Genomic DNA, 44,010 nt, shown 5'->3' with positions numbered 1-44,010 from the left:
GGTCCGCGGGCTTGGCCTGAGGCTTCGGCTGCTGCGGGGCCTCGAAGGGGGAAGCCGTCGGGCGGGAGGTCTGGCCGCCCTTGTCGCCAGAGCCACCCGATGGGTTCGCGGAGCCTTCGTCCTTCGTCGGTCGGCTCTCAAAGGGGCTCGAGTTCGAGGGGCTCACGCGGTACCTCCACTGGTTTCATCGCTTTGCGGATCGTCCGAGCCGGATTCGCCGGATTCGGTGTCCTGGACGGGGACGGACGCGTCGGCGCCGTCCTTGTTCTGACTCAACGTTACGTCATCGCCTGCGGCATCGTCCGGTGTTTCACCGGATTCCTCGCCCTCCAGACCGCGTTCGGTGTTGCGCGCGACGCCGATGATCCGGTCGTTCTTGTCCGGCTTGGCGAAGATGACGCCCATGGTGTCGCGGCCCTTGGCGGGCACGCCCTGGACCGAGGAGCGGACCACCTTGCCGCCCTCCATGACCACGAGGACCTCGTCGTTCTCATCCACGATGAGAGCGCCCACCAGGTCACCGCGTTCCTCGGCGAGCTTGGCCACCTTGATGCCCAGGCCGCCTCGGTTCTGCAGGCGGTACTCGTCGGCCGCGGTGCGCTTGGCGTAGCCGCCCTCGGTCACCACGAACACGTAGGAGTCCTCCGTGACCACATCGGCGGCGAGGAGCTCGTCAGCCTCGCGGAACTTCATGCCGGTGACGCCCGAGGTGGCGCGGCCCATGGGACGCAGCGCCTCGTCGTCGGCGGTGAAGCGGATCGACTGGCCCTTGCGGGACACCAGGATGAGGTCGTCGGTCTCGCTGACCAGCTGGGCCGAGACCACTTCGTCGCCGTCGCGCAGGTTGATGGCGATCACGCCGGCGCTGCGGTTGGTGTCGTAGTCCTCCAGACGGGTCTTCTTGACCAGACCGCCCTTCGTGGCGAGCACCAGGTACGGGGCCTGCTGGTAATCACGCAGGTCAAGGACCTGGGCGATGTGCTCGTCCGGCTGGAAGGCCAGCAGGTTCGCCACGTGCTGGCCCTTGGCGTCACGTCCGGCCTCGGCCAGTTCGTACGCCTTGGCGCGGTACACGCGGCCCAGGTTGGTGAAGAACAGCAGCCAGTGGTGGGTGGTGGTGACGAAGAAGTGCTCCACGACGTCGTCGCCACGCAGCTGGGCGCCCTTGATGCCCTTGCCGCCGCGCTGCTGCGAACGGTAGTTGTCGCTGCGGGTGCGCTTGACGTAGCCGCCGCGGGTGATCGTGACGACCACCTCTTCCTCGGGGATGAGGTCCTCGATGGACATGTCGCCGTCGAAGCCGCGCAGAATCTGCGTGCGGCGGTCGTCGCCGTGCTTCTCGACGATCCCGGCGAGCTCCTCGGAGATGATGGCGCGCTGACGGTCCTCGGACGCGATGATCTCCTTGTACTCGGTGATCAGCGCTTCGAGCTCGGCGTGACGCTCCTGGAGCTTCTGGCGCTCCAGGGCGGCCAGACGGCGCAGCTGCATGTCGAGGATGGCGCGGGCCTGGAGCTCGTCGATCTCGAGCAGCTCCATCAGACCGTCCCGGGCGGCCTCCGTGGTGCTGGACGCGCGGATCAGGGCGATGACCTCGTCCAGCATGTCGAGCGCCTTGAGGAGCGCGCGCAGGATGTGCGCCTCTTCCTCGGCACGGCGCAGACGGTACTGGGTCCGTCGGGCGATGACGTCCAACTGGTGCGTCACCCAGTGGCGGATGAACGCGTCGAGGCTCAGCGTGCGCGGCACACCGTCCACGATCGCCAGCATGTTCGCGGAGAAGTTCTCCTGCAGCTGGGTGTGCTTGTAAAGGTTGTTCAGGACCACCTTGGCCACGGCGTCGCGCTTGAGCACGATCACGAGGCGCTGACCGGTGCGGCCGGAGGTCTCGTCGCGCAGGTCGGCGATGCCCTGGACCTTGCCGTCCTTGACCAGCTCGGCGATCTTCACGGCCAGGTTGTCCGGGTTCGCCTGGTACGGCAGCTCGGTGACCACGAGGCAGGTGCGGCCCTGGATCTCCTCGACGTTGACCACGGCACGCATCGTGATGGAACCACGGCCGGTGCGGTAGGCGTCCTCGATGCCCTTGTGGCCCAGGATGGTGGCGCCGGTGGGGAAATCCGGGCCCTTGATGCGGAGCAGGAGCTCCTCGAGGAGTTCCTCGCGGCTCGCATCCGGGTTCTGCAGGTACCACTGGACGCCGTCCGCCACTTCGCGGAGGTTGTGCGGCGGGATGTTGGTGGCCATGCCGACGGCGATGCCGGAGGACCCGTTGACCAGCAGGTTCGGGAACCGGGCCGGCAGGATGGTCGGCTCGAGGCTGCGGCCGTCGTAGTTGGGCTGGAAGTCGACGGTCTCCTCGTCGATGTCCCGGACCATCTCCATGGCGAGCTGGGACATCTTCGTCTCGGTGTACCGGGGGGCGGCCGCGCCGTCGTTGCCCGGGGAGCCGAAGTTGCCCTGGCCGAGCGCGAGCGGGTAGCGCATCACCCAGTCCTGGATGAGGCGGACCAGGGCATCGTAGATCGCCATGTCGCCATGCGGGTGGTACGTGCCCATCACGTCGCCGACCACGCGGGCGCACTTGCTGAACGCCTTGTCGGGGCGGTAGCCGCCGTCGTACATCGCGTAGATGACGCGGCGGTGCACCGGCTTGAGGCCGTCCCGGACATCCGGAAGGGCACGGCCCACGATCACGGCCATGGCGTAATCGAGGTAGGAGCGCTGCATCTCGGTCTGCAGGTCGACCTGCTCGACGCGGTCCACCAGCGTGCCCTCGATGGCGGCCTCGGGGCTCTTCATGCCAGGGATTTCGGGAGTTTCGTCACTCATCGTTCCGTCTTTCGTTTCACGTTGATCAGTTCCGGATCAGGCGCACGACGGCGGCACTCGGCCGCCGTCGCCGGCTCGCCTAGATGTCCAGGAACCTGACGTCCTTGGCGTTCTGCTGGATGAAGTTACGGCGGGATTCGACATCCTCGCCCATGAGGACCGAGAACACCTGGTCCGCGGCGAGGGCGTCGTCCATGGTGACCTGCAGCAGCGTGCGGCGGTCAGGGTCCATGGTGGTGTCCCAGAGCTCGGTGTAGTCCATCTCGCCGAGACCCTTGTAGCGCTGGATGCCGTTCTCCTTGGGCAGGCGCTTGTTCTCGGCCTGGCCCTTGGCCAGCGCGGCGTCACGCTCGGCGTCGCTGTAGACGTAGTCGTGCGTCGCGTTGGACCACTTGATGCGGTACAGCGGCGGCTGCGCCAAGTAGACGTAACCGTTCTCGATGAGCGGCCGCATGTAGCGGAACAGCAGGGTCATGAGCAGCGTGGTGATGTGCTGGCCGTCCACATCGGCATCGGCCATGAGCACGATCTTGTGGTACCGCAGCTTCTCGAGGTCGAAGTCCTCGCCGATGCCGGCGCCGAACGCCGTGATCATCGACTGCACTTCGGCGTTGCCGAGGGCCTTGTCCAGGCGGGCACGCTCGACGTTCAGGATCTTGCCGCGCAGCGGCAGGATCGCCTGGGTCTCCGGGTTGCGGCCACGCTTGGCGGAACCGCCTGCGGAGTCACCCTCCACGATGTACACCTCGCAGCGCGACGGGTCCTTGGAGGAGCAGTCGGAGAGCTTGCCGGGCATGCCGAAGGACTCGAGCGGGCTCTTCCGGCGGGCGTTGTCGCGGGCCTTGCGGGCCGCGAGACGTGCCTGGGCGGCGTTGATGGCCTTCCGGATGATGTCCCGCGCGGGGCCGGGGTTGCGCTCCAGCCAGTCACCGAGTTCCTCGGTCACCGCACGCTGCACGAAGCCCTTGGCCTCGGAGTTGCCGAGCTTGGTCTTGGTCTGGCCTTCGAACTGCGGTTCGGAGAGCTTCACGGAGATGACGGCGGTCAGGCCTTCTCGGATGTCATCACCGGTGAGGTTGTCGTCCTTCTCCTTGATGATGTTCTTCTCGCGGGCGTACCGGTTGATGAGGGTGGTCAGCGCGGCGCGGAAACCTTCCTCGTGGGTGCCGCCCTCATGCGTGTTGATCGTGTTGGCGTAGGTGTGGACGCTCTCGGAGTACGCCGTGGTCCACTGCATCGCCATCTCGAGCGAGATCTGCTTGTCGGTGTCCTCGGTCGCGAGGGAGATGACGTCCGGGTGGACCAGCTCGGTCTTCTTGCTCTTGTTGAGGTGGACCACGTAGTCCAGCAGGCCGTTGTCGTACTGGTAGACGACGGTACGGGGACCGCTCTCCGCCTCATTGAGGTGGTCGAGATCCAGATCCTCGTCGGGCGTCTCGATCTCGCGCTCGTCCGTGAGCGTGATGCGCAGGCCCTTGTTCAGGAACGCCATCTGCTGGAAGCGGGCGCGGAGGGTCTCGAAGTCGAACTCGGTGGTCTCGAAGATCTCGGGGTCCGGGTAGAAGGTCTGGGTGGTGCCCGTCTCCTCGGTCTCCTCGCCCTCGACCAGCGGACCCATGGGCTTGCCGCCGTCGGCGAAGGACATGCGCCAGGCGTGACCCTGACGGCGGACCACGGTGTCCACGCGGCGGGACAGCGCGTTCACCACGGAGATGCCCACGCCGTGCAGGCCACCGGAGACGGAGTAACCGCCGCCGCCGAACTTGCCGCCGGCGTGCAGAATGGTCATGACCACTTCCACCGTGGGCTTGCCCTCGGTCGGGTGGATGTCCACCGGGATGCCACGGCCGTCGTCCACCACGCTGACGCCGCCGTCGGCCTGGAGCACCACCTCGATGTGGGAGCAGTACCCGGCCAGGGCCTCATCCACCGAGTTGTCCACGACTTCGTAGACGAGGTGATGCAGACCGCGGGGGCCGGTCGAACCGATGTACATGCCGGGCCGTTTCCGGACGGCTTCCAGACCTTCAAGGACGGTGATGTCACTGGCGCCGTAGTCGCGCTGCGTGGTGGCGGACAATCCGCTTTCCGGCTGCGGATCGGCGTCTGGGTGTTCGGCGTTCTCAATGGCCACAGGCGTGTCTTTCCTTCGTTGCTCTTAAAGCGTGCTCTGTCAGCCACCCGCCGTGGCGGTCGGCTGACGTGAACGGGCTGACGTGTGTGGTGCTCGTTCCATGGGTCCTCCGGCGTGAGGCACCGCCGGCACGGTCCCGGGACATGGATCGAGCGCCGGATCCGTCACGAAGCGGCGCTCTGAGCCTCACTGTTCATTCTACCCTTTAGAACTGAACGATTCCTGATTCTGGGGCCCTCCTGGCGAAGAAAAAAAGCTCTGACCGGCCCGCAAAAGCCTCCTGGCGCTCTCGGGGGACTCTTGGATGGCCCGGGATACGGCTCACGGGGCGTTCAGGGCTCCTGGAGGCCGTGGAGCGTTTCATCCGTAGGTGTCCCGCGGGCCCCGTCCGGGCACACTCCGGCGCCCCTTCTTCCAGGACGGCGCGTTGGGTCCGTGGATCTCGATCACCGTCACGATCCCCGGCCCCACTTCGGTCCGGAACTTCTCCAGCAGGCTGGGGCGCAGCAGACGCATATTGGCCGCCCAGGCCGTGGAATCGCAGCGCACCGTCAGCGTGGTGCCGGCGAATCCGGTCGCCTGGCAATGCGCGGCGACCTCCGGCCCCACGAAGGACGGCCACTGACTGACCACCGATCCCACAGCGACCGGCGAGCTCCAGCCACGGTCCACCACCAGGCGCCCCATGATCGAGCCGACTCCTTGGGGATCACGGCCGACGCCGAATTCCCGGGACGGCCGCGCCTTTTTCTTCGGGACGCGGGGGCCCTCGAGTGATCCCGCTGCGGACTTGCTCCGGATCTCGCCCCGCAGTTCCGCGGCACGGCGAGCTCTGCGCAGTGCGTCACGCGCGGCGTCCGGGCCTACCTGTTCGGGCGTGCCCTCCTGTTCGGGCCTTCCGGAATCGGGCTCACGCACCATCGGGCTCTCCCGGAAGGATGGCGCCCGGCAGGACGCGGACCCGGGAACCCGACAGTTCCGGCGGGACATCGCTGTCCACTGCGGCCGTGACCAGCACCTGTTCGGCGGTGGCCACGATGGTCGCGAGGCGGGCCCTCCGCTGGGCGTCGAGCTCCGCGAAGACGTCATCGAGGATCAGGATGGGCGCCTGGGTCCCGGAAAGATCGTCCTCCAGCAGGGCGTAGTACGCGGCGAGGCGCAGGGACAGCGCGAACGACCAGGTCTCGCCGTGCGAGGCGAAGCCCTTCGCGGGCGCCTGTCCCAGGAGCAGTTCCCACTCCTCGCGGTGTGGTCCTACGAGGGTCAGGCCCCGGTCGGCCTCCTGCTGGCGACTCGCTTTCAGCGCCAGCAGATAGCGCTCGGTGAGCCGGGCGACGTCGTCTCCGGCAAGCCGCGCCGCGTCATCCTCCACCGCGGGGATCCCGACGACGGCGGCCCCGCCGTCGTCGTCCGCCGCGGACGGAACGGGGAGCAGGCCGGCCGCACCCGCCTCGGTCTCGAAGGCGACCGTGGATCGGTAGTGCGCCCGGGCGATCTTCGACCCGTCGGTGAGGGACGCGTAGGCCGTGTCGATATGGGGCTGCAGGCTGCGGACCAGAGCGAGCCGTGCCTGCAGGAGCTCCGCGCCACGGGTGGCGAGATGGTGATCCCAGACATCCAGGGTGGCTTCTTGCGCGGAGGACAGCCGTCCGCCGCGAGCAGATTTCAGCAGGGCGTTGCGCTGTTTGAGCACCCGGTCGTAATCGGCGCGGGTCCCCGCATGACGGGGCTCCAGTGTCACGAGCAGTTCGTCGAGGAACCGGCGGCGGATGGCCGGTTCGCCCTTGACCAGGGCCAGGTCCTCCGGTGCGAAGAGCACCGAACGGACCAGGCCCAGGATCTCCCGGGCCCGCACCGGGTTGCCCCGGTTGATGCGGGCCCGGTTGGCCCTGGCGGCGTTGATCTCCACTTCCACGCTGGCCTGCTGCTCACCCCGGACCAGCCTGGCCCGGATGAACGCCTGTTCGGTGCCGAACCGCAGCAGCGGCTGGTCCGAGGAGACGCGGTGCGAACCGAGCGTGGACAGGTAGCCGATGGCTTCCATCACGTTGGTCTTGCCCACGCCGTTGGACCCGACCAGGACGGTGACGCCCGGTTCCAGCGGAAGTTCAAGCTGAGGGTAACTGCGGAAATCCGTCAGCGAGAGATGCGCCAGGTACACGCCGGCTGACTACTGCGCGGCGTCGGTGCCGGCCTGCTTGACGGCGTGGCCCCCGAACTGGTTGCGGAGGGCGGCCACCATCTTCATGGCGGGCGAATCCTCCTGGCGGGAGACGAAGCGGGCGAAGAGGGCTGCCGTGATCGCGGGGGCGGGCACCGCGTTGGCGATCGCCTCCTCCACGGTCCAGCGGCCTTCACCGGAGTCATCGGCCCAGCCGGCGATCTTGTCGAGGCCCGGGTCCTCTTCGAGAGCGTTGACGGCGAGGTCGAGCAGCCAGGAGCGCACGACGGTGCCCTTCTGCCAGGCGCGGAAGGTGCCGGTCACATCCTTGATGATGTCCTTGGCGGCAAGCAGTTCGTAGCCTTCGGCGTAGGCCTGCATGAGGCCGTACTCGATGCCGTTGTGCACCATCTTGGCGTAGTGACCTGCGCCGACGTCGCCGACGTGGACGAAGCTGTCTTCGCGGGGACCCTCCGGACGGAGGGCGTCGAACACCGGCATGGCCGCTTCGACGTCTTCGGCGCTGCCGCCGACCATCAGGCCGTAGCCGTTCTGCAGGCCCCAGACACCGCCGGACACACCGCAGTCGACGAAACGGATGCCCTTCTCGGCGAGCAGCGCGGCGTGCTTCTGGTCCTCCGTGAAGCGGGAGTTGCCGCCGTCGATCACCAGGTCACCGGCGGAGAGCTTCTCGGAGAGTTCACGGATCAGCGCGTCGGTGATCTCACCGGCGGGCACCATGACCCAGACGACGCGCGGGGTGGGCAGCGCCTTGATGAGCTCGTCCACGCTCGCGACGTCGGTCTTCTCCGGATTGCGGTCGAATCCGGTGACGGTCACGCCGCCATCGCGGAGGCGTTGCCGCATGTTGAAGCCCATCTTGCCGAGCCCGATCAGACCAATGTGCATGGCGTCCACTTCTTTCCTTAGCTGGTTTCGCACGTCAGTTCGGAAGGCGGACGGGCATCACCAGGTAGCGGTAGTCGTCCGAGTCCTCGCCCTCGAGCTCCGCCTGAGCCGTCAGCATGGCCGGCTTCGGGGCGGAGGTGAAGGAGAACCTGACGAACCGGGTTTCGATGACGCTCAGGCCCTCGATCAGATAACCCGGGTTGAACGCGACCGTGATGTCCTCGCCTTCCAAACGTGCTTCCAGCTCTTCGGAGGCCTGGGCGTCTTCGCCCGTGCCGGCATCGAGGTGGACTTGTCCATCAGTGAAGGCCAGACGCACCGGGGTGTTCCGCTCGGCGACGAGCGAGACACGGCGGACGGCCTCCACGAGTTCGGAGGTGTTGACCACGGCATGGATGGCCGTGGTTTCCGGGAAGAGTGAACGGATCTTGGGGTAGTCGCCGTCGACCAGCAAGGACGTCGTGGCACGGCCGGCGCTTTCGAAGGCTATCAGCCGGGAGTCGTCCTGGGTGATCGCGAGCTTCAGCTCGCCGCTGCCGCCGAGGGTCTTGGCGACTTCGTTGAGGGTCTTGGCTTTGACCAGCGCGGACATGGACTGTCCGGGAGTGGTGGGCGCCCAGGGGAGTTCCTTCATGGCCAGGCGATAGCGGTCGGTGGCGAGGAAGGTGATGAGGTCGTCCTCGAATTCGAGCCGCACACCGGTGAGGATCGGCAGGGTGTCGTCCTTGCTGGCGGCGATGATCACCTGGCTGACGGCCTGCGAGAACGCGGCGCCGTCGACCATGCCGTTGCTGTCCGGGAGTGCCGGCAGGGCCGGATATTCGTTCTCCGGCATGGTGGCCAGGTGGAACGAGCTGCGGCGGCAGGTCAGCGTGACTTTGGACCCGTCGGTCTCGATGTCGACCGGCGCGGAAGGAAGGCTGCGGCAGATGTCGGCGAGCAGACGCCCGGAGACAAGGATGGTGCCCTCGTCGCGGATCTCGGCGGGGATCTCCAGACGTGCGGAGGTTTCGTAGTCGAAGCTCGAGAGGCTGACCGTTCCGTGCTCGGCCTTGAGGAGCAGACCAGAGAGAACCGGTACCGGAGGCCGGGGAGAAAGTGAGCGTGCTGCCCAGCTCACTGCCTCGGCGAGAACGTCCCGTTCAACTCTGAACTTCACGGAAGGGTGCCGCCTTTCAAGTACGGGAGCTCGTTGCGCCCAGCTTAGTCGGATTCAGCTTGCAAGAATACCCGGCCCTGGGGGCAAGTGCTGCACGGGTGGTCGAGGTCACGGGAGCAGGGTGGGTCCGGAGATGCCGGGTCCACCCCCGGGATCCGGTCGGCCAGGGGCGTTCCGCCGGATCGGCGGACCCGGCTGTCGATGGGGTGCTCACCGCGCCGGGCCGGAGGTCCCGTGGTCTTCGGTGGACGCGTGCCGGAGCGGAGGGAAGTTGTTATCTCACGAATTTCAGATCTTTTGGGATTCGTAGTGTTAATAACTGCTGTGGATTCTGTGGATAACTGGATCCTGCCGCGTCTTTCCGCGGAAGTGTCCTGTTGACCCGCTGTGGGCGTTAATGCCGACAACCGCAGCAGGCCTGTGGGCAGTCGTTCCGCGCCATTTCGGGGATCCACAGCGCCGAGGGAGGTTTTAAGACCATCGCGGCGGCTTCTCCACTTAACTGTCCCCAGGTTTATCCACAGGTGTTGTTAAGTTAATAAGGAGTGGGTTCCGCGAAGGCCCTCAGGCCTCGCGCTGCTGCTGCTTGATCTTGTTGGTCAGCTCGGTGACCTGGTTGAAGATCTGACGGCGTTCGCTCATGAGTTCGCGGATCTTCCGATCGGCGTGCATCACCGTGGTGTGGTCCCGTCCGCCGATCTCCTGACCGATCTTCGGAAGCGACATGTCCGTGAGCTCGCGGCAGAGGTACATGGCGATCTGACGGGCCGTCACCAGGGTGCGTGTCCGGGACTTGCTGCACAGCTCGTCCAGGGACAGCTTGAAGTAGTCCGCCGTGGCGTCGAGGATCTGGGAAGCCGTGATCTCCTGAGCGCCCTCATCGGTGATGAGATCCTTGAGGACCATCTCGGCCAGGGCCACATCCACCGGCTGACGGTTCAGGCTGGCGAAGGCGGTCACGCGGATGAGAGCGCCTTCGAGTTCACGGATGTTGCTGGAGATCCGCGAGGCGATGTACTCGAGCGCCTCGTCCGGCGCGGAGAGCCCTTCGCTGAGAGCCTTCTTGCGGAGGATGGCGATACGGGTCTCGAGCTCCGGGGGCTGGATGTCGGTGAGGAGGCCCCACTCGAACCGCGACTTCAGCCGGTCCTCGAAGCCGTCCAGTGCCTTGGGCGGCTGATCGCTGGTGATGACCACCTGCTTGTTGTTCTGGTGCAGGGCGTTGAACGTGTGGAAGAACTCCTCCATCGTCGCGTCCTTGCCGGCCAGGAACTGGATGTCGTCGATCAGCAGCACATCCACGTTCCGGTACATCTGCTTGAAGCTGGTGCCCTCGTCGTCGCGGATGGAGTTGATGAAGTCGTTCGTGAATTCCTCGGAGTTCACGTACCGGACGCGGATCCCGCTGTAGAGACGCCGGGCGTAGTGGCCGATCGCGTGGAGCAGGTGCGTCTTGCCCAGACCGGAGTCGCCGTAGATGAACAGCGGGTTGTAGGCCTTGGCCGGCGCCTCGGCGACCGCCACCGCCGCGGCGTGCGCGAAGCGGTTCGACTGGCCGATCACGAAGGTGTCGAAGAGGTACTTGGGGTTGAGCCGGCCGAACTCCTGCGAAGTGCTCGGCGGGGTGGGCTGGGCCCGGACCTCGGCGGCCGGCGTCTCGACGTCCAGCTCTTCGGGGATCACGACGGCGGCCGGCACCGCGGGTGCCACGGGGGACAGATTGGCGTCCACGTCGATCGCGCAGCGGATCTCGTCGGAGAAGACCTCGCGCAGTGCGGCGTCGAGAGAATCCTTCACCTGGTTGATCAGGACGTCACGGGTCATCTCGTTGGGGACGGCCACCAGGAGGGTGGAACCGACCAGGCCCTGAGCCTGTGCGAGGGAGACGAAAGCGCGCTGACGTGGGGAAACCTGCGGATCCCGCTCCAGAAGATGGACCACCTGGCGCCAGGGACCACCGACCGTGTCTGCGTGATTGCTCTCGTCCATGCGCACCGTGACTTTCTGACTCTGGGGTTCCCGTACGTCGTGCCGCGCTGTACCGTCGTGATGGACCGCACTTTTCCACAGTGTTATGCACAATCGGTGGAAAACGGCTACTGAGACACTGTAGACGATCGAAAATCCAGAAGATAGCCAGCCTCCGGCCTGTGGATAATTACATCGATGTGGTTCCGCGGAATGGCCGGGGATGCCGCTCATCCACAGTTTCCACAGCTTCTTGTCCACTCCCCTGTGGACGGGTGTGGGTATGCTCTAGATTTGACGCCCTGCTCCCGCCTGCCCTAACGTTGACTAGTCCCCTATGTCCTCATGGGGGGTCCACGCCCACACAACAGGGGCGAACATGGCAGCCAGCCGTTCCGTTCGTTCCGTGGGTGAGTACAAACTTTGCGTCAGCCTTTGCTTCCCCGCGATCCAGGTAGACGCGTCCCGTCAAACAACTGGAGCAACCACCGTGAGCAAGCGGACTTTTCAGCCGAACAACCGCCGTCGTGCCAAGAAGCACGGCTTCCGTCTTCGTATGCGTACCCGTGCAGGCCGCGCCATCCTGGCTGCCCGCCGTGGCAAGGGCCGCACTGAGCTCTCGGCGTAAAGCCGACTAGTCGACCCGAGCCAGGCCTGGCGACAGAGTGCTTCCCGCACAGAACCGCCTGCGGCTTCCTGCCGACTTCTCCACCACACTTCGTTCCGGTGTCCGTGTAGGGCGCCGGAACTTAGTTCTATCTGCGTGCCTTTCGTCACCGGACGCCTCCGGACGTTTCGGCTTCATCGTTTCGAAAGCCGTCGGGAACGCAGTGGTCCGCAACCTCGTTAAGCGGAGGTTGAGGGAGATCGGTGCCCGTCTGCTGCAGGAACACCCCACTGGAATCGATGTGGTGGTGCGATCCCTGCCGGCGGCGGCACAGGCGGACTGGGAGGAACTCGTGGCGGACATGGAACAGGCCTTCGCCGTGGCGCAGCGCCGTCTTGCCGCGCACACGCGCGAGCGAGCGGGCGCGGACACCGCCTCCGGCGAGGTTCGCGCGTGAACGTGGCCGCCGCCGTCGTCCGCGGTGTGATCGATCTGCCGAGGAACATCCTGATCGGTGCGCTCAAGCTGTACCGACTGGCGGTCTCGCCTCTCTACGGACAGGTGTGCCGGTACTTCCCCAGCTGTTCCGCCTATGCACTGGAAGCGGTCACCGTCCATGGTGCGGTCAAGGGCGGCTGGCTCGCGGGCAAGCGCCTGTGCCACTGCCACCCGTGGAGCGAGGGCGGTCTGGATCCGGTGCCGAGCGGCGGACGTTCCTGGCCGGTGGACCGGGTTCCGCGGATCATCATGCTGAACCATCCGCACGATTACCTGCCTCAGGACGCCGAGCCGGGCCCGGCAGCAGCCAAGACCACTGAAGAAGAGCGCCGCTCCGCGGCCTGATTGAGGGACACATCATGGACATCTTTGGGGCGATACTGGCGCCTTTCAAATGGCTGGTCAGCATTGTCATGCTGGGCTTCCACGAAGCCTTCACGTTCCTGGGCCTGCCCAGTGAATCCGGCTGGACCTGGACGCTGTCCATCATCGGCCTGGTGGTCGTGATCCGTGCGGCCCTGATCCCGGTGTTCGTGAAGCAGATCCGTGCTCAGCGCGGCATGCAGCTTCTGCAGCCCGATCTGAAGAAGCTCCAGGAGAAGTACAAGGGCAAGACCGACCAGCTCTCCCGCCAGGCGATGGCGCAGGAGCAGATGGCCCTGTACAAGAAGCACGGCACGAACCCGTTCTCGGCCTGTCTCCCCATGCTGATCCAGATGCCGTTCTTCTTCTCGCTGTTCCAGGTGCTGTCCGGCATCTCGCAGGCCAAGGAGAAGGGCGAGGGCATCAGCGCCCTGAGCCACGAGAACGTCGTCGAGTTCGACAAGTCCTCCATCTTCGGTGCTCCGCTCTCCTCCGCGCTGCTGCACGGTGGCGGGGTGTCCGTCTGGATCCTGTCCATCATCATGATCCTGGCGATGACCGCTTCGCAGTTCATCACCCAGAAGCAGATCATGGCCAAGAACATGTCCGAAGAGGCTCTGGCCAGCCCGTTCATGCGCCAGCAGAAGATGCTTCTCTACATCCTGCCGGTGGTCTTCGGTGTGGGTGGCATCAACTTCCCCATCGGTGTCCTGATCTACTGGACGGTTTCCAACCTCTGGACCATGGGCCAGCAGTTCTACGTGATCCGTCGCATGCCGACCCCCGGTTCCCAGGCGGCCCGCGAGCTCAACGAGCGCCGCAAGGCCAAGGGTCTGGCCCCGATCGACGTCACCACGGGTAAGAAGGTCGCCCCGGAGGACATCCCGGCCGAGCCGGAGAAGCCCAAGGGACAGCGTTACCAGCCGAGCCGCAAGAACAACCGGAAGAAGAAGAAGTGAGTGTAGAGACGCCCGCCGAGGAGACCGCCGTGACCGAGGCTCCGGAGAATGTGAACCGTCTTGACGAGGAAGGCGACGTCGCCGCGGATTACCTCGAGGAACTTCTGGACATCGCCGACATCGATGGTGACATCGACATCGAGGTCCGCAACGGCCGCACTTACATCTCCATCGAGGCCGACGGCGACGACCACGGCCTGAACAACCTGGTCGGCGAGGACGGCGAAGTGCTGGAGGCTCTGCAGGAGCTCGCCCGCCTGGCCGTCCTGTCCGCCACGGAGAACCGTTCGCGCCTGGTGCTGGACATCAACGGCTACCGTCGTGGCCGCACCGTGGAGCTCTCCAAGATCGCCCAGGACGCCGTGGATCGCGTCAAGAGCGACGGCGGCCGCGTCGCCCTCGCGCCGATGAGCGCTTACGAGCGCAAGATCGTGCATGACGCGGTGGCCGAACTCGGATTCGTGAGCGAATCCGAGGGTGAAGGCCCCCGACGGCACATCGTGGTCAGCGCAGACTGACTTCTCACCCGCCCGGCCCTCAGGACCGGGCGGGTCGTTTTTTCCCACAGGTGAGCACGGGCCGCGGTCGGCCCACCGGAATCAGATCAGGAGAGGATCGGATGTCCCCCATCGAGGACGAGTCGGCACAGAACCTTGAGAGCGCCCCCGAGGTGTCCGCAGCCGATGCCACGTTGACCGACGGTGAGCGGGAGGCTGCGCAGCGCATCTTCGGCGACCGTCTGCCGCTCGCCGAGCGCTACGTGGAACACCTGGCGACGTCGGGCATCGAACGAGGTCTGCTCGGCCCGCGTGAGGTGCCGCGGCTCTGGAGCCGGCACGTCCTCAACTGCGCGGTCATCGAATCCTGCATCGCTGAGGACGCCGTGGTGGCGGATGTCGGATCAGGCGCCGGCCTTCCCGGTCTCTGCCTCGCCATCGCCCGGCCTGACCTGAAACTCACGCTGATCGAGCCGCTGGAACGCCGCTGCATCTGGCTGCAGGAGGTCATCGATGATCTCGGGCTGGACAATGTGGTGGTCTGGCGCGGCCGCGCGGAGGCCGCCGTCGGCCTGGAGGACTTCACGGTGGTGACCGCGCGGGCCGTGAGCGCGCTGGACAAGCTGGCCCGCCTCACCCTGCCGCTGCTGGCGGGCCGCGGGGAATTGGTCGCGATCAAGGGTCGGAGTGCTCAGGAGGAGATCGAGAAGGCTCAGAAGGTGCTCAGGAAACTGGGCGCCGTGAAGACGGACATCGTGATCTGCGGCGAGGGCCTCCTGGAGGAGTCGACGACGGTGGTCCGGGTCAAGGTCGGCAAGGAGAACTGACCTCGGCCGACGCCGTCCGGGAGACCGTCCGGCGTGGTGTCGGGGGCGCGCGCTGTGTGAAGCCCGCCCGTCGGCCGGAGGGTCGAGCAGTTAGGCTAGAAGTCGGTCGGAGAGATTTCCAGGAGAAAGAGTGTGTCCCGTGAGTGAACGCGAGAGTACCGTGCACCGGATCCCGCCCTTCGTTCAGCTGGGTTCCGCACGTTCCACGGAGGTTCGAAGCGTCCCGACACGACCCGCGCCTAAGAAACCTAATTCGGTTGATAATTCATCGAAGGAAGGCGTTTCACGTGAAACGCCCGCCAAGAAGGCGAGTACTGTGATCGATTCGATTGACGAGTCCAGCCCCATCGCGCGGCAGCTGGCGAGCGAGACGCGCAGGCGGGAGAAGCTCGCGGGCCGAGTGCTGCCCAAGCCGAAGGCCACTCGCATTTTCACGGTGTCCAACCAGAAGGGTGGCGTCGGGAAGACGACCACCACGGTGAACATCGCCGCCGCGTTGGCCTCCGCTGGTCTGAACGTCCTGGTGATCGACATCGATCCCCAGGGCAATGCCTCGACCGCGTTGGGCATCGAGCACCACGCCGAGGTCGATTCGATCTACGACGTGCTCATCAACGACCTTCCTCTGGCCGAAGTCGTGGCCGAGTGCCCGGACATCGACCGGCTGCAGTGCGCACCGGCAACCATTCACCTGGCCGGCGCCGAGATCGAGCTCGTCTCTCTCGTGGCCCGTGAGCAGCGGCTTCGCCGGGCGATCGATGTGTACGCGAAGCATCGCGAGCAGCAGGGTCTGGAACGTCTGGATTTCATCTTCATCGATTGCCCGCCCAGTCTCGGACTCCTCACGGTCAACGCCTTCTGCGCGGCCCAGGAAGTCCTCATCCCGATCCAGTGCGAGTACTACGCTCTGGAAGGGCTGAGCCAGCTGCTCAAGAACATCGAGATGATCCAGAAGCACCTCAACGGTGACCTGCGCGTCTCGACCATCCTGCTGACGATGTACGACGGACGGACCAACCTCGCGGCCCAGGTGGCGGCGGAGGTCCGGGAACACTTCCCACAAGAGGTCCTGTCCGCGGTGATCCCTCGGTCGGTGCGGATTTCGGAGGCGCCGAGCTATCAGCAGACCGTGCTGACGTATGATCCGAATTCCAGTGGTGCGCTTTCCTACCTGGAAGCCGCAGCAGAGATCGCGGAGCGCAGCTGATGCGTGACGCGGAACAGTCAGAGCAAAATCCCCTGCGATTGATTTCGCGCCGTCGGAAGGAGGGAGGAATCCCACATGAGTGAAAAGCGACGTGGCCTGGGCCGCGGTCTGGGTGCCTTGATCCCCAACGCAGCTGATGCAGGCAATGCTGCACCCGCCACCCGACCGGTGGACCTGTTCTTCCCCGCTCCCCAGCGCACCCGCGTCCAGGAGGATGCCCCGGCGGCCGAGCAGAAGAACGCCGACGTGCAGGAGGCTGCTGCTGCCGAGAAGCCTCAGAAGCCTGCTCAGCGGACCGCGAAGGCTGCCGACACCCCGGAGGCCGGAAAGGCCTCTGCGAGGGCTGTCACGGCCGAGGAAAGCCCGGCGAAGAAGGCACCCTCTCGCACCTCGAAGACGGCGTCCGAAAGTGCAGCTGTCGCTGCGGAGAAGCCGGCCAAGTCTCGGCGCCCGAAGTCGTCCGAATCCGCCACTCCCGATTCCACGACGTCGGCGGCGGCTCCCGCTGCTCCGGAGCCGACCGATCCTCAGGATGGCCTGGTGCCGGTTCCCGGCGCCCAGTTCGCTGAGATCCCTGTCGGCGACATCTCCCCCAATCCTCGTCAGCCCCGCCAGGAGTTCGACGAACAGGACATGGCGGAGCTCGTGCACTCAGTGCGCGAGATCGGTGTTCTGCAGCCCATCGTGGTGCGCCGGAAGCCTGAAGGATCCGGATTTGAGCTGGTCATGGGTGAGCGTCGTTGGCGCGCGTCCCAGGAAGCCGGCCTCGAGACGGTTCCCGCGATCATCCGTGAGACCACGGACGACGATCTGTTGCGCGATGCGTTGCTGGAGAACCTCCACCGCAGTCAGCTGAACCCCATTGAAGAAGCGGCGGCGTACCAGCAGCTTCTGGAGGACTTCGGCGCCACGCATGAAGAACTCGCTGATCGGATCGGTCGCTCCCGCCCCCAGGTGTCCAACACCATTCGTTTGCTGAAGCTTCCTCCCCTGGTTCAGCGCCGTGTGGCCGCCGGCGTTCTTTCTGCCGGCCACGCTCGTGCGTTGCTGGGTCTTCCGGATGCGCCCGCGATGGAACGCCTGGCTCAGCGGATTGTCGCAGAGGGACTCTCCGTCCGTGCGACGGAGGAAGCTGTGGTGCTCTTCCAGGATCCGGCGGATCCGAAAAGGCCCGCAGCTCCTCGGAACACGGCTCGTCATGAGCGGTTGGACTACCTGGCAACCTCCCTCGCCGACCGCTTGGATACGAATGTGAAGATCACACTGGGTGCTCGAAAGGGACGCGTCAGCATTGAATTTGCCAGTGTCGACGACCTGAACCGCATCATGGACGTGATCAATCCGTCCTAGTGATGGCAGCCTGACGGCGTGAATGAGAGGGTCCGTGTTTCACGTGAAACACGGACCCTCTTGTGTGCTCAGCGACCATGACGTGGAGCAGCACGCGAAGTTGTCCGGTTCAGGGCCAGGATCGACCCTCACTGACAACGCTGATGAGGTCAGAAGTCGCAGCCACTGGAGAACTCACTTTTGATCGCGAGGCAACGTTTCACTGTGGCGACGCGGCGTTGGTGCTTAGGGGAATCCGGAATCATGACATGCTGACGCTCGAAGATGGAACAGGCACCCGTCAGCGGGCCTGGCCCTCTTCAATGGATTCCACGCCTTCGGTTTCGCGATCGGACTGCGATACTTGGGAGTATCACGCATTTTGTCCTCGTAGACGGCATTCATCCTCAGCGCCCCACGCGTCCCCCAAATCACGGCAACGGGACGCCATGTTTCACGTGAAACAGTGGCGCGCGATTCGTGCCTCTCCTGCGATTCCACTCTCGATCAGTCTCGGTACTTCAGGCCGGCATGACTCACCCAACTCGATAGGCCGCAAAGTCCCCTGTTCGCGTCGAAAACCGTACTCCCCTGTCTGGGTTGATGCTTCCGTGAGAACGATGCGAGCTCGATCAGGCAGCTCGGATCCTAACGTATTTGCATCTGCGGGCGTGTCTAGGTCGAGCGTGACATGAACGTAAGCTCGAGAAGGGTCCACGCGCTGCGTACCTCGGTACGTCTAGAGACCTTAGAGATGATCCCTCCGGGAATCGTCGAGCAAGAGACCAGCTGTACAAGACATCTATTCGGAACGACGTTTCACGTGAAACGCACTCTATGAAGAGAGCCAGCGGGCAGCAGAGCCCTGCCCGGGAGCACTGGACTCGGCTCACGTTATCCCTGACGGGGTTGCACCTATGGGACGTCGCTCGACGGGTTGGAGCCACGCCCCTTCCCGCAAGGGTTTTCGGTTCGTCCCACCTGTCGGCGCGCATTGATCGCCTCGATCTGTCTGGCCATCCTGCGAACTTGACCTAGCGTGCCACCGGTTTTCGGTGCGCAAGAGCGGCGGTCCTGTAGCGAATAAAGTTGTTTATCGAGAACGAGCCCGACTGACGGCAATCGTGGGAATGTTGAACGCACCCGTATTCTTAGGCTGTGTGCTGGGCAGGCAGCCGCTCTTCGTGGGTCGCCAGGGCCGAGGCTTCTGGACCAAGCGATCCCAAGCGACCCTCCGGAGGCACATGGATACCCTCAGAGCCGATATCTCGGGCTGGATTCGAATGACTGGGCTCGCATCTGTGTCCGTCGCGGCGGGTGCACACTGTGGCGACTCTGAGCCGGCGTGGTCGCTGAACCGCGCACATCCCCGCAGGAGGCCTGGGTAGTCAGTCTAGAGGCTCTGATTCGCAGCTGCAGGCCGGTACCATCGGGTTCTTCTGAGCCTGGGGTAAGCAAAAGGCGTCGGTATCGCCTATCCCCCTTCGCGTCCCTCCTGATGCCGGCCTGTGCCGGCTCTCCCTGTGCCGGCTGTCCCTGTACCGGCCGTCAGGTTCGCCTGGGATGGGGTTAGATACCCCTTATCTTCGTGCTCCCAGCTGGGGTGCGTGAAGGGCGTTAGGAGGCGCGTGACGGCCCTCTCATCGAGCGAACGGACCAGTGGCACTAGGTAGTTGCTCCGCTTCTGCAGACGGCTTCTCAGGGGGTGGGGTTGGAGGACGCGTCGGTCATGTCATCGCACTCTGGCCTACCGCAGTCTTGCGGCCGTCCGTGGCGGTTGCTCCTGTTTCACGTGAAACGTTCCTTGAACTTGGGGTTCATTGTCGTGGCTGTGGGTCTGCTGGTGTCTCTTGGTCTCAGGAGGTCGGCATCGAAGCTGGCTGACTGTATGTTTCCGGCATGGCGCACAACTTGGGGTTGTCGTAGAGGCGGCACCGACCGGCCGTGCGTGTGCGACGCTGGCGGCCTGTTCCCGAGGGGATCCCCGGGCTTGTATGTCATCGTCGAACTGATCGAGTCCTGCTCGAGTTCTGAGCGTGCTGGTAGGGCCGTCCTACTTGCCCCGCTCTGTGGGATCGTTCGTCGTGGTGGGGACGGAGGGGGTCGTCGCTGTAGCTCGACAGGTGACGCGGTACGCGAGCAGGAGTTCGGTTCCTGTGGAAACTGACTGTGGATAACTATGTGGATAGAGAGCGCGCTGCCGGGACGGAGCACCCGTGCGTAGCGCCGGTGGTTGGCATGGCTGTGGACAGCACCTCGGCAATGAGGTCCGACGCCATCGTAGGGGTCACCCAGCTTCGTGGCCCTGGTGGATGTGCGCCCGAGGAAGGGAACAGTAGCCCCGGTGGGGTGAAATGGGATCTCTAAGTGCATCGAATCGTGCAGTTTGGCATTCAAAACCCGCAGATTGTCGGGCTTTCGGCTTCTTGGACCAGGCTGATGATGTGTGCCGTCTCGGCCCTCCAGTAGCTGGCCCGATAGTCGTTCCGGCGATCCGTCGATACCGACGACCCTTCCGCCTCGACAATGTTTCACGTGAAACCGCGGTTACCTTTTTGTCCACAAGGACCTGTGGACAACTAGGCAGCAGAACTCTGGCGTTGGGAGTACTCCGTCGAGGAGGATGTGGATAGAGCTGTGGATAAGTGGTGTGGAGAACCTTCGTCTCTCGGCGAGTGAAGGGACTATCCTGGCCCCTAAGGTGTCCCGCTGTCGCCGCAGTGCCGACAGCTTGGAGCGTCAGCGAGAGGGCCGCGCCGTCGGGTTTGGCTCCATCAGAGTGTTGGCGACCTCCGGACGTCCCCCGTCTTCAATGTCCTGTGTACCGGTGTACTTCCGTTTCCGCGGCTCGGGGGGTGTGCCGAGCTCCATGGCGGCGAAGCGTCCGCAGGCGCCGTCGACCTTCTCCGTGGGGCCTGCAGTGGAGGGCTGTGCGTTGCAAGGGGACGCGCTGGGTCTCCTGAGCACTTGTCCGCAGGTTGAAGACCTCGCGTGGAGAGGCTGTCCGCCAGGATCGCGTTCGCCAACGGTCATAGAAGATGGCCCGATGTCGTCGCCTCGGACTCCGGTTGGGTGGTTCTGCCCATCGGCGTCGCCATCCTTCGACCGTGAGGTGGGGACTATCTGTGAGCATCGCGGCGAGCCTGGCGCTAGGTCTGGGTGATGGCGGCCGCAGGTCGCAGTCCCCTTTGGCGTCTGAGGGGTTCTGGTTCTGCGGCGCGTGGCCGGACGTCGCGTCTTCATGCGGTCAGGCTCAGGCCTGTGCGATACACCAGCGTGGGAATCGTCGCTGGTCCCAGAGTTGCCCGCTTGCTCCTGACTGTACGATTTGGAGTGGCGGCCTGGTCTTACGTTGGTCTCCGGGTGGCGGTCGGCCGACCTGGGAGCTTGCAGCCCTCCCATTCTCGGTGTCTGCCGATGTACGACGTGCTGCGTGCAACCTGGTAGAACGTGGCGACTGATGAAAGCCGGCGGTAGGTGCTGCGCCGGCTCGGAACCCGCCGCTCGTGCCTCCCAGGGGCGAGGGGCAGGAGGAGCTCCTGTTTCACGTGAAACGACGCGGTGGGCACCCGCGGGGCGGCCCCCGGGGGCAATGAGTTCCTGTCGTCCCATGCTGGGTTCTCTCGTGACGGACGCCTTCGGTCGATCGCGGGCCGTGGAAGTCGAAGATTCGAAGCGGGTGATCGACCGGCGTGCGGCACGTCGAACTGGTCAGGGGCAGCCGGCAGTGGGCTTGAAGGCGAGCGGTCCGAGGGTTTTCGGACGTCGTCGGTCCCCAGTTCGACTCGCGACAAGTACGGCTTCGATACCTCAATTTGTGGGGAGCGAGGTCGTGGAGAAGCATGATTGCCTGAGCCATGAGCCATGAGCCATGAGCCATGAGCCATGAGCCCTGAGCCCTGAGCCATGAGCCATGAGCCCTGAGCCCTGAGCCATGAGCCATGAGCCCTGAGCCCTGAGCCCTGAACCTTTGCCTCGAGCGATGTGCGTTGTGGTTCATGGGTCGTGGGTTTTGTCAGGAGCTCAGAGTTGCCGTGGTGCCGCCGCCCCCGTCTCCCCTGCCGCTGCATTTCGGCCTGGCCTGTCGTGCCGTTGGCGGGCCGCCTGAGGCATTCGGAGAGGCGGCAGCCGGGCGTGAAGGAGGGTGATAGGCATGTGCAGGTTGTTTGGCCGCGACTCCCAGTTGCTCTTTTGACGAGGTCGTCCGTGGTGATCCTGAGTGTGCGCTTTCGCTTCCAACGAGCGGGAGGCCATTCAGTCTCAGGTCTTAGCGCGTGATTCCGTTCCCGCACCAGGTTCCGGATCCGCGCTTCCGGCACCGAGGGGACTGTGGGCGCGTGCAGGTCGGTCTCCCTTTGCCGGGACCGAAGCCTGGCTGTCTCCCGGAGGTGCGACTGCCTACGGCCCTCTGAGTGCTGTGGGAGTGCGCCTGTGGGATCAACAGCGGTACAGAGTGGTCAGAGGCTCTCCCACATGCTCCCGCAGGCCCTGTGCCCCGTGGACGACTGAAGGTCGGGATCTCTCGTGGTCCGCGCATCCCGGGGCCTGAGCTCTTCGAGACGACGTGTACGGTGGCACCCCAGGCGGCTGGATCGGGCTTGGTCACCGCCTTCGAGATGGTGGATGATGCCGCCCTGCCGAATGGCTCCGGGGAACTCGCCCGTTGTGGATGATGCTGGATGCTCCCACCTATCTGTCCTCAAGGAGCCGGTTGAACCCGTCGCGGGCGTCTTTCGAGGCGAGCCATCCCAGGGTGAGGCGTGGTGCGCAGGTGGGCGCCGACGTCGGTGGTGTGGTGAGCTTGCTGGCCGGGCGCTGTCGAGGCACCCGTGTTCCAACTGTGAGTAGAGACCCACAACGGTTGATATTGGACTGCCTGGCGATCTCAGTTCGGGTCGTGGAAGACGTCCTGCTGACCACGTCTTCTCATCCTGGGGGTCCATCGCAGCGCCAAAGTCATCATGGCGTACAGGTCGAGGTGATGTCCTGAGGAGGCCCCAGGGGAACCAGCCAAAGGTGTTTCACGGGTCCCGCAGCCGGCCTGACGGCGTGTGGGTTTCATGATCGCGCGCGGAGTAATCGCGATCGGTCCGCCGTGGTTCATGCCGGACCTGTCGGCCATCGGTCACCCCGGCGTCGGCTGGCGGTTTCTTCCCTGTCGGCACCCTGAGGTCCAGCGCCGATTCACCGACGTGGCCGCGGAGTCCTCGCAGAGCGTTCCGTAAATTCATAGAACTCACTGATTACACTTCCAGTCCTGGCTGCTCGGGTCGTGGAGCGCGGTCCTGCAACGGGCTTGAGAATCAGTGGTCTTCCATGTGCCGATGGGGCGGTCGAATGATCGACCCCGTCGGCGACTGACGCTCCGGCCCCCGAACCCGCCCTCCCCCGCTGCCTGCGCCAGGTGGCGTCGAGAGAAGGTGCGCGGACGTGCGGTCCAGGTGAACTGCCGTCGGCATGGTGGACCCGTCACCTGAAGAGGTCGTCTGGACCAGTGTGTCCGGGTCCGCCACAGGGCGTTTCACGTGAAACACAAAAACGAAGGGCCCGATGCTTGCGCATCGGGCCCTTCGTCAGCGGTTCATCACCGCGAGGAGACGGTTCAGCCGAGAACGTCGGCGAACTCCTTCTCGAAGTACTGCTTCGGGTAAGCACCGGTCACGGTGTTCTTCACCTCGCCACCCTGGAACAGGTAGACGGCGGGGATGGAGGTGATTCCGTACTTGGAAGCGACGGCGGGGTTGTCGTCGACGTTCACCTTCACGACCTCGACCTTGTCAGCGTTCTCTTCCGCGATCTGGTCCAGGATCGGGCTCAGCCGGCGGCAGGGGCCGCACCATTCCGCCCAGAAATCAACGATCACGGGCTTGTCAGCCTGGAGAACGTCGTTCTCAAAGCTTGCGTCGGTAACGTCCTTGGCGTTGCTCATGGTTTCCTTCTTTCTTCGGAATTCTCAGTGGTTCTGGAGGTAGTGCTCGACGTCGATGGCGGCAACGCAACCGGAGGCAGCTGCGGTGATCGCCTGGCGGTACTTCGGGTCGATCACGTCACCCGCAGCGAAGACGCCCGGGAGGCTGGTCTTCGACGTGCGACCGTCCACCGCGATGGTTCCGTCGGCCGTCAGGTCGAGGATGCCCTTGAAGAGGTCGGTGCGCGGGTCGTTGCCGATGGCGACGAAGAGGCCGGTGACCGGAAGCTCCTCTTCGACATCGGTCACGAGATTGCGGAGCCGGATGCCGGTGACCTTGTCCTCACCGATGACGTCCACGACTTCGCTGTCCCACACGAAATCGATCTTCTCGTGAGTGAGGGCGCGGTCGGCCATGATCTTGGACGCGCGCAGTTCCTTGCGGCGGTGGACCACCGTGACCTTGGAGGCGAACTTGGTCAGGAACAGGGCCTCCTCCATGGCGGAGTCGCCGCCACCGATGACGGCGATGTTCTGATCCTTGAAGAAGAAACCGTCACAGGTTGCACACCAGCTGACACCGTGGCCCGAGAGACGCTTCTCGTTCTCCAGGCCGAGCTCACGGTACGCGGAGCCGGTGGACACGATGACCGTGCGGGCACGGTGCGTCTCCCCGTTGCCGAGGGTCACCGACTTGATGTCGCCCTCGAGGTCCACGGACACGACGTCCTCGTACTCGACCTGAGCACCGAAGCGGCTGGCCTGCTGCTCCAGGTTGTCCATGAGGTCCGGGCCCTGGATGCCTTCCGGGAAGCCCGGGAAGTTCTCCACCTCGGTGGTGTTCATCAGCTCGCCACCGGCGGTCACCGAGCCGGCGAACACGATCGGGTTGAGCTTGGCACGCGCCGTGTAGATGGCAGCGGTGTACCCAGCCGGACCGGATCCGATGATGATGACGTCGTGGACCTCAGGGGCCGTGGTTTCTTGCGTGCTCACGTGGGTGGAATCCTCTTCCTCGCTCAAAGCCAAACGAATGCGGCAGAGGGCACAACGGAACGGAGCGCTGAACTATTCCGTCAAAGAAGTGGCCCCAGGCCTCTTCACAGAGTACCTGGGGCCAGTCGACTACTGAATTTTGATTTCCGCCAGCCTGAGGCCGTACGGGAACTGCGTCCGTGGCGCCGCGAGCCGTGGCAGCGCTGTGATGTCCATGATCACGTACTGGGTGGTGATGTCCCCGCCCACGGCCATGGTCAGGTTCGGACCGGTGAAGGTGTTGCTGGCCACCTGCTTGGCCCCGTCAAGACTGGGCTTGTCGTTGGTGTACATCGTCACCGAACCGCCGGATCCACCGAGCTGGGTGAGGGTGATCGACTTGACCTGCGCGGGCTGCTTGAGCTTCACCACGAGGGGGATGCTCTTGACCAGGCCGCCCCAGTTCTCCGAGCCGAACTCCATGTTCGACCAGTACGTCGCATTGTTACCGTCGATGGCCTTCGGCAAGTCCTTGTCGAAGCCGGCGGCGAAGTCGAAATCACCGAGTCGCGTCAGTGAGTCGATCGCCGGCGGAGCGGCGACGGGAGCCGTGCTCGGAGGCGGCTGCGAGCCGGGATTCGTCGCGGTGGGCGCCGTCGTCGTGGTGGTCTTGTCCGCGGACGGGGCGCCCGCGTTGAAGAGGTTCCCGAGGTTGGTCACCGCGAACACCAAGGCGGCGATCAGCACGACGACGAGCACGCCGCCGACGATCCAGCGGGTGCTGCGGTTCTCCGGCGCGGGCGCCGCGTCGTCGTCGTCCGTCTCAGTCTCGAACCCGAGCATCTGATCCCGAGCAGCCGCAGGGAAGTGACCTGCTTCGCGGCGGTCGCGCTCTGCGGCGGCCGCGGGCTGCTGAAGGAAGGCGGCCGTCTCAGGGGCCGGGGCGGCTTCGGCATCGCGACGGTCCTCGTCGTTCCAGACCGTCACCTTGGGCTGTTCAGGTGCGCTGGGCTGCTCAGGTGCGCTGGGCTGTTCAACGGCAGAGGGCTGTTCAGCGGCGGAGGGTTCCTGGGCACGCGTCACGGGTTCGGTGGCGGGCGCCGCCGCGGCAGGTGCGGGGCGCTCCGGCTCGGCCGGGACCTGAGCGCCGGGGGCGGTGTGCGCAGCCTCGTCCTCGGGCGTCCAGCCCTGTTCCGAGTCGTAGTGGATGACGTCACCGGAGTTCTCGTCGTAGCGCCCACCGTAGGTCTCAGGCTCCCGGGAGCGCTCCTCCCCGAAGATCTCGCTGCCGAGGGTCTCGGTGAAGAAGGGCTCCACATACGGCGCATCGGTGGCGACCAGCAGATCCAGCAGATCCGGGGCGCTCGAATGACTGGTGATCAGGTACGTCAGACCATCGTTGACGCCCAGGTCCAGCACCTGCATGGCCCCGGGGCGTTCCCCCGTGGCGACTTCACGGGCGCTCAGGGAGAGCTGCTCCGCGTTCTGCTCACTGGCCACCAGGATGCTGACCGGACGGTTCAGGACCTGGTCCACACCGTCCAGCACCTGATCGCGGTCATGGGAGAGCAACACCGAGCCTGTGACCTTGTAGCGGCCACCCAGGACGGATCCTGCCTCGATCTGCTGGGACATCACAACCTCCTCAGGCCCCGGGAAGACACGGGGTGTTTCGAGTTTCGATCCTATCGGAGGTCAGATGGGAAGTGGGGATTCTCCCCAGAGCGGCCCTGGTATGTGTGACGTCCGAGCTGAGGCTGCTGTGCAGGAGGGGCCCAGAGCCAGTCGCGGAACACCGTCAGCAGGCTCCTGCGGCCCTCCGGGCGCACCGCGGCGACCTCGTCGCCATAGTGAGGAGTGGACGGGTGGCCGCTGTTCGCGCGCTGCGTCAGACCCTCCCCCACGTCCTCGGCGCTCGGCGCCGCGCGGAAGCCCTCCGAGTCGAACCCGCCCGAGATTCTGGGCAGGAGGCCCGTGTCCATCGACACGGCCGGGAGGGCACCCGTGGAGAGGTCCTCGCGGGTCCCGCGGAGGGCCTGCCCGGCCCCGGCGGTGGCGCTCGACGACGGCGCGGCGGCGGCCGTCGTCGTCGGACTCTCGGCCGGGGTGGGGCGGATGAAGCGCGCCAGCAGCGGGCGGAGCAGGTCACGGAGCTCTTCGACATGGAAGACGCGCAGGAGCACGACATAGACACCGAGCATGACCGGTGCGGCCACACAGATGGAGAGCAGCGCCGCGGCCTGGTTGTGCCACAGGAAGCCGTCGGCGCGGTAGGCGCCGAACAGCCACAGCACCACCCCGCCGGCGATGGCGGAGCCGATGCCCGCGTAGCCCATGCGGATGTAGGAGTTGATGATGCGGGGGCCGTCCAGATGGCCCAGGACCCGGCGCAGGAAGAACGCGCTGATCAGGACGGAGAGGATGTTGCCCACGGAGTAGAGCCCGGCGATGGCGTAGATGATCATTCCGGCCGGCAGGAACTGGATGACGAAGGCGCCGACCAGGTTCAGCACGGCCAGTGCCAGCTGGACGTAGAACGGGGTCCGGGCGTCCTCGCGAGAGTAGAACACCCTGGTCATCATGAAGTTGATGCTCAGGCAGGGGCTGGTCAGCGCCAGGATGGAGAGCGTGATCGCCAGCAGGGCGCCGTCCTGCGGCTTGCCGGCCGAGAAGAACATGCCGATCGGGGCCGCCAGCACCAGGAGGGCGATGGCGCTGAACACGATCGCCACGGCACTGGTGCGCAGGCCGTTGGAGAGGGCGGCGCGGAGGCCGCGCACATCGTTGTCCAGGGAGGCCTTCGCCATGCGGTTGAACAGCACCGTGGCGAGGGACACCGAGATGATGGAGTGCGGCAGGAAGTAGAGCTGGCTGGCGATCTCAAGCACCGCGTTGCCCGCGATGGGCGGCGAGCCCGCCGGGGCGTTGGCCCGCACAGCGCCGGGGATCGTGGCGATCTTCATGACGTACAGGAACGCCAGCTGGCTGACCACCGTGGTCAGCAGCGCCCACGAACCCACCTTGGCCGCCGCGCCGAGGCCGACGCCGCGCCAGCCGAAGCGCGGCGTCAGCCCCAGCTTGAGGCGCCGGAGCGGGATGAACAGCAGGGCGGTCTGCACCAGGACGCCCAGTGTGGAGAAGCCCGCCACCAGGATGGTCTGACCGGTGCCCCAGTTGTCCAGCGTGTGCGGGTTGGCGGCACTGGCGCCGAAGATCGCCACGAAGAGGCCGAGACCGGCGATCGCCACGAGGTTGTTGACGATCGGGGCCCACATGGCCGGCGCGAAGGATCCGTGGGCGTTGAGAACCTGGGTGAGCATCGCGTAGAGGCCGTAGAAGAAGATCTGAGGCAGGCAGTACACCGCGAACGTGACGGCCAGGCTCATCTGCGCCGGGCCGTAGCCCGAGGTGGTCACCTGGATCAGCAAGGGCGCGCACAGCGTGACCAGCGCCGTGAGGGTGAACATGACGATCACGGCCAGCGTCATGAGGCGGCTGATGTAATCCGCTCCGCTGTCCGGCGCGCGGCTCGCCTTGAGGATCTGGGGCACCAGCACGGCGTTGAAGACGCCGCCCGCCACCAGAACGAACACCATGTTCGGCAGGTTGTTGGCGTTGATGAAGGTGTCCGTGACCGAGGAGCCCAGGCCGAGAGCCACGATCAGCAGCCACGACTTCACGAAGCCGAGGATCCTCGAGATCAAGGTGCCCGCCGCCATCAGCGCGCTGGCGCGTGAATCGCTGGCGCGGGAGGCTGCGGAGGTCGGGGAGTTCAGGGCCGCATCGGCCTTCTTCGCGTGAGACATCCCCAGTATCGTCTCATTCCCGGCTGCTCCGATGCCTGAGGCACGGGCCGGGACGCCCTGCCGGGTGCCCTTTCGGTCCCCCTGTCGGGTGGCCGTCAGGAGGGCAGGTGGCCCGGCAGGAGTTCCCGTGCGAGGTCGGCGATCCGCCGCTCATTGGGGAAGGAGAGACGGCGGGCCAGATCGGCCAGGGGGACCCACGCGACGTCGACCGCCTCGTGGTCCGGATCGTTCTCGATGGTGAGCTCGCCGCCGGTGGCTTCCAGTAGATAGTGGTGCACCGTCTTGTGGACGCGGTGGCTGGTCACGGTGAACCAGTAGTCGATGCTGCCGAGAGGGGTGAGGATGCTCCCCTCGATCCCGGTCTCCTCCGCGATCTCCCGGACCGCGGCAGCCTCGTTGCTCTCAGTGCCTTCGGGATGGCCCTTGGGCAGGCACCATTCCAGGCGGCCTCCGCGATTGATGCGGGCGATGATGGCCACGGGCAGCTGCGGGGACGCGGTGTCGACCACGACGCCGCCGGCCGAGACCTCCTCGACGGTGGGCAGAGGAGTGGTGAAGTTCTGGTTTGCTGGCGCAATGTGGGCACCGATCGCCGAGGGCAGGGGGGCGTTGTTCCTCCTGTTCGGAGCGCTCGGTACTGGATTGGCCATGCCCATAACTCTATCGACCTTTCGGTGGCCTGAGGACCGGTCCTCGTCCTGGCGCGGGCTGGCGGGGCCGGTGCGGCATTGGGGACTGGTGGCGGAAACGTGACAAGCTTGGATCACTATGGTGAGTGAATTTCAGGGTGGCGCGGCCGACTCGATCGGTTTCCACCTGGACCCCGTGATTCTGGAACTGGGCCAGCTCTTTGCGGATGCAGGACATGACCTTTCCCTGGTCGGCGGACCGGTACGCGATCTGTTCCTGGGCCGGGACGCCCTGGACCTCGACTTCACCACCGATGCCACCCCGGACCGGACCCTGGCGCTCATCAAGCCGTGGGCGGACACGCACTGGGAGATCGGCAAGGCCTTCGGCACCATCGGCCTGCGCAAGGCCGGCTTCCAGATCGAGATCACCACGTACCGGGCCGAGTCGTATGACCCGGAGTCGCGCAAGCCCGTGGTGGCCTTCGGGACCTCGCTGGAGGACGATCTCTTCCGCCGCGACTTCACCATCAACGCCATGGCGCTGCGGCTGCCCAGCCGCCAGCTGGTCGATCCTTTCGGCGGGCTGAGGGATCTGCGCGCCGGCGTCCTCGCCACCCCGGGCACGGCCGAGGCGTCCTTCTCCGACGACCCGCTGCGCATGATGCGGGCCGCGCGGTTCGCCTCGCAGCTGGACGTGGGCGTCAGCGCAGACGTCCGTGCCGCCATGACGGACATGGCGGACCGCATCTCGATCATCTCCGCCGAACGCGTCCGGGACGAGCTGGTGAAGCTCATCAACGGCGCCCGGCCGCGGGTGGGCATCGATCTCCTGGTGGAGACCGGCCTGGCGGACCGGGTGCTGCCGGAGGTGTCCGCGCTCCGCTTGGAAGCCGACGAGCACCACCGCCACAAGGACGTCTACCAGCACTCGCTGCAGGTGCTGGAGCAGGCGGCCGACCTTGAAACGGACGACGACGGCGCGGTGCCGGGTCCGGACTTCGTGCTGCGGTTCGCGGCGCTCATGCATGACATCGGCAAGCCGGCCACGCGCCGCTTCGAAGACGGCGGCGCCGTGAGCTTCCGCCACCACGACGTGGTCGGCGCCAAGCTCGTGTCCAAGCGCATGAAGGCGCTCCGTTTCGACAACGACACCATCAAGGCCGTGGCCCGCCTCGTGGAGCTGCACATGCGTTTCTACGGCTACGGCGACGCCGGCTGGACCGATTCCGCGGTCCGTCGGTACATCACCGATGCCGGTCCGCACCTGGAACGGCTGCATCGCCTGACCCGCTCGGATGTGACCACCCGGAACCGCAGGAAGGCCGAGCGTCTGGCGTTCGCCTACGACGATCTCGAACAGCGCATCGCCGAACTGCGGGAACGCGAAGTGCTCGACGCGGTCCGTCCGGACCTGGACGGTCAGCAGATCATGCAGCTCCTGGATCTCCGCCCCGGTCCCGTGGTCGGCCGCGCCTACAAGCACCTCCTCGAACTGAGGATGGAGCACGGCCCTCTCGATCCCGCGCGGGCCGAGGAGGAACTGCGCGCCTGGTGGGCACAGCAGCCCGAATCCCAGGCGTCCGCGGCGGGCGCCGCCACGGACCCGGCGACCACGGACGAGGCGGCCGCAGAGAAACCGGCCACTGACTCCCCCGCCACTGACTCCCCCGCCGTTGACCACCCAGCGCAGCAGGCCGCCGTCGACGGCCGGAAGGACTGAAGGACAGCCATGAACGCCACCCCGAACACGGAACTCCCCCAGCTGTGGCTCCTGCGCCACGGAGAGACCGAATGGTCCAAGAGCGGCCAGTACACCGGTCTGACCGATCTGCCGCTCACTGAGGAGGGCGAGCGGCAGGCGCTCCGCGCGGGAGGGGTTCTGAAGGGTGTGGAGTTCCGTGAGGTGCTGACCTCTCCCCTGCAGCGGGCCCGCCGCACCGCCGAACTGGCGGGTTTCCCGGAGGCCCAGCCGGAGCCGAACGCGGTGGAGTGGAATTACGGGGACTATGAGGGCGTCAACTCCGCGGACGTGCGCGCCAAGAACCCCGGTTACCTGATCTGGACCGACGGTGTGCCGAACGGCGAGACGATCGACGAGGTGGCGGATCGGGCCGACCGGATCGTCGAGCGTGTCCGTTCCGGTGGCGCCGGCGACGTGCTCGTGGTCGCTCACGGCCACTTCTGCCGCATCCTGGCGGCCCGCTGGCTGGAGCTCGATCCTGTCGAGGGACGGCACTTCCTGCTGGGCACCGCGCGCGTGTGCACGCTCGGCTGGGACAAGAAGACGCCCGCCGTCGTGTCCTGGGGCCTGTAGACCCTCCCCGGCTGAACACTCCACGGACCGGCTCCCCGCCCGCTCGGGCGCAGCCTCCGAGAACGCCCCTGGCACCTCCGCCGGGGGCGTTCTCCGTTCCCCGTCATCAGGCTCCCTGGTCCCCGGGAATTCCCCTCCGGGCGGCATCGGATTACGGTCCGCCAGGTATCCGGGAAAAGAATTTAAGAAAATTTTCAGGAAAGTGCCGTTCCGGGCTGGCGAAGCCTGAAAACTTCCTGTACGTTGTTTATTGTTCCCTTCACAGCGAGGGAGCGAAACCCGGTCAGTGCCCTCTGGCATCGCTTCGTGCGACCACTGCGTGCCGGACCGGGATGGTAACTATCGGCGTCAAGAGAAAAGGAGGTTGCGACATGAATATCACCAAGATCACCGCACTGTACACGGATGTGCACATGGTTGGCGGAGTGGCAGCCTCCCGTACTTGGCTCCGGCGCGCAGCGTAGTTCTGCGTCCGGTTCCCGCCAGGTTGCGGGAACCGCTTCTCATGGCAGCGTAGTCCTGCCACTCCGCCTGCGGGCACTCTCACACTGATGCACCCCGGTTCTCCATGAATTCCGGTATGCCCATCAGCGCACCCTGAATTCTTTTGTGGATTTCTTTTGTGGAATTCCCATGCCCTCGGCACTGAATTCTTTCCCGGCATTTCACTGTTGATTCACCGCGCCCGAAAACAGAGGAAATCATGATCATCGTCGCTTTTGACGACCCCATTCCCGCCGCGCCGAGACACAAGAAGCGTGTCAGCGAGGCATCGTCCAGGTCCCGGAGTCCCGAGCTCCGCGACAAGAACCCGCACCACACGAAGGGGGGTGTGCCCTCATGAGGAAGTTTCCCAAAGAATCCCTGGTCTTCCAGCAGCAGAACCGGTTCAGCAACCAGGAGATCAGCAGCCGGACCCTGGAGCAGACCCGTGATGACGTGTTCGTCCAGATCCACCTGATGAACACGCTGCGCTAGCCGTACTGACAGACGGCTCGACGTGGCGACCACAGACCGCGGCGCCTTCAGACGCACAGGCGCCGCAGCACGGGCGGAAGCCCCGGGTGAAGCAGACACCCGGGGCTTCGGCATGCCCGGGAAGGCCGGACGGCGCCTTCCGTCCGCGTCATCCCGGATGCGGGACTCCTCCTGGCCGGTAGGCTCGTGACATGGCAGGACATGGCGCTCCCAGGACCCGGATGCGGCTCGTGGTCCCCTCCCGGACGGACTCGCTGCTGAGCCGTTTCACCGAGCTCGTGGGCGGACCACTCGGCCGCCGGACCGCGCCGGGAGTCGTCTCCCCCGGCTTCTTCACCGTGGACCGGGTCCTGGTGCTGCTCGCCGTGGTCGCCGCACTCCTCGCACTGGCCATCAAATCCTCCTGCCGTGTCCAGGGCTGGGCCGGGGCCGGGGCGTACTACGCCACGTGCTATTCGGACTTTCCCACCCTGCTCGGCGGGCCGGCCTTCGCGGGCGGGTCACTCCCGGTCTTCACCCCGGATGTCCGCTTTGAGTACCCGGTGCTGCTCGGCGTCGTCGCGGCGGTGACGGCGCTGGCCGTCCCGGTGAGCGGAGACGGCGCGCAGCGTGCGCTCGGCTACTTCGACCTCAATTCCCTGCTGGTGGTGGGACTCTGGATCGGCACGGTGCTGGTGGTCGCCCGCCTGGCCCGCCGGAGGAAGTGGGACGCCGCGATGGTGGCCCTGGCCCCGGGCATGATCACCTCCGGTTTCATCAACTGGGACCTGTGGGCCGTATTCGCGCTCTCGCTCGCCCTGCTCTGCTTCGCGCGCGACCGGCCGGTGTGGGCCGGGGTCTGGATCGGCGTGGGGGCGTCCTTCAAGTTCTATCCGCTGCTTCTGCTGCTGGCGGTGCTGATCGTCGCGATCCGGAGCGGGACGATGCGCACCTTCGGCCGGACGGTGGTGGGTTCCTGCGCGGCGCTGCTCGCGGTCAATCTGCCGTTCGCGCTGCTCAACCCCGGCGCCTTCCGGTACTTCTTCGATTTCGCGTTCTCCCGCGGGGCGGGCTTCTCCTCGCTCTGGGAGTCCTGGAACCTCGTGGCCGCCCGGCTGGGGCAGCCCGCCCTGAGCGCCGCCCAGGTGAACGTGGCGGCGGGGGCGTCGTTCGCCGTCGTCGCGCTGCTGATCACGCTTCTGGCGCTGTCGGTCCCGCAGCGTCCGCGGCTGGCGCAGGTCCTCTTCCTGCTGGTGGCCGCGTTCATCCTGTGCAACAAGGTGTACTCGCCGCAGTTCGTGGTCTGGCTGATCCCGCTGGCCGTGCTCGCGCGTCCCGTCTGGCGCGACTTCCTCCTGTGGCAGGCCGCCGAGGTGGTGCACTGGGCCGCGATCTGGATGTACCTCGGCGCGGGTGCCAGCGGAAGCGGTCCGCAGCACAACATCGACGTCCCGTACTATGTCTGTGCCGTGCTCCTGCACATGGCCGCCACCTTCTATCTGATGGTCCGGGTCGTGTGGGACATGGTGAATCCGGACGACGACGTCGTGCGCGCCGGCGGCGTCGACGACCCCCAGGGCGGCGTCTTCGACCTCCGTCCTGACCGGCTGAGGCTGGAACCTCGTCGTCTGGGCGCGTCACTCCGCAGGACCCCGCGCACACCCGCAGCACCGCAGCACACTCCGCACCCGTGACGGCAGCACCCGTGCCACCAGAACCGCAAACAGCAGAACTCCCGACAGAACTCCCGAAGGAAGAGGCCGAGGCTCAGCCGTGAACATTCAGCTCCGACGCGCAACCATCATGACCTTCGTGGTCTTCGGCATCAACGGACTCGTCTTCGCCAGCTGGGCGTCACGCATCCCGGCCGTCGCCGCGACCCTGCAGCTCTCCCCCGGCGAGATCGGCGGCCTGCTGCTCTGCATGGCGGTCGGCTCGCTCGTGGCGCTGCCCAGCGCGGGATGGTGCGTGAACCGGATCGGGGTGGCCAACACCATCCGGGTGGCCAGCGTGTTCTGCGCCCTCGCGGTCTCCGGGGTCGCCACAGGCCTCGCGCTGCACTCGGTGCCGGTCACGGGCGGCAGCCTCGTGCTGATCGGCGTCGGGATCGGGCTGTGGGACGTCGCGCAGAACATCGAGGGCGCGGATGTGGAACACCAACTGGGGCGCACCATCATGCCGCAGTTCCACGCGGCGTTCAGTGGAGGCGCATTCGTGGGAGCCCTGCTGGGCGCGGGCCTCTCCGCCGCGGGCGTCGGCCTGCCCGCGCACATGATCGGCATCGCGGTCCTCGTCCTGGTGATGGGCCTCGCGGCGCCGCGCTACTTCCTGCCCCATGCCCCGGAGGACCACGACGACGCGCCTGCCGGCGGCCGGATGTTCGCCTGGAAGGAACTGCGCACCCTGCTCATCGGCGTGGTCGTCATGGGCGCCACTCTGAGCGAAGGCGCCGGGAACGACTGGATCGCCAAGGGCACCGTGGACGGTCTGCACCAGAGCGAATCGACGGGCGCGCTCGTCTTCGCGGTGTTCGTGGCCGGCATGACCGTGTTCCGGGTGCTGGGCGCGGGCCTGATCGACCGCTTCGGGCGCGTGGCCGTGTTGCGCGGCAGCATGCTCGCGGCGGCCGCCGGTTTGGCGCTCTTCTGCTGGAGCGGCACCCTGTGGCTCGCGATCCTGGGGGCTCTCCTGTGGGGTGCAGGCGCCGCGCTGACCTTCCCCATGGGCATGTCCGCCGCCGCGGACGACCCGCGACTGGCCGCGGCGCGCGTGTCCGTGGTGTCGACGGTGGGCTACGTGGCGTTCCTGGCCGGGCCGCCCGTGCTGGGATTCCTGGCCGACCACCTCGGTGTCCGCAATGCACTCCTCTTCATCGGGATCCCGATCGTGCTCGCCGCCGTCCTGGCGTCGGCGGCCAAGCCGCTCACGGTGGAACGTACGCCCCGCTGACCGCCGGGGGTCCACCTGAGGGCGTACCGGCGTCGTCGGGAATCATCCGCCGGACAGAGGCATGCCGCGATCCTGCTGGATAGCCTGGAAGCAGGGCACTTCGCCAGCCGAACCTGGCAGGAGCCGACACCGATCGCATCATCGAAAAGCGAGGACCAGGCATGATCCAAGCACAAGGCTTGCGCAAGCAGTACGGACCCAAGACCGCTGTTTCCGGCATCAGCTTCACCGTCCAGCCAGGCAGGGTCACGGGCTTCCTGGGGCCGAACGGCGCCGGGAAGTCCACCACCATGCGCATGATCATGGGACTGGACAAGCCGACCGCCGGGCACGTTACCGTCAACGGGAAGCCGTTCGCCCAGCACAAGGCGCCGCTGCGTGAGGTCGGCGCCCTCCTGGACGCCAAGGCCGTGCACACCGGCCGGAGCGCCTACAACCACCTGCGGGCCATGGCCGCCACCCACGACATCCCGCTGAGCCGCGTCCACGAGGTGATGGCCATGACCGGCCTGACCGAGGTGGCCAAGAAGCGCGCCGGCGGGTTCTCGCTGGGCATGGGCCAGCGGCTCGGCATCGCCAACGCGCTGCTGGGCGACCCCCAGACCCTCATCCTGGACGAGCCCGTCAACGGCCTCGACCCCGAGGGCGTGCACTGGGTCAGGAACCTGGTCCGCTACCTCGCCGGGCAGGGCAAGACGGTCTTCCTCTCCTCCCATCTGATGAGCGAAATGGCCCAGACCGCGGACCACCTCCTGGTGATCGGCCGGGGACAGATCCTGGCCGACATGTCCGTCCAGGAGCTGATCGCGAGCGTCCAGCAGAAGAAAGCGCTGGTCAGGACTCCGCAGTCGGCGGAACTCGCCGCAGCACTCGCGGCTCCCGGCGTGTCCGTCAGCCAGTCCGCTCACGAGACCCTCGAGGTCTCCGGGCTGGACACGCGGGACATCGCCCGCGCCGCACTGGAGCGTCAGATCCTCCTGTACGAGCTGACGCCGCAGGAGGCCTCCCTCGAGCAGGCGTACTTCGAACTGACGCGCGGGGCCGCCGAATACCAGTCCGACTTCAGCATGGCCAACGCCACTCACGCTCACGCCGCGGCGGCCGGTCCCGCCGGTGGCCAGGGCTTCGGGAACTAGGGGACAGTGATGAGCACACAGACTTTGAGCAACACGCAGACCACCCCCGCCAAGGAGACCTCCACGGGAAATTGGAGCTTCCTCGGCCTGCTGCGCAGCGAATGGATCAAGTTCTGGAGCCTCCGCTCCACCATCTGGCTGCTGGCGTGCACCACGGTCGCCGCCGTCGGGATCGGCACGCTGTCGGCCTGGGTACGCCACACCTTCTTCCAGCAGATGATCGACATGGCGACCGAGCACGGGGCGAAGCCCACCGCGACGGAACTGCAGGCGAACCTGCCGGCGGGATCCGGTTTCGAACTCTACAACCTGCCCAACGCGGGTCTTCAGATCGCCGTCCTGGTCCTCGGCTCCCTCGCGGTGCTGTTCCTGTCCAGCGAATTCGCCACGGGAATGATCCGCTCCACCATGTCGGCCACTCCCAAGCGGCTGCCCGTCTTCGCCGCCAAGGCCATCATCCTGGCCGTGATCGGGTACGTGCTGGCCACGGTGACGGGCGTGATCACGTTCCTCATCTCCCTGGCGATCTTCTCGGACATGCCCGAATTCAATCTCGGCTGGGACACCGACGGCGTGCTGCAGGGCGTCTTCACGGGTGGCCTGTACGTGGCCGCCGTGGCCATCATCGGCCTCTCCCTCGCCGCGCTCCTGAAGAGTTCGGCCGGCGGTGTGACGGTTCTGGTGGCGCTCCTGTTCGTCCTGGACTTCGCCGGGAGCTTCATGCAGCTCATCCCGGGTGACTTCTGGAAGTACGTCCCGCAGTACCTCCCGAGCCAGTCCGGTGGACGGTTCCTCGCCATCGGGCACGTCGACGGCATGCTGGACCCCGGCATCGCGGGCCTCGTCCTGCTCGGCTGGGTCGTCCTGCTGGCCGTTCCCGCGCTCATCGTCCTGAAGAAACGGGACGTCTGAGCACGTGACCCGCTCCAAGGACTCCTTCGCGGCGCCGTCCCCCACGGGGACGGCGCCCGCGCCGCTTTCGCTGGCGGAGATCAACGCCCGCCACCGCGGCGCGGTCCGCCGGTACTTCAGCGCGCACCCGAAGGTGATGGACGCCGTCGTGGTGGTCTGTTACCTGCTGCTCTCCCTGGCGACGACGATCAGCAACGCCGCGCGCGGAACCTGGCTGGCCCCCGTGGCCGTCCTGGCGATCGCGGCGGCGCTGTTCTTCCGGCGGAAAGCGCCGCTGATCGTCTTCGGCGTGGTGGCGGTGCTGGAGTTCGTCCTGGCCCTGACCGATCTCTGGGCGTCCAATCTGAGCGCCGGGCTGTGGTTCGCGCTCTATGCGGTGGGCGTCGCGTACCGCCGCCGTGTCGCGGTCATCGCTTTGATCCTCGGGCCGGCTCCTCTGGTCTGGCGCTACGTCTTCGGAACGAGCGCCGAACAGTATGCGGAGGCGTTCACGAACGGCGGCCCCGAGGTCAGCGACATCGCCTTGCGCCTCTCGGTGGTGCTCACCACCTACCTGAGCTGTGTGATCGCCGTCGGATTCGGCATCGCCGTCCGCCAGCGGCGGCAGTATGAAGCGGCGATCGCGTCCTGGGCGGAGCAGTCGACCCAGTGGGGCCGTTCGGCCGAGCGCAGCCGGATCGCACGGGAGATGCACGATGTGGTGGCGCACTCCCTGACGGTCATGGTCTCGTTGGCGGATGGCGCGTCGACGGTGCTGAAAAGGGATCCTGAGCGGGCGGCCGAGGTGCTCACCGAGCTCTCGCGGACGGGGCGCGCGGCCCTGGCGGACACGCGACGGGTTCTCGGCGTCCTCCGCGAGGAGGACGGCGCGGCACCCTTGACCCCTCTCACCGGGGACAACGACCTCGAACGGATGGTCACCGGCTTCCGCACGGCGGGGCTGCCGCTGACCTTCACCTTCACGGGTCCGGGCCTGCCTGAGGACACCACGCTGCGGCTGTCGGTCCACCGGATCGTGCAGGAGGCGCTCACCAATGTCCTGCGCTACGGCAAGGCGCTCTCCCGCGTGGACGCCGTGGTGGAGCACACGCCCGGCGTCGTGCACATCCGGGTGCAGAACGACGGCGTCGGGTCGGCGTACGCGGCAGGCGCCGCCAGCGCTCTCGGCAGCGGGCAGGGCATCCCGGGGATGCGTGCCCGGGCCGGCATGTACGGTGGCACTGTGCAGGCGTCCGCCCTGCCGGCCGGAGGCTGGTTGGTCACCGCGGAACTGCACTATGACAAGGGGGTTGCAGGCGATGCCTGAGCTGGTGAATGAGACGGGTGGCGCCGTGAGCGGTCCGGTGCGATTGCTGCTGGTGGACGACCAGCCCCTGCTGCGCGTGGGGTTCCGGCTGGTCCTTGAAGGCGACGAGAACCTGGTCGTGGTGGGCGAGGCCTCCAACGGCGCCGAGGCGGTGCGCCAGGTGACCGCCCTGAAGCCGCATGTCGTGCTCATGGACGTCAGGATGCCCGGCATGGACGGGATCGAAGCGACCCGCCTGATCGCCGCCGCGCACCCGGAGACCAGGGTGATCATCCTGACGACCTTCGACCTGGACGAGTACGCCTTCGCGGGACTTCAGGCCGGCGCCTCGGCGTTCCTGCTCAAGGACGTCGCCCCCGAGGAGCTCATCCACGCCGTGCACGTCGTGGCAAGCGGTGACGCCGTGGTGGCGCCCCGGGTGACGCAGCGGCTGCTCGAGACCTACGTCCGTGGAGCGGGGCGGGGGCATGGAGACGGCCAGACGGCTCCCCGCGACCCCATGCTGGAGGAGCTCACGCCGCGGGAGACCGAGGTCCTCCTGGCGATGGCCGAGGGCCTCACGAACGGTGAGATCGCGTTGAAGTTCTTCCTCTCCGAGGCGACGGTGAAGACGCACGTGCGCCGCATCCTGGCGAAGCTCCATCTGCGGGACCGGGTGCAGGCCGTGGTCTACGCCTATGAGACCGGCCTCGTGGTCCCGAGCAACCCGGACTACTGAGCCGCGCCGTCGCGGGGCCCACGGGTTCGTGCGCATTTGTGGTCGTTTCCCCTGGTGCGGGACCGTCACTCCTGAGCCCGCGACGGCTGGGGGCTAGCCTTGAACCATGTCTTCACCTGCCACCGCATCCGAACACATCCAGGACCTGGGGGCGTATGTCAGCGCCTCGCCGTCGAGTTTCCATGCCGCCCATGAGGCCGCAGCCCGCCTCGACGCCGCCGGTTTCACCGCGCTGGACGAGCGCGAGCCGTGGGCGGGCGGTCCCGGCGCCTTCTACGTCGTCCGGGACGGGGCGCTCATCGCCTGGGTCACCCCCGACGGCGCCGGACCCACCACGCCCTTCAACATCCTGGGCGCTCACACGGACTCCCCGTCCTTCAAGCTCAAGCCCCGCCCCACCACGGGCCGCTTCGGGTGGCTGCAGGCCGGCGTCGAGGTCTACGGCGGTCCGCTCCTGAACTCCTGGCTGGACCGCGAACTCCGCCTGGCGGGGCGCCTGGTCCTGCGCGACGGCAGCGAGCACCTCACGGCCACGGGGCCCGTGCTCCGCTTCCCCCAACTGGCCATCCACCTGGACCGCGGGGTCAACGACGGTCTCACTCTGGACAAGCAGCACCACATGAACCCCGTGTTCGGCCTGGGCGATCCGCTGCAGGAGGACCTTCTGGCGGTCCTCGCCGCGAGCGTGCCGGGCGGCGGGGTGGATCCCGCGGACATCGGCGGATACGACGTCGTGGTGGCGGACACGCAGCAGCCCGCGGTGTTCGGGGCGAAGGGTGAATTCTTCGCCTCCGGACGTCTCGACAACCTCTCGGCGACGCACGCGGGCCTTGTCGCCCTGATCCGGCACGCCGCATCGGAGGTTCCCGCGGGCGGCCCGATCGCGGTGCTCGCGGCGTTCGACCACGAGGAGATCGGGTCCGGCTCGCGGTCGGGAGCCTGCGGCCCGATCCTGGAGGACATCCTGACCCGGATCTCGGACGGCCTCGGCGCCACGGTGAGCCAGCGGCGGCAGGCCCTGGCGGCGTCGTTCTGCGTGTCCGCGGACGCCGGCCACGCCGTGCACCCCAACTATCCCGAGCGGCACGACCCCGCCAACCGTCCAGTGCTGAACGGCGGCCCGCTGCTCAAGATCAACGCCAATCAGCGGTACGCCACGGACGCCACGGGGGCCGCCTTCTGGGCGAGGCTCTGCGCCGAGGCCGGCGTGCCGTACCAGGAGTTCGTGTCCAACAACGACGTGCCCTGCGGCTCCACGATCGGACCCCTGACGGCCACCCGGCTGGGCATCCGGACCGTGGACGTGGGTGTCGCGCTGCTCTCCATGCACTCGGCTCGCGAGCTGTGCGGTGTGGAGGACCCGTTCCGGCTCGCGAAGGCTTCGGAGCTGTTCTTCCGGACGGCGGTCTGAGGCCTCTTCCTTCCCGCGACTTTTCCCTGAAACGCCGGCGGCCCCACGGTTTTCCGTGGGGCCGCCGACGTCTCAGGGTGCGCGTGTCAGGACGCCATGCTGACCACGAGGTTGATGGTGCTGGCCAGGACCACGGTGCCGAACAGGTACGAGAGCAGCGAGTGCTTGAGCGCCTCCTTGCGGATGGCGGTGGTCTCCAGGTTCGTGTCCGAGACCTGGTAGGTCATGCCGAGGCTCGTGGCGAGGTACGCGAAATCGGTGTACTGAGGGGGCTCGTCCTGGTTGAAGGCGATGCCTCCCTCCGTGCCGCCCCCGTAGTACATCTCCGCGTAGCGGAGGGTGAAGAGGGTCTGGATGAGCATCCAGGACAGCGCCACGGTCACGAAACCGAGGGCGGCGTTGGACAGCCGCTGGGACGCGTCCCCCTGGTGGGAGGAGATCACCAGGATCGCGACGGCGACGATCGCCGCGATGTTGGCGCTCAGGATCAGCGCCTCCGTCACGCCGCGGGAGGGGTCCTCCGACGTCGCGTGGTCGCGCGTCTGCGCGGCGTTGAGCCGGATGGTCCGGGAGAGCACCCATCCCACGTAGGAGGCCGCGGCCGCCGCCCAGCCCGCCGCCGGGGCCTGGACCGGGTGTCCCGTGAGGAGGACGATCACGGCCGTCGTCACCCCGACGATCAGCATGATGAGGAAGCGCAGGCGTGCCCGGTGGACCGGTTTCTTGGTGGTCATGACCCAAGGCTAACCGCCGGTCCACAGCACCTTCTGTCGCAGCGATCCACATACGGACGCCCTCCCTGTCCTCCTGCGGAGACGCCGAATAGGCTTGAGACGTGAAATGCACTAAGATTGTGAAGTCTGTGTTGCGCCTTGCCCTCAATCGGAGGGTCGGGCCACCGACAGTCGCAATGAACCTCCTGTTACGGAGAGACCGTAACCGTTCAGCCCAAAGGAGGTGGGTTCACATATGCGTCCTTATGAGTTGATGGTGATCTTCGACCCCGAGGTCGAAGACCGCGCCGTTGAGCCGTCGCTGCAGAAGTTCCTGAATGTCATCACCACCGACGGTGGAACCGTCGACAACGTTGACATCTGGGGCCGTCGCCGTCTGGCCTACGAAATCAAGAAGAAGTCTGAGGGTATCTACGCAGTGGTCAACTTCACCGCTGCCCCCGCTACCGCTCAGGAACTGGATCGCCAGCTCGGCCTCAACGAGACCGTTCTGCGCACCAAGATCATCCGTCCGGAAGACCAGAAGGTTTCCGCAGAGTAATTCTGCGTGACTTCGGTCCTCCACATTTCTCGCAGGAACCCCAAGGAGGAAGCAGATGGCAGGCGAAACCCCAATCACCGTTATTGGCAATCTGACCAACGACCCCGAACTGCGTTTCACGCCGTCCGGTTCGGCCGTTGCGAACTTCACCATTGCTTCCACCCCGCGGACCTTTGACCGCCAGTCGAATGAATGGAAGGACGGGGAAACCCTGTTCCTTCGCGCTTCGATCTGGCGTGAGGCTGCCGAGAACGTCGCAGAATCCCTGACCAAGGGCATGCGCGTGATCGTCAGCGGCCGTCTGAAGAGCCGCACCTACGAGACCAAGGAAGGCGAGAAGCGCACCGTCATGGAGCTCGAGGTCGACGAGATCGGCCCGAGCCTCCGGTACGCCAACGCGAAGGTCAACCGCAACCAGCGCTCCGGCGGTCAGGGTGGCGGCGGCTGGAACGGCGGCCAGTCCGGCAACGGTGGCGACTCCTGGGGCAACCAGGGCGGGGGCTCTTCGGCTCCCTCCGGCGGAAACCAGGGTGGCAACTGGGGCGGCAACAGCCGTCCTCAGCAGCGTCCGGCCTCTCAGCCGCAGGACGACCCGTGGGCGACCCCGGGTGTGTCCGATGGCTGGGGCAACGGCCCGGACTCCGAACCGCCTTTCTAAACCACAACATTCACCATCCCGTGGATCACTCCACGGGCTCCCAGGAAAAGGAGCTCCACGATGGCTAAGGCTGAAATCCGTAAGCCCAAACCAAAGTCCAACCCCTTGAAGGCCGCTGACATCACCGTCATCGACTACAAGGACGTCGCACTTCTGCGCAAGTTCATCTCTGACCGTGGCAAGATCCGTGCCCGCCGTGTCACTGGTGTCTCCGTTCAGGAACAGCGCAAGATCGCACAGGCAATCAAGAACGCCCGCGAAGTTGCTCTGCTCCCTTACTCCGGCGCTGGCCGCGGCTAAGGAAGGGATTCACTACCATGGCAAAGCTCATTCTTACCCAGGAAGTCACCGGTCTCGGTGCTGCTGGCGACGTGGTCGAGGTCAAGAACGGGTACGCCCGTAACTACCTTCTGCCCCGCGGCTTCGCTCTGACCTGGACTCGCGGTGGCGAGAAGCAGGTCGAGAGCATCAAGGCTGCCCGCGCTGCTCGTCAGCAGGCCAGCCTCGAGGCCGCTCAGGCCCAGGCTGCCGCCCTGTCTGCCAAGAAGGTCGTCCTGAAGGCGAAGGCCGGCGTCGCCGGTCGTCTCTTCGGCACCATCAAGCCGAGCGACGTCGTCGCCGCTGTCGAGGCCGCAGGCCTGGGCTCGGTCGACAAGCGCTCCGTGCAGCTGCCGGTCCACATCAAGTCCACCGGTTCCTACACCGCGAACGTCCGTCTGCACGACGACGTGACCGCTGTGGTCAACCTGGAGATCGTGGCCAGCAAGTAGTCACGTAGTACGGAGTTCCCCGAAACCGAGCGCAGCGAGGCTCCAGGGAACTGCTGCAGGACTTCGGAAGGCGCTCCACCCCTCGGGGTGGGGCGCCTTCGTCATTCCCGGGGCGCTCCGCTTTCCGAGGTCACCTTTCAGGAGACTTTCGCGGGCAGCCTGCGCCGCCGCGGAGGAGCCGTCAGGGCCGGTGGTCGTGCTCCATCGTATGGGCGTAGCCGAGGCGTGCGAGCTCGCTCAGGACGTCAGGATCCACGTCGGAGAGCCGGTTGACGTACAGGCAGCTCACGCCGCGCCGGTGCTTGCCCAGCCGCTCCAGCAGGTGTTCCGCTTCAGGGTGGGCCAGCAGGCCGTACAGGGCGAACTTCCCCTTCCGCGGCGAGAAGCCGAGCGGAGGGGCATCGCCCTCGTGGCCGCTCTCGTAACGGTAGTGATACTGACCGAAACCCACGATCTTCCCCGTCCAGAGGACCGCCGTATGGCCGCTCAGCGCCTCGAACAGGCGGATCAGGGTCTGGGAGTCGGCCTGCTGCTCCGGGCGGTCCAGGGAGGCGATCAGGTCCTCGGTGGGCGAGGATCCGGCGGCGGCGTGGAGGGGGTGCATGCCTCCATCCAAGCACCGCCGGCGTGCCGGGAATAGATCCAGAGGGCACGCGTTAAGGAAAGTAAATGCAAATGCATCTACTATGGGAGTGTGGATCACATGGAATCAGCAACTGAGCCCCGCAAGGTCGTGGTTCTCTCGGCAGGCCTGGGCGTGCCGTCGTCGAGCCGTCTGCTGGCGGATCAGCTCGCCGCGGCGACTCAGCGCTCCCTGACCGACCTCGGCATCC

At 66.3% G+C, this 44,010-nt stretch carries 37 protein-coding genes (1 of these 37 only partly in view); 23 read left to right on the top strand and 14 right to left on the bottom strand.

Translation table 11 applies throughout. From position 1 onward, the window contains the following. Positions 1–162: 162 nt before the first annotated feature. The 7 genes from gyrA to dnaA all read right to left on the bottom strand — a co-directional run bounded on the left by gyrA (position 163) and on the right by dnaA (position 11,190). Complete coding sequence (gene gyrA, locus P9849_RS16195) at positions 163–2,832, bottom strand: DNA gyrase subunit A (protein ID WP_278267719.1); 2,670 nt, start codon at positions 2,830–2,832, stop codon at positions 163–165. A gap of 79 nt (positions 2,833–2,911) precedes the next feature. Then, complete coding sequence (gyrB, locus tag P9849_RS16190) at positions 2,912–4,912, bottom strand: DNA topoisomerase (ATP-hydrolyzing) subunit B (RefSeq protein WP_278269180.1); 2,001 nt, start codon at positions 4,910–4,912, stop codon at positions 2,912–2,914. Positions 4,913–5,326: 414 nt separating this feature from the next. Further along, complete coding sequence (locus P9849_RS16185) at positions 5,327–5,887, bottom strand: DciA family protein (protein WP_278267718.1); 561 nt, start codon at positions 5,885–5,887, stop codon at positions 5,327–5,329. After that, entirely contained in the window at positions 5,877–7,127 is a 1,251-nt protein-coding gene (gene recF / locus P9849_RS16180) for a DNA replication/repair protein RecF (protein WP_278267717.1), read from the bottom strand. Before recF ends, P9849_RS16185 begins: the two co-directional genes overlap by 11 nt. A 9-nt stretch (positions 7,128–7,136) precedes the next feature. Next, positions 7,137–8,036 (bottom strand): phosphogluconate dehydrogenase (NAD(+)-dependent, decarboxylating), encoded by a 900-nt coding sequence (gene gnd / locus P9849_RS16175; protein WP_278267716.1) that lies wholly within the window; start codon positions 8,034–8,036, stop codon positions 7,137–7,139. A gap of 34 nt (positions 8,037–8,070) precedes the next feature. Beyond that, positions 8,071–9,195, bottom strand: coding sequence for a DNA polymerase III subunit beta (gene dnaN, locus P9849_RS16170; RefSeq protein WP_066213569.1), 1,125 nt, complete (start codon positions 9,193–9,195; stop codon positions 8,071–8,073). Positions 9,196–9,759: 564 nt separating this feature from the next. Continuing rightward, entirely contained in the window at positions 9,760–11,190 is a 1,431-nt protein-coding gene (dnaA, locus tag P9849_RS16165) for a chromosomal replication initiator protein DnaA (RefSeq protein WP_278267715.1), read from the bottom strand. 463 nt (positions 11,191–11,653) lie between these two features. On the opposite strand from dnaA, the gene rpmH reads away from it, so the two are divergent. The 8 genes from rpmH to P9849_RS16125 all read left to right on the top strand — a co-directional run bounded on the left by rpmH (position 11,654) and on the right by P9849_RS16125 (position 17,471). Further along, on the top strand, positions 11,654–11,791 hold the full coding sequence (rpmH, locus tag P9849_RS16160; RefSeq protein WP_003800212.1) for a 50S ribosomal protein L34: 138 nt from the start codon (positions 11,654–11,656) through the stop codon (positions 11,789–11,791). 37 nt (positions 11,792–11,828) lie between these two features. Further along, positions 11,829–12,227, top strand: a complete 399-nt coding sequence (gene rnpA, locus P9849_RS16155; RefSeq protein WP_278267714.1) for a ribonuclease P protein component — start codon at positions 11,829–11,831, stop codon at positions 12,225–12,227. Further along, positions 12,224–12,613 carry a membrane protein insertion efficiency factor YidD gene (gene yidD / locus P9849_RS16150; RefSeq protein ID WP_278267713.1) on the top strand — a complete coding sequence of 130 codons (390 nt, stop codon included), beginning with the start codon at positions 12,224–12,226 and terminating at the stop codon, positions 12,611–12,613. The genes rnpA and yidD overlap by 4 nt, the downstream gene beginning before the upstream one ends. A gap of 14 nt (positions 12,614–12,627) precedes the next feature. After that, complete coding sequence (yidC, locus tag P9849_RS16145; RefSeq protein WP_278267712.1) at positions 12,628–13,590, top strand: membrane protein insertase YidC; 963 nt, start codon at positions 12,628–12,630, stop codon at positions 13,588–13,590. Beyond that, the gene (locus P9849_RS16140; RefSeq protein ID WP_278267711.1) at positions 13,587–14,108 is read left to right on the top strand and encodes a R3H domain-containing nucleic acid-binding protein; all 522 of its coding nucleotides are present in this window, start codon (positions 13,587–13,589) and stop codon (positions 14,106–14,108) included. Before yidC ends, P9849_RS16140 begins: the two co-directional genes overlap by 4 nt. Before the next feature lie 101 nt (positions 14,109–14,209). After that, positions 14,210–14,914: a 16S rRNA (guanine(527)-N(7))-methyltransferase RsmG gene (gene rsmG / locus P9849_RS16135; protein ID WP_278267710.1), complete on the top strand. Its 705-nt coding sequence runs from the start codon at positions 14,210–14,212 to the stop codon at positions 14,912–14,914. Between the two features lie 139 nt (positions 14,915–15,053). Next, positions 15,054–16,121 carry a ParA family protein gene (locus P9849_RS16130; protein WP_278267709.1) on the top strand — a complete coding sequence of 356 codons (1,068 nt, stop codon included), beginning with the start codon at positions 15,054–15,056 and terminating at the stop codon, positions 16,119–16,121. Positions 16,122–16,196: 75 nt separating this feature from the next. Beyond that, a complete protein-coding gene (locus P9849_RS16125) occupies positions 16,197–17,471 on the top strand; it encodes a ParB/RepB/Spo0J family partition protein (protein WP_278267708.1) in 1,275 nt (424 codons plus the stop codon). A 5,581-nt stretch (positions 17,472–23,052) separates the two neighbouring features. Here the strand turns inward: P9849_RS16125 and trxA are convergent. From trxA to P9849_RS16100, 5 genes are all read right to left on the bottom strand, one after another. Further along, on the bottom strand, positions 23,053–23,379 hold the full coding sequence (trxA, locus tag P9849_RS16120; protein ID WP_278267707.1) for a thioredoxin: 327 nt from the start codon (positions 23,377–23,379) through the stop codon (positions 23,053–23,055). A 24-nt stretch (positions 23,380–23,403) separates the two neighbouring features. Further along, a complete protein-coding gene (gene trxB, locus P9849_RS16115; RefSeq protein ID WP_278267706.1) occupies positions 23,404–24,354 on the bottom strand; it encodes a thioredoxin-disulfide reductase in 951 nt (316 codons plus the stop codon). Between the two features lie 129 nt (positions 24,355–24,483). Then, entirely contained in the window at positions 24,484–25,968 is a 1,485-nt protein-coding gene (locus tag P9849_RS16110) for an ABC transporter substrate-binding protein (protein WP_278267705.1), read from the bottom strand. Positions 25,969–26,018: 50 nt separating this feature from the next. Continuing rightward, positions 26,019–28,139: a murein biosynthesis integral membrane protein MurJ gene (murJ, locus tag P9849_RS16105; RefSeq protein ID WP_278267704.1), complete on the bottom strand. Its 2,121-nt coding sequence runs from the start codon at positions 28,137–28,139 to the stop codon at positions 26,019–26,021. Between the two features lie 95 nt (positions 28,140–28,234). Next, positions 28,235–28,789 carry an NUDIX hydrolase gene (locus tag P9849_RS16100; protein ID WP_278267703.1) on the bottom strand — a complete coding sequence of 185 codons (555 nt, stop codon included), beginning with the start codon at positions 28,787–28,789 and terminating at the stop codon, positions 28,235–28,237. A gap of 118 nt (positions 28,790–28,907) precedes the next feature. On the opposite strand from P9849_RS16100, the gene P9849_RS16095 reads away from it, so the two are divergent. From P9849_RS16095 to P9849_RS16050, 10 genes are all read left to right on the top strand, one after another. Further along, positions 28,908–30,491, top strand: coding sequence for a CCA tRNA nucleotidyltransferase (locus tag P9849_RS16095; RefSeq protein WP_278267702.1), 1,584 nt, complete (start codon positions 28,908–28,910; stop codon positions 30,489–30,491). A 9-nt stretch (positions 30,492–30,500) separates the two neighbouring features. Further along, a complete protein-coding gene (locus P9849_RS16090) occupies positions 30,501–31,085 on the top strand; it encodes a histidine phosphatase family protein (protein ID WP_278267701.1) in 585 nt (194 codons plus the stop codon). An 840-nt stretch (positions 31,086–31,925) separates the two neighbouring features. Then, positions 31,926–32,063, top strand: coding sequence for a hypothetical protein (locus P9849_RS16085; protein WP_157412729.1), 138 nt, complete (start codon positions 31,926–31,928; stop codon positions 32,061–32,063). 191 nt (positions 32,064–32,254) lie between these two features. Beyond that, positions 32,255–33,736 carry a glycosyltransferase 87 family protein gene (locus P9849_RS16080; RefSeq protein WP_278267700.1) on the top strand — a complete coding sequence of 494 codons (1,482 nt, stop codon included), beginning with the start codon at positions 32,255–32,257 and terminating at the stop codon, positions 33,734–33,736. Between the two features lie 109 nt (positions 33,737–33,845). Continuing rightward, positions 33,846–34,991, top strand: a complete 1,146-nt coding sequence (locus P9849_RS16075) for an MFS transporter (protein ID WP_278269179.1) — start codon at positions 33,846–33,848, stop codon at positions 34,989–34,991. A 161-nt stretch (positions 34,992–35,152) separates the two neighbouring features. After that, positions 35,153–36,127, top strand: coding sequence for an ATP-binding cassette domain-containing protein (locus tag P9849_RS16070; protein ID WP_278267699.1), 975 nt, complete (start codon positions 35,153–35,155; stop codon positions 36,125–36,127). Positions 36,128–36,136: 9 nt separating this feature from the next. Then, a complete protein-coding gene (locus tag P9849_RS16065) occupies positions 36,137–37,039 on the top strand; it encodes an ABC transporter permease (RefSeq protein ID WP_278267698.1) in 903 nt (300 codons plus the stop codon). A 4-nt stretch (positions 37,040–37,043) separates the two neighbouring features. Next, on the top strand, positions 37,044–38,345 hold the full coding sequence (locus P9849_RS16060; RefSeq protein ID WP_278267696.1) for a histidine kinase: 1,302 nt from the start codon (positions 37,044–37,046) through the stop codon (positions 38,343–38,345). Beyond that, the gene (locus P9849_RS16055; protein ID WP_278267695.1) at positions 38,338–39,063 is read left to right on the top strand and encodes a response regulator transcription factor; all 726 of its coding nucleotides are present in this window, start codon (positions 38,338–38,340) and stop codon (positions 39,061–39,063) included. Before P9849_RS16060 ends, P9849_RS16055 begins: the two co-directional genes overlap by 8 nt. A 106-nt stretch (positions 39,064–39,169) precedes the next feature. Then, positions 39,170–40,474, top strand: coding sequence for a M18 family aminopeptidase (locus tag P9849_RS16050; protein WP_278267694.1), 1,305 nt, complete (start codon positions 39,170–39,172; stop codon positions 40,472–40,474). 86 nt (positions 40,475–40,560) lie between these two features. Here the strand turns inward: P9849_RS16050 and P9849_RS16045 are convergent, their stop codons facing one another. Beyond that, complete coding sequence (locus P9849_RS16045) at positions 40,561–41,208, bottom strand: DUF1345 domain-containing protein (RefSeq protein WP_278267693.1); 648 nt, start codon at positions 41,206–41,208, stop codon at positions 40,561–40,563. Positions 41,209–41,443: 235 nt separating this feature from the next. Between P9849_RS16045 and rpsF the strand changes: the two genes are divergently transcribed. From rpsF to rplI, 4 genes are read left to right on the top strand one after another with little or no spacing between them, the layout of a single operon-like run. Then, positions 41,444–41,749 (top strand): 30S ribosomal protein S6, encoded by a 306-nt coding sequence (gene rpsF, locus P9849_RS16040; protein WP_066213614.1) that lies wholly within the window; start codon positions 41,444–41,446, stop codon positions 41,747–41,749. A 55-nt stretch (positions 41,750–41,804) separates the two neighbouring features. Beyond that, positions 41,805–42,407: a single-stranded DNA-binding protein gene (locus P9849_RS16035; RefSeq protein ID WP_278267692.1), complete on the top strand. Its 603-nt coding sequence runs from the start codon at positions 41,805–41,807 to the stop codon at positions 42,405–42,407. Between the two features lie 60 nt (positions 42,408–42,467). Beyond that, a complete protein-coding gene (gene rpsR / locus P9849_RS16030; RefSeq protein WP_026820365.1) occupies positions 42,468–42,707 on the top strand; it encodes a 30S ribosomal protein S18 in 240 nt (79 codons plus the stop codon). 17 nt (positions 42,708–42,724) lie between these two features. After that, entirely contained in the window at positions 42,725–43,177 is a 453-nt protein-coding gene (rplI, locus tag P9849_RS16025) for a 50S ribosomal protein L9 (protein WP_066213620.1), read from the top strand. A gap of 181 nt (positions 43,178–43,358) precedes the next feature. On the opposite strand, the gene P9849_RS16020 is transcribed toward rplI, so the two are convergent. Then, positions 43,359–43,781 carry a DUF1801 domain-containing protein gene (locus tag P9849_RS16020; protein ID WP_278267691.1) on the bottom strand — a complete coding sequence of 141 codons (423 nt, stop codon included), beginning with the start codon at positions 43,779–43,781 and terminating at the stop codon, positions 43,359–43,361. Between the two features lie 99 nt (positions 43,782–43,880). Between P9849_RS16020 and P9849_RS16015 the strand changes: the two genes are divergently transcribed. After that, positions 43,881–44,010, top strand: partial view of an FMN reductase gene (locus P9849_RS16015; protein ID WP_278267690.1) — the 5' portion only. The gene runs 512 nt beyond the window's last position; only the first 130 of its 642 coding nucleotides appear in the window; the start codon lies at positions 43,881–43,883; the stop codon falls past the right edge of the window.

It is taken from the genome of Arthrobacter sp. Y-9, from assembly GCF_029690065.1.
Taxonomy (GTDB): Bacteria; Actinomycetota; Actinomycetes; order Actinomycetales; family Micrococcaceae; genus Arthrobacter_E.
This window is presented reverse-complemented; position numbering and strand designations above follow the sequence as displayed.

Coding starts and splice junctions, on each gene's coding strand:
- gyrA (WP_278267719.1), bottom strand. CDS start 2,832: ATGAGTGACGAAACTCCCGAAATCCCTGGCATGAAGAGCCCCGAGGCC.
- P9849_RS16185 (WP_278267718.1), bottom strand. CDS start 5,887: ATGGTGCGTGAGCCCGATTCCGGAAGGCCCGAACAGGAGGGCACGCCC.
- gnd (WP_278267716.1), bottom strand. CDS start 8,036: ATGCACATTGGTCTGATCGGGCTCGGCAAGATGGGCTTCAACATGCGG.
- yidC (WP_278267712.1), top strand. CDS start 12,628: ATGGACATCTTTGGGGCGATACTGGCGCCTTTCAAATGGCTGGTCAGC.
- rsmG (WP_278267710.1), top strand. CDS start 14,210: ATGTCCCCCATCGAGGACGAGTCGGCACAGAACCTTGAGAGCGCCCCC.
- P9849_RS16125 (WP_278267708.1), top strand. CDS start 16,197: ATGAGTGAAAAGCGACGTGGCCTGGGCCGCGGTCTGGGTGCCTTGATC.
- trxA (WP_278267707.1), bottom strand. CDS start 23,379: ATGAGCAACGCCAAGGACGTTACCGACGCAAGCTTTGAGAACGACGTT.
- P9849_RS16110 (WP_278267705.1), bottom strand. CDS start 25,968: ATGTCCCAGCAGATCGAGGCAGGATCCGTCCTGGGTGGCCGCTACAAG.
- murJ (WP_278267704.1), bottom strand. CDS start 28,139: ATGTCTCACGCGAAGAAGGCCGATGCGGCCCTGAACTCCCCGACCTCC.
- P9849_RS16100 (WP_278267703.1), bottom strand. CDS start 28,789: ATGGCCAATCCAGTACCGAGCGCTCCGAACAGGAGGAACAACGCCCCC.
- P9849_RS16095 (WP_278267702.1), top strand. CDS start 28,908: ATGGTGAGTGAATTTCAGGGTGGCGCGGCCGACTCGATCGGTTTCCAC.
- P9849_RS16090 (WP_278267701.1), top strand. CDS start 30,501: ATGAACGCCACCCCGAACACGGAACTCCCCCAGCTGTGGCTCCTGCGC.
- P9849_RS16085 (WP_157412729.1), top strand. CDS start 31,926: ATGAGGAAGTTTCCCAAAGAATCCCTGGTCTTCCAGCAGCAGAACCGG.
- P9849_RS16080 (WP_278267700.1), top strand. CDS start 32,255: ATGGCAGGACATGGCGCTCCCAGGACCCGGATGCGGCTCGTGGTCCCC.
- P9849_RS16075 (WP_278269179.1), top strand. CDS start 33,846: ATGACCTTCGTGGTCTTCGGCATCAACGGACTCGTCTTCGCCAGCTGG.
- P9849_RS16070 (WP_278267699.1), top strand. CDS start 35,153: ATGATCCAAGCACAAGGCTTGCGCAAGCAGTACGGACCCAAGACCGCT.
- P9849_RS16065 (WP_278267698.1), top strand. CDS start 36,137: ATGAGCACACAGACTTTGAGCAACACGCAGACCACCCCCGCCAAGGAG.
- P9849_RS16055 (WP_278267695.1), top strand. CDS start 38,338: ATGCCTGAGCTGGTGAATGAGACGGGTGGCGCCGTGAGCGGTCCGGTG.
- P9849_RS16050 (WP_278267694.1), top strand. CDS start 39,170: ATGTCTTCACCTGCCACCGCATCCGAACACATCCAGGACCTGGGGGCG.
- P9849_RS16045 (WP_278267693.1), bottom strand. CDS start 41,208: ATGACCACCAAGAAACCGGTCCACCGGGCACGCCTGCGCTTCCTCATC.
- rpsF (WP_066213614.1), top strand. CDS start 41,444: ATGCGTCCTTATGAGTTGATGGTGATCTTCGACCCCGAGGTCGAAGAC.
- P9849_RS16035 (WP_278267692.1), top strand. CDS start 41,805: ATGGCAGGCGAAACCCCAATCACCGTTATTGGCAATCTGACCAACGAC.
- rpsR (WP_026820365.1), top strand. CDS start 42,468: ATGGCTAAGGCTGAAATCCGTAAGCCCAAACCAAAGTCCAACCCCTTG.
- rplI (WP_066213620.1), top strand. CDS start 42,725: ATGGCAAAGCTCATTCTTACCCAGGAAGTCACCGGTCTCGGTGCTGCT.
- P9849_RS16020 (WP_278267691.1), bottom strand. CDS start 43,781: ATGCACCCCCTCCACGCCGCCGCCGGATCCTCGCCCACCGAGGACCTG.